The organism is Streptomyces sp. NPDC001219, from assembly GCF_053597915.1.
The window spans coordinates 1-55,605 of sequence record NZ_JBSFJF010000033.1 but is presented as its reverse complement, the minus strand read 5'-3'; the positions used below and the strand labels follow the sequence as shown (position 1 = coordinate 55,605).

The window sequence follows — 55,605 nt, the reverse complement described above, 5'->3', positions numbered from 1 at the left end:
CAGCACCGCCACCGAAGCCAGGCCGGGCGCGCTGCCGTGGGTGACGCTGCGGCCGAGTTCGGCGAAGCGGTTGCCGGGCGTCCAGGCGGACAGCGAGCGCAGCCAGTCGGGGAACAGTTCGGGCGGGAACCACAGACCGCCGATGATCGACAGCAGCAGCACACAGCCGGTGTTGACGACGCCGGTGGACTGTGCGGACAGGCCGTAGCCGTTGCCGAGGCCGAGCAGGGTGAACGGGACGGTGCCTATCCACAGCAGCCCGGCCAGCGCGGCCCACTGCCAGGCCGGCAGCCGGACGCCGTTGACCAGCGCGCCCACCAGCAGGACGGAGGCGACGGCCGGCAGCACCGTCACCGAGCCGGTCAGCCCGCGGCCCACCACCACCCGGACGGGGCTCAGCGGGGTGATGCGCAGCTGGCGCAGCCAGCCCAGCTGCTTGTCCTCGGCGACACCGGTGCCGGTGCCGATCGCCGTGCCCAGCGCGCCGTAGGCGGCCATGCCGACCATCGAGGCGATCTTCCACTCCGGGTCGGCGCCGCCCGGCCCGACGCCGATGTTGGTCATCAGCAGGTACATCAGTACCGGCATCCCGATGCCGAAGATGACGAAGCCCCGGTCACGGAGGGTGCGGCGGACTTCGAGACGGAGGTAGTCGAGCATCACACGGTCTCCTTCGCGGAGCGGGTGCCGGCGCCCGCCGGGGCAGCGGGGGCGGCTTCGGCGGAGGTCAGCGCGAGGAACGCGTCCTCCAGGCTGGCGGGGGTGACCTCTAGTCCGCGGACGAGCCCGAGCCCGGCCAGCGCCAGGACCGTGGCGTCCGGGTCCGCCGTCCGCAGCAGCGCGCGGTCGCCGCGCACCTCCACGGAGCTCACCCCGGGCAGCCCGGACAGGGGCCCGGTGGCCGCGCCCGCGAGGTCGAAGGAGACCCGTGAGCCGCCGGCCCGCCGCTTGATCGCCGTGCCGCTGCCGTCGGCGGCCACCCGGCCGCGGTCCATGACCACGATCCGGTCGGCGTGCTCGTCGGCCTCCTCCAGGTAGTGCGTGGAGAAGAGGACGGTGCGGCCCCGGCGGGCGTAGGCGCGCATCGAGCGCCAGAAGGCGCGGCGCGCCTCGACGTCCAGTGCCGCGGTCGGCTCGTCGAGCACCAGCAGTTCGGGGTTGCCGGCCAGCGCCACGGCGAAGCGGACCCGCTGGGCCTGCCCGCCGGACAGGCCGTCCACCCGCCGCCCGCCGAACTCCTCCAGGCCCGCCAGCGTCAGGGCCTCGGTGACATCCATCGGGTCCGGGTAGGTGGCGGTGACGAAGGTGAGCAGTTCGCGGACGGTGACCCGCGGGATGGCCTTGCCGTCCTGCAGCATGGCGCCCACCCGGCCCGCGCGCACCGCCGCCTCCGGGGTGCCGCCGAACAGCCGGACCGTCCCGGAGCTGGGCGGCAGCAGCCCCAGCAGCATGTTGATGGTGGTGGACTTCCCCGCGCCGTTGCGCCCGAGCAGTGCGACCGTCCCGCCCGTCGCGATCTCCAGCTCCAGCCCGTCCACGGCCCGCATCGCGCCGTAACTCCGCGTCACCCCGGTGAAGGCCACCGCCGCGGCGCCGCCCACCCCTTCCGTCGTGCTGCTGCCCGGCCTCGTCGCCTCTGCCATGCCCGTGCCGCCTCTCCTCTGCATGACCTCGACGTTACGGAGCGTGGTCGGTTCGCGGGAGAGGCGAATGTCGGTGATCTCCTCTGACAAATGTCATGGCTCGGCGCAACGAAAGTGGGGCCGCGCACCGGCCGTCGGGGCCCGTGCCGCGCGGGCGAGGGCCCGCGCCACCCGGTCCCGGACCCGGCCAGGAGCCCGGCCCGGCCGAGAGCCCCGTCCCCGCCCGCTCTCCGCCGTCCGCGCGACCCGGATCTGACAAACCGTCAGGGGTCTTCCCGGTGCCGGACGGATCGGCTATACATGAGGACCATCGGCTAGAACGCGTTCTAGAAGTGTGCCCTGTGCGCTGTCGGAGCGCGGCCGCGCCGACCAGATACGACCCCGGCTCGGTCGACGGTGCGGACGGCCGGGCCGGGGTCTTCCCCTCGTGGTGAAGGAGCAAGCAGCCCCATGCCCATCGACGCCGCCAAGGCCACCTCCGCCGAGCCGCGGACCACCGAACTCGCCTGGGACCACAAGGACGTCCAGCTCTACCACCTCGGCATCGGTGCCGGTGCGGCCACTCCGGAGAAGGCCCACCCGGCCACCGACCCCGACGAACTGCGCTACACCCTGGAGAGCGCACTGCACGTCCTGCCCAGCTTCGCCACCGTCGCCGGCGGCGGGATGGCGCTCGCCGGCGGGCTCTCCGCGCCCGGCATCGACGTCGACCTCGCCGCGGTCCTGCACGGCGGCCAGACCGTCACCGTGCACCGGGCCCTCCCGGTGAACGGCCGCGCCACCCAGACCTCGTCCGTCCCCGCCGTGTACGACAAGGGCAAGGCCGCCGTCATCGTGCTGCGCTCCGAGGTCGCCGACGACGAGGGCCCCCTGTGGACCTGCGACACCCAGATCTTCGTCCGCGGCGAGGGCGGCTTCGGCGGCGAGCGCGGCCCCTCCGCCCGCCTCGAACTCCCCGACCGCGCCCCCGACCTGAGCACCGAACGCCGTATCCGCGCCGACCAGGCGCTGCTCTACCGCCTCTCCGGCGACTGGAACCCGCTGCACGCCGACCCCGAGTTCGCCAAGCTCGCCGGATTCGACCGGCCGATCCTGCACGGGCTGTGCACCTACGGGGTCACCCTCAAGGCCGTCGTCGACACGGTGCTGGACGGTGACGTCACACGGGTGCGCTCCTACACGACCCGCTTCGCCGGGGTGGTCTTCCCCGGGGAGACGCTGCGGATGCGGCTGTGGCGGGAGCCGGGCCGGGTCCTGGTGTCGGTCACCGCGGCCGACCGGGAGGACGCGCCCGTACTGGCGGACACCGTGGTGGAGCACAGCTAGGGCGAGTCCGCCCTGGGCCCGTCCGGCGCAGGCGTCGCGGTCCCGGCCGTGAGCCGCCGGACAGGCCCACGACGCTTCGTCCGGATCTGAAGCGCCCCCGAGCGATCCGAGAGGCCGCCCCGGCCGGTCCGGACGGGGCCGGAGTGCCGTCCGTACGAGAGGAGCCGTGACATGCGCGCAGCCGTACAGCACGAGACAGGGCAGGACAAGCTCGAAGTCCTCGATGACATCGAGGCGGTGGGCTTTGGCCCGGGCAAGGTCAAGATCCGCATCCGGGCGACCGGACTGTGCCACTCCGACCTCTCCGCGATGAACGGGGTGCTGCCGCAGCCCGCCCCCTTCGTCCCCGGTCACGAGGGCGCCGGTGAGGTCCTCGGCGTCGGCGACGGCGTCACCGGACTCGCGCAGGGGGACCGCGTCCTGATGTGCTGGCTGCCCGCCTGCGGCAGCTGTCCGTCCTGCCGGCGCGGCCAGACCCATCTGTGCCTGGCCGGATTCATGAACGCCGGCACCCCCAACTTCCGGCGCCCCGGCGGGGACGTCTTCGGCTTCGCCGGCACCGGCACCTTCGCCGAGGAGGTCGTGGTCGCCGCCAACTGCGCGGTCCCGATCCCGGACGACGTCCCATACGAGATCGCCGCGCTGATCGGCTGCGGTGTCACCACCGGGCTGGGCGCGGCCCTCAACACGGCCCGGGTGGAGGCCGCTTCCTCGGTGGCGGTCATCGGATGCGGCGGTGTCGGCATCTCCGTCATCCAGGGCGCGAGGGCCTGCGGCGCCGCCCAGATCATCGCCGTCGACCCGGTGCCCGCCCGCCGGGAGGCCGCACTGCGCTTCGGCGCGACCGAGGCCGTCGCCCCGGAGGAGTTCGCCGACGCCAAGGCCCGGATCACCGCGGGGGAGGGCTTCGACTACGTCTTCGAGGTGGTCGGCAAGTCCGCCACCGCCCGTACCGCCTACGAGATGACCCGCCGCGGCGGCACTCTCTGTGTGGTCGGCGCGGGCGCCATGGACGACACCTTCCAGGTCAACATGTTCGAGCTCTTCTTCGACGAGAAGCGGATTCTGCCGTCCCTGTACGGCGGCGCGGACGTCCTGCGCTCCTACGAGCGGGCCATCGCCCTGTGGCGGGCCGGCCGGATCGACCTCGAAGGCCTGATCACCCATCGCGTCCAGCTCGCCGAGGTCAACGACGCGCTCGACCAGATGCGCTCCGGCACCGCGCTGCGCACCTGCATAGAGATCTGACGCCCACCGTTCACCCCTCGCAGCGCACCGCACCGCACCGCGTGCCGCGACCACTGGAGAGGACAGGAATGGCACAGCCACTGGAGGGCCTGACCGCGATCGTCACCGGGGCCGGGCGCGGTCTGGGCCGCGCCGAGGCCCTCGAACTCGCCCGTCTCGGCGCACGGGTCGTGGTCAACGACTACGGGCAGCCGGGCCGCGACGGTACGGGGGAGGCCTCAGCGGCGCCCGCCGAGGACGTCGTCGCCGAGATCCGTGCGGCGGGCGGCACCGCCGTCGCCCACCTCGGTGACGTCGCCGACCACGCCCAGGCCCGCGCCCTGGTACGGCTCGCGGTCGAGACCTACGGACAGCTCGACATCCTGGTCAACAACGCGGGCATCCTGCGCGACCGGATGGTGTTCTCGATGACCGAGGACGAGTGGGACTCGGTCATCCGCGTGCACCTCAAGGGCCACTTCAACACCACCCACTTCGCCGCCGTCCACTGGCGCGAGCGCGCCAAGGCGGCCGGCGGTCCGGTCCACGGCCGGATCGTCAACACCTCCTCCGAGGCGTTCCTCGCGGGCTCGGCGGGCCAGCCCAACTACGCCGCGGCCAAGGGCGGCATCGTCGGCCTGACGACCTCCACGGCGCTGGCACTGGGCAAATACGGCGTGACCGCCAACGCGATCTGCCCGCGCGCCCGCACCCGTATGACCGAGGACGTCTTCGCCGGCTTCCAGGAGCCCGCGGACGGCCGGCTCGACGCCCTCGCGCCCGAGCATGTCGCACCGCTCGTCGGGTACCTCGCCTCACCGGCCGCGGCCGGGGTCAACGGACAGCTGCTGGTCGTCCACGGCGGCATGGTCGCCATCGCCGAACGCCCGCGGATCGCCGCCCAGTTCGACACCACGAAGGAGGTCTTCAGCTTCGAGGAGCTGGATGACCTGCTGACGCCGTACTACGCGCAGCGCCCGCCGAACGAGACCTTCGCGGCGGCCGAGGTGCTGGGCCTCAAGCACGGCTGAGCCCAAGCGAACGGCCGTGGCCGCCGCCCCGCTGTCCTGGGGCGGCGGCCACGGCCGTGTGCACGCGGTCGGCGGTCGGGGCCCGCCGGACGGCCCTACGCGTCCTGCGGCTGCTTGTCCCGGCGGTGCCGGCCGTGGGCGGCGGAGTCGGACTCCTCCGTGGCGGCCGGGCCACGATGCCTGCCGGAGCTTGCGGCCTCGGCGGCCTGGGCGGATGCCTCCTGGGGGCGCGCCTGGGTCGTGTCGGTTCGGGCTTCGGACATGGAAAGAGTCACTCCGTCAGTTCGCTTACAGCTGTACGCATCGGGACCTCGCCCGACGACCGCCAGGGCTGCTCCCGAGCGGCACTGCCGGTGGCCGGTCAACCGGCTGCGCAGCTCCCGGCCGGAATTCTAACGGGGCCGGAAATCGCGCTCCACCGGGTCTAGCGGGCCGCCAGAGGTGCTTCTTGCAGGGGAACTGGCCTGCACATGTGGGGATGTCCGGGGGCGGGCGGCGGTTCCGCGTCCGCGGCCTGAGGATGTGCAGATGCTGTGGAGCGGTTGTCGGCATCCCCTGCATCCGGGACAATCCCCCCTTCGCTCCCTAGGGCACCTCCGGAGGGCGGCGCGTCCGCGGGCCGCACGGCCTCCACTCCGGACGACGGCGCTTCCCCCGGCCACACGGCCTCCACCGGCTCCACCGCCCCCAGGGGCGCCACCGCCTCCCAGCGCTCCACGGCCTCCGAGGGCGCCACCACCGTCACGGGCGGCTCCACCGCCACCGGCCGGGGCGCCCCCACCGGCGCCCCGGTCCAAGCCGCCTCCCGCCGCCCCGCGGCCCACGGCCCGGCCGCCTGCCGCACCGGCCCCATGGGACCCAGGGGCCACACCGGCTCCACCGGCTGTACCGACCTGGCAGGCCGCACCGGTTCCACCGCCCCTACGGGCTCCTCGGGCTCCGCGGCCTCCCCCGGCTCCATCGGTTCCGAGGCCCCCATGACCTCCACCGGCTCCACCCCCACGGCCAGCCGCGCCACCCCGCACGGCTCCGCCGCCGTCGCGTACGGCAGCAGCAGGTCGCCGGCCGCCGTCCACCGCCCGGTTCCCCCCAGCCAGCCCTCCGGTGCCGGGTACTGCCGCAACTGCCGCCCGGAGGGCCGCCAGACGCCCAGCCAGCCGCTGCCCGCCGCGGTCATCCGGAACGCCACCGCACAGCTCTCCGGCGCCAGCGCCTGCCCCGGCTGCACCGCGAACGGGGTGACCGTCGCGCCCGTGGGCCGCAGGCACTCGGGGAAGCGCACCGGCAGGCTGCTGCCCAGGACGCCCCAGCCGAGCCGGTCGTGCCCCGGGGCGTCCGAGCGCACGAGCAGCAGCCCGCTGTCCGGATCGGCCAGCAGCAGCCGGTCGTTGCTCTCCTCGGTGATCTGGAGCAGCGGACCGGTCTCGCCGCCCCGCTCCAGGTCGACCACCACGGTCTTGGTCCGTCCCGCCAACTCCCGGTCCAGCGCCAGCAGTCGGCCGGTGCGGTCCAGCCACACGCCGCCCGCGCAGCGTCCCGGGATGCGGGCGATCCGCTCGGGCCCGCCCGTCCCGCCGTGCAGCAGCCACAGCGCGGTGTGCTCCGCCTCGGGGGCGAGGGCGTGGGCGAGGGTTCCACCGGGGGCGGGCGGCAGCAGGGTCAGCCGGGGGGCCGCCACGGCGCCCAGCAGGAGTTCGCCGGTTCCGGGGCCCGCCGGGTAGAGCAGGGAGACGGCGAAGCGGTCGGCGACCCGGCGCAGGATCAGCACCCGTCCGTCCGTGAGCGGCAGCAGCGCGCTGTCCGGCTCCTCGGGCTGGGTGCCCTGCAGCGGCACGGCGTACGGCGCGGGGCCGCTCAGCGTCCAGCGCTCCGGAAACCAGCTTCCGGCGGCGTCGTCGTGCCGGGTGAGCCGGGCGGCGTACGAGCCGTCGGCGGCGATCGTCAGGCGCCCGGCGAGCGGGCCGGCCGGCGCCCTGGTGTCCTCAGTGGCACAGATCGTCATCGAGTGGTCACCTCCAGTCGGCAACCGAAACTAGTTTTCGTACTTCCGGCCGAACACTGCAAGTTGTCGCACTTCACGCATAAGGGTGGCAGTTGTCCGGTTCGCCGGTGCCGGGCCGGGGGCTTGTGCTCCGGGGCCCGTCGGGTGCCGGTGCGGCGGGCGCGGGCGGGCCCGCGCCGTCCGTTTCCGCGCTCTGCCGCAGGGGAGCCGGAAGGGGCCTCGACCCGACGCCATGTCACAGCCGGGAGGTAACCTTCCACCCGTGCCCGTACTGTCTGAAGTCCTCACCGCGCTCGACGCCCTCTGGCCCCCCGAGCGGGCCGAAGGGTGGGACGCCGTCGGCACGGTCTGCGGAGACCCCGGCGCGGAGGTCCGCCGTGTGCTGTTCGCCGTCGACCCGGTCCAGGAGATCGTCGACGAGGCGGTCACGCTCGGCGCCGACCTCCTGGTCACCCACCACCCGCTCTATCTGCGCGGCACGACGACGGTGGCGGCCTCGACCTTCAAGGGCAAGGCCGTGCACACCCTCATCAAGCACGACATCGCCCTGCACGTCGCGCACACCAACGCCGACACCGCCGACCCCGGTGTCTCCGACGCCCTGGCCGGCGCGCTGGACCTGCGCATCGTCGGCCCGCTGGTCCCGGACCCGAGCGATCCGGCGGGCCGCCGGGGCCTCGGCCGGATCTGCGAGCTGCCGCATCCGATGACGCTGGCCGAGCTCGCCGCCCACGCCGCCGAGCGGCTGCCCGCCACCGCGCAGGGCATCCGGGCGGCCGGCGACCCGGACCGCGAGATCCGCACCCTCGCCGTCTCCGGCGGCTCCGGCGACAGCCTCTTCGACGCGGTACGGGCGGCCGGTGCGGACGCGTTCCTCACCGCCGACCTGCGTCACCACCCGGCCTCCGAGGCCACCCAGAAGAGCCCGCTGGCGCTGCTCGACGCCGCCCACTGGGCCACCGAATGGCCGTGGTGCGAGCAGGCCGCGGCCCAGCTCGACGCGGTCTCCGACCGGCACGGCTGGGGACTGCGCACGCATGTCTCCCGTACGGTCACCGACCCCTGGACCGCCCACGCGGCGTCCACCCGATTCGTCACCCCGACGCACACCACAGGAGCCCCACGCTGAACGCCGCGCCCGCCGACCAGATCCGCCTCCTCGACGTCCAGTCCCTGGACGTGAGGCTCACCCAGCTCGCCCACCGCCGCAACAACCTCCCCGAGCTGGCCGAGCTGCAGACCCTGGAGGCCGACCTCATCCAGCAGCGCGACCTGCTCGTCGCCGCGCAGACCGAGGAGAGCGACACCAGCCGCGAGCAGACCAAGGCCGAGCAGGACGTGGACCAGGTGCGCCAGCGCGCCGCCCGCGACCAGAAGCGCCTGGACTCCGGTGCCGTCACCTCCCCCAAGGACCTGGAGAGCCTCCAGCGCGAACTGACCTCGCTGGCCAAGCGCCAGGGCGACCTGGAGGACGTCGTCCTGGAGGTCATGGAGCGCCGGGAGTCCGCCCAGGAGCGGGTCACCGAGCTCACCGGCCGGGTCGAGGCCATCCAGGCCAAGGTCGACGACGCCACCGCCCGCCGGGACGCCGCCTACGCCGAGATCGACGCCGAGTGCGCGACGGCCGCCAAGGAGCGCGAGCTGACCGTCGCCGACATCCCGGCCGATCTGCTCAAGCTCTACGACAAGATCCGCGCGAAGGAGGGCGGCGTCGGCGCGGCCCGCCTCTTCCAGCGCCGCTGCGAGGGCTGCCGGCTGGAGCTGAACATCACCGAGATCAACGATGTGCGCGCGGCCGCCGCCGACACCGTCGTGCGCTGCGAGAACTGCACCCGCATCCTGGTCCGTACGCCCGACTCGGGTCTGTAGGCCGTGGCCCGCACGCTGATCGTCGAGGCGGACGGCGGCTCCCGGGGCAACCCGGGGCCGGCCGGCTACGGCGCGGTCGTCCTCGACCCGGAGTCCGGCGAGGCGCTGGCCGAGGCCGCCGAGTTCATCGGCACCGCGACCAACAACGTCGCCGAGTACAAGGGGCTGGTGGCCGGTCTGCGGGCGGCGCACACCCTCGATCCGCAGGCGCGGGTCCGGGTGCGGATGGACTCCAAGCTCGTCGTCGAGCAGATGTCCGGGCGCTGGCAGATCAAGCACCCGGACATGAAGCCGCTGGCCGCCGAGGCCCGGTCGGTCTTCCCGGCCGGCCAGGTCACATACGAGTGGATTCCCCGCGCGCGGAACAAGCACGCCGACCGGCTCGCCAACGAGGCGATGGACGCCGGGAAGGCGGGCCGGCAGTGGGAGCCGCGCGACTCCCGGGCGGCGCTCGCCACCGGCACCGCGCCCGCCCGCAGCGCAGCCGCCCGAGCGGCCGACGAGGCCGCCGGGACGGCGGAGGCGGCGGACGCGGCCCCGAGCGCTCCGGCGGCCGGCTGGGGCGCCCCCGACCTCGGTCCGCCCGCGACCTTCGTCCTGCTGCGGCACGGCGAGACCGCGCTGACGCCGGAGAAGCGGTTCTCCGGCAGCGGCGGCACCGACCCCGAACTCTCCGCGGCCGGACGCCGTCAGGCCGAGGCGGCCGCCGTCGCGCTGGCCGCCCGGGGCACGGTCCAGGCCGTCGTCAGCTCACCGCTGCGGCGCTGCCGGGAGACCGCCGGGGCGGTCGCGGACCGGCTCGGCCTGGAGGTCCGTATCGAGGAGGGCCTGCGCGAGACCGACTTCGGGGCCTGGGAGGGGCTGACCTTCGCCGAGGTGCGCGAGCGCTTCCCCGAGGACCTCGACGCCTGGCTCGGCTCCGCCCGGGTGGCGCCGACCGGCGGCGGTGAGTCCTTCGCGACGGTCGCCCGCCGGGTCGCCGTCGCCCGCGACAAGCTGCTGGCCCGGTACGCGGGCAAAACGGTGCTGCTGGTCACGCATGTGACCCCGGTCAAGACGCTGGTCCGGCTGGCGCTGGGCGCCCCGCCGGAGTCGCTGTTCCGGATGGAGCTCTCGGCGGCGTCGCTCTCCGCGGTCGCGTACTTCTCCGACGGCAACGCCTCGGTGCGGCTGCTGAACGACACCTCGCACCTGCGGTAGCGGGGCGTCCCCGGAGCGGACACGGGCCCGGCACCCCGGACGACCGGGGCGCCGGGCCCGTCCGCGTACGCACCGCCGTCAGGCCGCCAACGCCGCCGCCTCCTGGGCGAGTTGGCGCACCCGGCCCCAGTCCTTCGCGGCCAGCGCCTCGGCCGGCAGCATCCAGGTGCCGCCGACACAGCCGACGTTGGGCAGCGCCAGATAGGACGGCGCGGACGCCAGGCCGATCCCGCCGGTCGGGCAGAAGCGGGCCCGGGGGAGGGGCGCGGCGAGTGAGTGCAGATACGGGGTGCCGCCCGCCGCCTCCGCCGGGAAGAACTTCATCTCGGTGACGCCCTCGTCCAGCAGGGTCACCACCTCGGAGGCCGTCGAGACCCCCGGCAGGAACGGCACCCCGGAGTCCTTCATCGCGCCCAGCAGCCGCGGCGACCAGCCGGGGCTCACCAGGAAGCGCGAGCCGGCCACGAGGGCGTCCTCGATCTGCTCGGGGGTGAGCAGGGTGCCCGCGCCGATTACCGCTTCCGGGACCTCCCGGGCGACGGCGCGGATCGCGTCGAGCGCCGCGGGCGTCCGCAGGGTCACCTCGATCGCGGGCAGCCCGCCGGCGACGAGCGCACGGGCGAGCGGTACGGCGTCCTCGGCGTCGTGCAGCACGACGACCGGGATGACCGGGGCGAGCCCGAGGACGGAAGGGGCGGCGGGGGAGGCGGCGGCGCTGGTCACGCCGCCCATGGTGCGCCGTCCGCCCACCCTCCGCAACGAGCGTTGCGCATGCTGCAACGTAGCGTGCTAAAGCTCCGTGACGATCACATCGAGGGCCCACGCCTTGCCGGCCTTCGCGGGCGCCTCCGCCTCCACCGCGTAACCCAGCTCGCGCAGCGCCGCGACCAGCTCCGCCGGACCGTCCGGATCGAGCCCCGCCGTCAGCAGGTCCCGCACCAGCCGCCCCTTCGTCGCCTTGTTGAAGTGGCTGACCACCGACCGCTTCTCCACACCGGCCACGGTCTTCGACTGGAGCACCCGCACCGTCGCGGTCCGCCCGGCCACCTCGCCCTTCGGCTTCCACGCCGTCGCGTACGCCGCCGACCGCAGGTCCAGCACCAGCCCCTCCCCGGCGGCCGCCGGCAGCACCTCGGTCATCGGCGCCCGCCAGTACGCGCCCAGCGCACCCAGCCCCGGCAGCTTGACGCCCATCGAGCAGCGGTACGACGGAATCCGGTCGCCGATCCGCACCGCGCCCCACAGCCCCGAGAACACCAGCAGCGACCGCTCGGCCCGCCGCCGCGCCGCCGCGTCCAGGGACGCCAGGCCGAGCGCGTCGTAGAGCACCCCGGTGTAGATCTCCCCGGCCGGCCGGGTCCCCGCCGTCCGCAGCCCCGCGTTCTTGGCGACCTCGCCCTTGAGGCCCTCGCTGAGCCCGAGCACCTCCTGGGCCTTGACCGCGTCCGCCGCGCACAGCTCGACCAGCTCCGTCAGCACCGTCTCGCGCGCCGCGGTCAGCCCCGGCAGCGACAGCGCACCGGTGTCCAGCGGCGCCCCGGCCTCCGCGGCGGCCTTCCCTTCGGACGGCGGCAACAGCACGAGCACGGTGATTCTCCTTCACGGCGGTACGGGCGGGGTTCGGCCCCGGGAAAGCGTAGGGCCTGCGGCGGCCGGGCGCGGACCCCGCTCGGCGCCCGGGGCCCGGGGCGGCACCGCACGGCGCGCCGTGAGCGGCCGCCCGCCATACGCTCGGTGTCATGCCCCGTCTCCATATGCATGTGACCGACGCAGCCGAGGCCCCGCTGCGTGTCGCGCTGCATGAGCTGCGCGGCAGGCTGGAGATCCCGGACCACTTCCCGCCCACGGCCCAGGCGGAGGCGGAGAGCGCGGCCCGCGCCCCGCGCATCCCGGCCGCGGACGGCGCCGTGGCGACCGAGCACACCCTGGAGGACGCCACCGACCTCCCCCTCTTCACCCTCGACCCGCCCGGCTCCCTCGACCTCGACCAGGCGATGTTCCTCTCCCGCCGCCCGGCGCCACCCGGGGCGAAGGGCAGGGGCGGCTACCGCGTCCACTACGCCATCGCCGACGTCGCCTCCTTCGTCACCCCCGGCGGCGCCCTGGACGCCGAGGCGCACCATCGTGTGACGACCCTCTACTTCCCCGACGAACGGGTCCCGCTGCACCCGTACGTGCTCAGCGAGGGCGCCGCCAGCCTGCTGCCCGACCGGGACCGCCCGGCCGTCCTGTGGCAGCTCGACCTCGACGCGGACGGCGCCCTGACCGGTGTCTCCGTACGCCGCGCCCTGGTCCGCTCCCGGGCCAGGCTGGACTACGCGGGCGTCCAGCGGATTCTCGACGACGACACGGCCGAGGAGCCGCTCGCCCTGCTGCGCGAGATCGGGCAGCTGCGGGAGGAGCGGGAGGTCGCCCGGGGCGCGATATCCCTGAACGTCCCCGAGCAGGAGATCGTCGAGCTGGACGGCCGCTACACCCTCGAATACCGCGCCCCGCTCCCCGCCTACGCCTGGAACGCGCAGATCTCCCTGCTCACCGGCATGGCCGCGGCCGAGCTGATGCTCGCCTCCGGCACCGGCATCCTCCGTACGCTGCCGACCGCTCCCGACGGTTCGGTCGCCCGGCTCCGGCTGACCGCCCGTGCGCTCGGCGTCGACTGGCCCCACCACACCTCGTACGCGGCCCTGATCCGCACCCTCGACCCGCGCCGTGCCGCCCACGCCGCCTTCCTCCAGGAGTGCACCGCCCTGCTGCGCGGCGCCGGCTACACCGTCTTCGACGGCACCGCCCCCGCCGCCTCCGACGCTCTGCACGCCGCCGTCGCCGCCCCGTACGCCCATGCCACCGCGCCGCTGCGGCGCCTGGCCGACCGCTACACCTCCGAGCTGTGTCTGGCCGCCTCGGCCGGCGCCGCGCCGCCCGACTGGGTCCGCACCGCGCTCCCCGCGCTGCCCCGGGAGATGGAGCTGGGCACCCGGCGCGCCAACCAGGTGGAACGGGCCTGCGTCGACCTCGTCGAGGCGGCCCTGCTGCGCGACCGGGTCGGCGAGATCTTCGAGGCCCTGGTCGTCGAGATCCAGGAACAGGACCCCACCCACGGCACCGTCCACCTCTACGACCCGGCCGTCATCGGCACCGTCGAAGCCGCCCCCGAAGGCCCCGCCCTCCCCCTGGGCCACCGCATCCCGGTCCGCCTCACGGAAGCCGAACCGGGGCATCATCCGGTCCGCTTCACGCCTGCTTGAGGGGTGGGGTGGGGGCTCGCTTGGGGGCTGGCCTTATGGGGCCCAGGCCTTATGAGGGACCGGCTCTACGGGCCCGCTCTACGGGGTTCCGGCCGTTTGCGGCGTCCCGTCTTCCGGCGCCTTGTCGGCTTCCGGTGCCGCGCCCCGCGCAACCGTCCCGCCGCCCTCCTCCGCCTCTGTCCCGGCCTTCGCCGCCATCGCGGCCCGTACGGCCGCCACCGCCGCCCGCGCGTCATCGGCGTGGAACCGCACCGTACGGACCGTCTCCCGCTGCCCCAACAGCCGTACGGCCACCACCGGTTCGGTCAGCTCGACGGTGACCGACGTCTGACCCGCGACCGCCAGCTCGGCCACCCCGCTCCCGTCCCCGCCTCCGCTTCCGTCCCCGTCCTTCTGCGGCTCCCGGGAGAACCGGAGGTCGTAGCGGACCGAGGCGATCCGCTCCAGCGGTATCCGGATCTCCCGCCGCGCACCGTCCCGCAGCCGCAGCGCCTCCGCCCCCAGCACATGCGGCCGGGAGACCGCCGCCGCCTGAAGCCCCAGCACCGTCAGCACCGTGTACACGTCGATGAACAGCATCACCTCGTGTACCACCGGCTTCCCGGCGAGCAGCACCGCGAGCCCGACCGTCTCCACCAGACACACGAACGCCAGCCCGTAGACCAGCGCCGCCTGCGCCCCCGCATACGCCAGGGCCCGCTCACCCGGTGCCACCCCGATCCGCCGCCGGGCCACCCACCACCCCAGGCTCAGCAGCCACCGCCCCTCATGGGCGGCCAGCCGCCGCAGCGCGGTACCCCGGCTCATCGCGCCCGCTCCGCGACCAGCTGGATCGCCCGGCGCACGGCCCTGGCCTGCGCGGGCGCGAAATCCGCGTAGTACGCCGCCATGAACCCGCCGTCCGCCTCCGCACCCGGCCCGGCGGCGTGCTCCCACTTCTCCGCGCCGAGCTCCGCGACCACCGCGTCCGGAATGCAGTCGGCGAGCGCCCGAGCGGCCTCTTCCACCCGCCGGTCCTCCACCCCGGCCCCCGCCAGCGCGTCCAGCAACCCGTACACCTCGTACGCCCGCTCCATCGCCCCCGGTGCCGAGGTCGCCTTGCTGAGCATCTCCACCATCCGCTTGCTCTCCCCCTCCTCGCCCGCCGACTCCAGCAGCGCCAGAATCTCCCGCTCCTTCGACGCCAGGACGGGCTCCGGCCCCGGCCGTGCCGCCGAGGTACGTGCCATCTCCGCGAAGAACGCCGCCAGTTCGTCCGAAACGGGTCCCTCGGCGGGCAGCCCGCCGTGCTCCTCGGCCTGCCGCCGCACGGCCGCCAGCCGGGCCCGCCGCACCCGGAGCTCCTCCTCCTGGCGGGCCAGATCCGCGTCCAGCTCGTCCAGCACCTCGTGCAGCTCGCGTCCCGCGTCGTCGGCGAGCACGTCCCGCACCTCGTCCAGCCCGAGCCCCAGCTCGGTCAGCCGCCGCACCCGCGCGAGCGCGACCGCGTCCCGCAGCCCGTAGTCCCGGTAGCCGTTGGCCCGGCGCTCCGGCTCGGGCAGCAGCCCGAGATGGTGGTAGTGGCGTACGGCACGGGTGCTGATCCCGATCAGACCTGCGAGCTCACCGATTCTCATGCGCTCAGTAGAAACGTTGCCGCTGCGACAAGGTCAAGCACGCCCGTCCGGAAGCGGGGGCGGGGGAGGGGCCTGGCCTGGCGGGGACCGGTGCCCCCTACGGGTAGCATGGTCGGCACGGCGGACGAGCCGGCCGGACGGCCGCGTGGGGATCTCACGATCCTCCCGAGGAACGTCCGGGCTCCACAGGGCAGGGTGGTGGGTAACGCCCACCCGGGGTGACCCGCGGGACAGTGCCACAGAAAGCAAACCGCCGGAGGCTTCGGCCTCCGGTAAGGGTGAAACGGTGGTGTAAGAGACCACCAGCCTCCGAGGTGACTCGGAGGGCTAGGTAAACCCCACCCGGAGCAAGGTCAAGAGGGGGCATCGGCTGATGCCCCTGCGCGGACGACCGAGGGCTGCCCGCCCGAGTCCGCGGGTAGACCGCACGAGGCTGCCGGCAACGACAGCCCTAGATGGATGGCCGTCTCCCCCCGGCCCGCAAGGACCGGGGGCGACAGAACCCGGCGTACAGGCCGACTCGTCCGCCATCACCGTCCTGACCAGGGGAACACCTGGTCAGGGCCAGCACCTCGGCCAGCAAGGCCGGATGCTCTTCATCAGAGCGCCGTTCGCCCCTTCTCCTTGAGTTCGGCCAGTACCTTCCTGCTGGCAGCTGTAAAAGGGTGATCAGTTCCGAGGCTGTTCGTCCGCCGTTCCACGACGTCATTCATCAGCTGCACTGCCGCCTCGAAGTGTCCGAGTGCTCCTTGAATGCGCGCATAGAGCTGTTGCGCCGAAAGCGCGATGGGGTAGTCCGGCCCAAACCGCCGTTCATACGTTTCCGTGGCGAGACGGATCTCCTCATCGGCCTCCTCGAAGTGCCCGAGTACGTAAAGCGCCCAGGCATGGTTATGCCGTGCCCCCAGTGTGACCGTGTGGTCCGGGCCGAGGTGCCGCTCGCATTCCGCGGGCAAGGAAAGCAAGGCGGCGTTACCTTCCCTTTCGAGTTCGTCCGCAGGCAGCATCGCCAGCAGGCTGGCCTGGGAACGCAGGGTCAAGGGATGCGCAGGCCCGAGAGCTGACTGCCGGCCCGTGATCGTGGCGTGGAGCAGGGACAGCGCCTCTTCCTTCCGGCCGCGGTTTCCCAGCACCAGTTGAAGCCCGTGGCCACTGTCCAGAGTGTCCGGGTCGTGGGCGCCGAACAGCCGCTCCTGTTCGCTTCGGACCTCGCGCAGCAGCGGTTCGGCCTCCGCGTATTTTCCCAGTCGGAACAGTGCCCGGCCGGCTCTGGAACGCGCAGCCAAAACCAGACGGTGCTCCGAGCCGAGGGTTCGCTCCGAGAGTGCTACCGCACCATGGGCGGTCTCCCAGGCGGACAGGTAGTCCCCCGTGCGGTGCAGGGCAGTGGCCAATCGAGTCGAGATACCGACCATGTCGGCCAATGTTACGGACGTTGCGGCACGCTGCAACAAGGCGATGGCGTGGGGGCTGAGCAGTCGCAGATGCGGGTCTTCCGGTCCGGCGTCAGGCAGTTGCGGAATCGCAGCGTCCAGCAGCCGGCAAGCCGTCGAGTCGAGTTGGGCAAGACAGTCCGGTGGCGTGGCGGAGGCGACGCTGTCGAGCAGTACGCCGTGGCTCTGAACGCATCGCACACCAACGCTGACCAGCTCAGTGAGCGATTGGTCGAGCAACGCTCGCAGCGCGGTTTCCGTGCGGGCCCGAGGGAGGACGCCACTGATTTCGGGACGGTTCAGCAGGGACAACGGCAGTGGCTCCGGAGCGAAACGGGCAAGCAGACGAAGCAGCGTCACCGCCTCGGGCAGGCCGCGCGCCTCGAACGCGTCGAGTGTGAGTTGCCAGGTACGCCCTACCAGGTGACGTGGGTCTACTTCCGACAAGAGGTCAGCTCCTTGGTCGATGAGCTCGACTGGTTCTCCTTCCTCGAGGTGGCGCCGGTAAGCGTCCATCGTCCAGGGATCGAGCACCTGGTGGGACAGGAAGCCGCCCGCCAGCGTCAGCGCGAGCGGCAGCCGGCCGAGTCTGTCTGCGATCTCCGCAGCCTGCGTCAGAGTGCCGCTCTGCGGCGCCAGGTCGCACAGCACACGTGCGGCGTCTTCCCTCGGCAGTACCCCGATGTGTTGCAACTCCGCTCCCGGCCACCAGCGAGCGGCCGCCCGACGCGTCGTGACCACGACGATGCCGCCGGGGCTGGTGCGCAGCCAGCTTCCATCCCTCAGGATCTCGGGGTCATCCGCGTTGTCCAGCACCAGCAGCCACGGCTCGGGGGACCGGTCGAGGTGTTCCCACACGACATCGGCGCCAGGGCGCAGGCCGTTGCGAGCAGCCAACAGCTCGCCGTCCGTGGCACCACGGTCGGCGGCAACGGCGAACATGCCGGAGCGCAGGCTTGCACGATCGGCGGCGTTCACCCACAGACCGACACGACCGCTGACCTCCGTGGCGAACTGAAAGATGGCGCAGGCGACAGCGGTCTTGCCGCAACCTCCCATGCCGTGGAGCACAAAGGCCTGGCCGTCACCTCCTTCCGCGACACCGGCCCGTAAACGTTCGAGCACTTCGGCGCGGTCGCGCAGAACCACGGGTGTCCGGCCCACTGCCGGGCGTCGAACCGAGTCCGGGCCGGCCAGGCCGGGTTCATCGCTGCCGTGGTAGTGGTACTCGCTGATGTGCTGGTCGCGCGATGACTGGTAGACGCGGCCGCCCATCTCGGCATGGCCGTCCATCGCACCTCTCATCGCTCAGTGATGTGCATGTCCCGGCCGGCTTGATAGACACGCGCCCGCTCGGACGCGGTGGCGTGCTGAGTGATCGGCGCGTACGTAGCGGCCTCCGAACCGGCGTCGTCAAGCAACCTGCGAAGGCCCTCGACGGCCTCTGGCCGGGCGAGCAACAGTCGGCGGAGATGCCCCTGCCACTGCAAGCACAGCTCATGCAGCATCTCTTGGTCAGCCGCCGAGTGAGCGCGGAGCGCCTCTTCGCGACTCGTGTCCAATTCATCGGAAACAATGTGCGCCCTGTCAGGCTGCAGACGCTGCCACAGACGAGTGAACCCTTCGCGGGTGTGTTGCCATGCCTCGGTTGTCATCAGAGTGACCAGGGTGGTTCCAGCGGTCTGTGCGAACGATGTCAATTCCGGATTCATGGCTCCCCCACCTGCATCGCTACTGCTCTGAGTTTCGGACAAGTCCATAAGTCGGACCATCGAAGTCCTGGGCCCGTGCAGCCGCCCAAGGCCAGCATGTTTGCACCACCGAACTGAACGAGCAAGCGACCTTCGATGGGATATTCCTATGGCATATCCCATGATGCCCCTGCGGGCCCGGTGTGCGCTCTGGCTGCATCGGCCTTCAGGGGCTAAGCTCAAAACGCTCCAAATCGACCGAGGAGAGGGGTAGTTATGGCGAGGCCCTGGGAAGCCGACCCGACAACGCAGTTCAAAAGGCGGCTGGGTAAATCCCCGCAGGAGTTAGGGAATACGACAGACAACCCTGACTGTCCTGACATTTGGGAGCTGGAGAACGGAGATGTCGCCATCATCGGCAGGGATCTGACAGACTCGCTCGGCAAAAGCCTTCCGGCGGGCGTTTCGGTAGGGAGCGACGAACGGCTCGTCGTCATCCCGAGGAACATGATGGTAGCGGCCAAGCCGGACATTCCCAATGTTTGATTCGTTCCAGGGTGGCACCTCAGAGCGCTTGGACCGGCCGAGCTACCACGAGGACTTTCGTCGCCATTATGAGGGCGGCATCCGCTTCCTGAAGAAGCTTGAGCGTGGGCAGTGCTTCAAGGAGCGAGGCTTTCCCAGTTGGGAAGCTTTTGCCGCCGGCGAGTGGGACAGGGCGCTCTCTTTGATCGAAGAGAAGCGTGAAATCTATGCTGCCCAGTTCCGGAAGGCTGCAGAGCTCGGCATTCTGGAGCGTCGGCTCAGGGTGGTGGAGTTTCCCGTAACTCCGTACGTTCAGTGGGAATTGTTCGTACTTCGCCTTCGGGTGGAATTGGGTGACAACATCCGGGTGATGGATGCCCGCAAGATCTCAGACGTCGAAGCCGACCACCTGGTACCCGAGGTGGTGATTCTTGGCGATGAGGTGATGTACGAGGTGGTGTACGACGACGATGGGAACGCGGCGGGAGCCAATCGCATCACGGATCACGTGACGATTGAAGAAACCTCTGAAGGCTTCGATGCGCTCTATCATCGAGGGGAAGATTTCACAGAGTTCTTCGACCGGGAAATCGCGCCACTCGATCCCCCGGTCTTCGCCACGGAGTAGACGCGGCGTAGGTGCAGGTCAGCCTGCCTTCCGGGGGAAACGCTGACAGCACCGGTGTACAGGCCGGGTGCTGTCAGCCATCACCGTCCTGACCAGGGAATCACCCTGGTCAGGCGTTCGGCGCTCGGTCCGATTGCGGACCCCGGGGCGATGCCGCTGGGACGAGCGGAGATGTCCCTGCGGGGCGGCCCCGAGGCCTGGGGCACACCGGGTGGTGGGTCAGGACGACTGGGCCGTGTTGTACAGGTTCTTCGCGTCGTCGCCGAAGTAGGGGCCGAACATGGTGTTGGGCCAGAACTGGTAGCCGAAGCTGTTCACGGAGGACTGGAGGCCGGTGCCGGTTTTCTCGTCGAAGGAGGTGAACCAGGGGCCGCCGCTGGAGCCGCCGGTCATGTTGCAGGACAGGCTGTGGTCCTGGGAGAACAGCGGGTCCTTGATGGTGGTGCCGCTGCAGTAGATGAGCTTGCTGCCGTCGTAGGGGGCGGCGGCGGGGTAGCCGTAGGCGTACATCGGCTTGCTGTAGCCGGAGTTGAAGGACAGGCCCTGGCCGCCGACGACGTCGGTGAGTTTCTTGCCGTCGAGCGGGGCGACCACCGCGGCGCCGACGTCGTAGTTGATGTCCTCGCTCGCGGTCCACTGGGGGGTGGCGAGCGTCTTGGTCGCCGTCCACTTGCCGTACGGGGACTCGCCGTCGTGGTAGCCGGGGACGAAGGCCCAGTTGGTGTGCCAGGCGCCCTGCAGCTTCACACAGTGCCCGGCGGTGATCACGGTGCTCTTGTTGCCGCTGGTGACCGCGTCGCCGGAGCAGGAGGCGTTGCGGCCCTGGTAGGTGAAGAACACCCGGCCGGTGGTCTTGGTGACGGCGCCGCCGCCGGTCCACGGGCCGCCGGCCTGGGGGAGGGCCCCGGGCGACGCCGCGGGGGCCGCGGGGAGCCGGGGGAGGGTGGGGGACACCTTGAGCGGGGCGCTGCGCGGGACCGCGGCGGAGGCGGACCGCTTCGTGGGGGTGGCGAGGTCCAGGGGAGTGGCGGCGCGCATCCGCTCCGCGGTCCAGTAGGCGCCGAGGGTGGTCTGCGGGGTGTCGGCGTGGTGGAGGGTCTGCGGGGTGGCGGCGCCGGCCTGGCCGGTGGGGAGCAGCAGGGCGAGCAGTGTGCCGGCGGCCGTCAGGGTGCCGAGGGCGACCCGGGATCTGTGCGCGGGGCGCGAGGTGGTGAGGCCGTCAACTGCCGGTATGCCGCGGTCGGTTCGTCTCACACGTGACTCCTTCTGCGGGGGCCGCGTACGGCGGGCGTGCGCGGCCGCGTGGGGACGGGCCGCGCGGGGCGGCCCGGCAGACGAGTGGTGCGGATTCGAGCGAAGCGTCTGCCGCCGCGCCGCGCCGCGGACGGTCGTCCGGCCGGGGTGCGAGGGCAGGCTCATAGGGTGCCACCGGAAGGGGAAAGTGGGCAGGGGTCGTACGGGATTCGACGCCGAGGGGCTCGCCGCCGGGCCCGTTGGGGCAGTGGGTTTCCTCGGGCCCGGCGATCGCCGCCGTCTCCTCAACCCCGTCCGATGTACGGCATGTTGGTGGCCATCACCGTGGCGAACTGGACGTTGGCGGTCAGGGGCAGTGCCGCCATGTGGACGACCGTGCGGGCGACGTCGGCCGCGTCCATCACCGGCTCGACCGCCAGCTGTCCGTTCGGCTGCAGGATGCCGGTCTGCATCCGGTCGGTCATCTCGGTCGCCGCGTTGCCGATGTCGATCTGGCCGCAGGCGATGTCGTACGGGCGGCCGTCCAGGGAGAGCGACTTGGTCAGGCCGGTCATCGCGTGCTTGGTGGCGGTGTACGCGATGGAGTGCGGGCGCGGGGTGTGCGCGGAGATCGAGCCGTTGTTGATGATCCGTCCGCCCTGTGGCTCCTGGGCCTTCATGGCGCGGAACGCGGCCTGGGCGCAGAGGAAGGCGCCGGTGAGGTTGGTGTCGACGACCGCGCGCCAGTCGTCGTAGCCGAGTTCCTCCAGCGGCGCGGGCGGGCCGAAGGTGCCCGCGTTGTTGAAGAGCAGGTCGAGCTGTCCGAACCGCTCGTGGACGGCGGCGAACAGGGAGTCGACCTGCTCGGGGCGGGTGACATCGGTCGGTACCGTCATGATCGCGGGGCTGTCGGGGGTGGTCGGGCCCGCCAGTCGGGCGGTCTCCGCCAGCGCCTCCGCGCGCCGCCCGGCCAGCACCACCGTCCAGCCGGCGGCGGCCAGCGCGAGCGCGACGGCCCGCCCGATGCCGGAGCCGGCGCCGGTGACCACGGCGACCTGCCGGGGTGCCGCCCCGTCCTGCCGTGCCTCCTGGGCCGCCGGTGCCGTCCGGGTGGTCTGCCCGCCGCGTGAGGACGGTGCCGGCAGCGTGGGCCGGGGCGCCGTCGCCGTGCCGCCCACCTGCCCGGCCCGTGCCGTCGGTGTCGTCCGCGCTGTCCCTGCCGGCTCTGTGTTCTCTGCCATGGCGGCAGCGTAAACGGCGTACGGGCGGCGCACGGGACGTCGTCGCCGCCGACTCAGCCCGCGGTGTGGAAGCGCCGCAGCACCGCGGCCTTGGTGGCGGTGAACTCCTCCTCGGTGAGGGTGCCGTCGCGGCGCAGTTCGCCCAGTTCGCGCAGCCGGCGCAGCAGCGCGTCGTGGTCCTCGGCGGGGGCGGCGGCCGGGGCGGGAGCGGCCGGGGCGGCAGGGGCGGGCGGTGCGGACGCGGGCGGTGCGGCGGGCGTGCGGGGGACGGCCCGGGGCGCGGTCAGGGAGGCGGCCGGGGCCGCGGTCCGCAGGGACCTCTCCGTGGCGGCCGACGGATGCGGCAGCCGCACCGCGACCGCGGCCGCCAGCAGCGCGGTGGTGCCGCTCTCCTTCTTGAAGCCCCACAGCTCGATGGAGTCGGGGTCGTTCTCCGGCGCGAGCCGTTCCGCCGCCCCGCGCGTCCGGAAGCGGAGATAGCCCGACTCCAGCCCGGCGGCGGCCCGCCACTCCACCGCCTCCAGCGTGGCCAGCGGAAGGGTCCTGGGGCCGTGGCACCGCTTGGTCTCGCTGGTGTTCCAGCGCCATTCGATGTGCACCCGTTCCCCGTCGAAGGCGGCGACACCGTCCACCCCGGCGGCCGACAGCGGGACGGCCGGACCGGGCAGCAGATAGCGGTCGGCCGGGCCGTCCGGAAGCTGCTCCAGCATCAGGGCCTGGCGCACCGTGTCCACGAAGTACTCGGCGACCGCGACCCGTCCGGCATCGACCGCCAGCCGGTACGGGTTCGCCTCGTCCGGCAGCCCGCCGCCGGTGACCTGGAGCAGCGGGTCGGCGCCGTCCCGCAGCCGCAGTCGCAGCCGTCCGCCCCTGCGGCCCGGCTCGTGGGCGATGCCCGCCAGCGCGGCCAGAGGCACCGTGAATTCGCCCAGGTCACGGCGGAGTTGGTGCACTCCGCGCTCGCGCCCCGCCACGATGCGTACGGCATCGCCGTCGAAGGTCCAGATGCCGTCGCGCACCATCAGTTCAGCCATGCCCCGAATGCTACGGAGGCCCGGCCGGTGCCGTGATTGTCCGACCGTGTCCGGTGCGGGCCCAGTCCTCATCCAGCTGTCATGTATGTGACGTGCACGGGACAGCGCCACGCCGTCCCGCGCCCCTGGAATGGCTCCCCTACGGGCTCTGCGACAACCACCTCCAGGGGAGGGCCAGATGACGCACCACGCACCGCACGAGCAGGAGATCCGGGCCGCCGCCGCACACTTCGGCCGCCGCCGCTTCCTCACCACCACCGGGGCCGCCGCCGCGCTCGCCTTCGCGACCAACCTGCCGGGCGCGGGCGCCGCCCACGCCGCCGAGGCCGATGCGCGGAAGATCACCGAGAACCCCTTCACGCTCGGCGTCGCCTCCGGTGACCCGCAGCCCGGCTCCGTCGTGCTGTGGACCCGCCTCGCCCCGCGTCCGTACGAGCCCGGCAACGGCCTCCCGGACGCCAGGGTCACGGTCCGCTGGGAGGTCGCCTACGACGAGCAGTTCAAGCGGCTGGCCGGCCAGGGCCGCGCCGACGCCCACCCGGAGTTCAACCACTCGGTGCACATCGAGCCCACCGGTCTCGCGCCCGACCGCGTCTACTACTACCGCTTCCGCGCCGGCAGCTGGATCAGCCCGGTCGGCCGCACCCGCACCGCCCCCGCCCGCAGCGCCCGGATCTCCGAACTGAAGCTCGCCGCGGTCTCCTGCCAGGCCTACCACGACGGCTACTTCACGGCCTACCGGCACCTGGCCGAGGAGGACCTCGACGTCGTCTTCCACCTCGGCGACTACCTCTACGAGTACCCGGTCGGCGCGAACGGCGGAGCCCGCAACTACACCGACCGCGCACTCCCCGCCGTCTTCAACCGCGAGACGGTCACGCTGGAGGACTACCGGCTGCGCTACGCCCTCTACAAGTCCGACCCCGACCTCCAGGCCGCGCACGCCGCCCACCCCTTCATCGTCACCTGGGACGACCACGAGGTGGAGAACAACTACGCCTCCGACATCAGCGAGGACAACCTCCCGCCCGCCGAGTTCCTCGTCCGCCGGGCCGCCGCCTACCGCGCGTACTGGGAGAACCAGCCGCTGCGCCGCCCCCAGCGCCCCCAGGGCGCCGACGCCCGGCTCTACCGCCGTCTCCAGTATGGGCAGCTCGCCCAGTTCGACATCCTCGACACCCGCCAGTACCGCTCCGACCAGGCCTACGGCGACGGCTGGCACGCCCCGGGCCCGGAGTCGCTGGACCCCGCGCGCACCCTGACCGGCGCCGCCCAGGAGCGCTGGCTGCTCGACGGCTGGCGGCAGTCCTCCGCACGCTGGAACGTGCTGCCGCAGCAGGTCACCTTCTCCGAGCGGCGCAACGCCACCGGCCCCGGCTACCAGCTGAGCATGGACGCCTGGGACGGCTACGCGGCCTCCCGCGACCGGGTGCTGAAGGGCGCCGAGTCGGCGGGCGTGGACAACCTCGTCGTCCTCACCGGCGACGTACACGTCCACTACGCCTTCGACATCAAGAAGGACTTCAAGGACCCCGGCTCGCGCACCGCGGGGGTGGAGCTCGTCACCACGTCGATCGCCAGCGGCAAGGACGGCGCGGACAAGCCCGCCAACTGGGACACCTACCTGGCCGCCAACCCGCACCTGAAGTTCTACAACGGCCGGCGCGGCTACCTCGCCGTCACCCTGGACCAGGACACCGCCCGCGCCGACTACCGCACGGTGTCCGCCGTCACCACCCCCGGGGCGCCGGTGCGCACCGCCGCCTCCTTCGTCTCCGAGGCGGGCGACCCGGGGCTGAAGCCGGCCTGATCCGGGACATCCGTCCTAGGCCCAAAGGACCGGTCCGAAACCGGTCGGAAGCCGTCACACGCGTGACACCATGGTGCAGCCATCTATCCCATGGAGACCCGTATGACGGAGCCCGGCGCGGCCGAGACCCAGGACCTTCCCGACATAGCCGAGCGGGGCGCGGCAGCAGCACCGGCCGCGTCCCGCCGCACCAGCCTCCTCGTCACCCTCGTCCTCGGCGGCCTCACGGCGGTCCCGCCGCTCTCCATGGACATGTACCTCCCGGCCCTGCCGCAGGTCACCTCCGCCCTGCACAGCCCGGCCGCCACCGTCCAGCTCACCCTCACCACCTGCCTGGCGGGCATGGCGCTGGGCCAGATGATCGTCGGCCCGATGAGCGACAAGTGGGGGCGCCGCCGCCCGCTGCTGGCCGGCATGGTGATCTACGTCCTGGCCACCGCCCTGTGCGCGCTCGCCACCAACGCCGAACTCCTCATCGCCTTCCGCCTGTTGCAGGGGCTGGCGGGCGCGGCCGGCATCGTCATCGCGCGGGCCGTGGTCCGCGACCTGTACGACGGCGTGGCGATGGCCCGGTTCTTCTCCACCCTGATGCTGATCTCCGGGGTGGCGCCGGTCGTCGCCCCGCTCATCGGCGGCCAGATCCTGCGGTTCACCGACTGGCGCGGCGTGTTCGTCGTCCTCACCGCCGTCGGGGTGGCGCTCACCCTCGTGGTGTGGCGCAAGCTCGACGAGACGCTGCCGCCCGCGCGCCGGCACTCCGGCGGCCTCGGCCAGACCCTGCGCACCATGCGCGATCTGCTCGCCGACCGGGTCTTCTCCGGCTACGTCCTGGTCGGCGCCTTCGCGTTCGCCGCCCTCTTCGCCTACATCTCCGCCTCGCCGTTCGTGGTGCAGGAGATCCACGGGGCCTCGCCGCAGGTCTTCAGCCTGCTCTTCGGCCTCAACTCGGTCGGCCTGGTGGCCCTCGGCCAGATCAACGGCAAGCTGCTGGTCGGCCGGGTCCGCCTGGACAAGGTGCTGGGCACCGGCCTGGCGCTGATCACGCTCGCCGCGACCGCCCTGCTCCTGATGTCCGCCGGTGTCTTCGGGCCCGTCGGTCTGGCCCCGACGGCCGCCGGCCTCTTCGTCCTGATGGCCTCGATGGGCCTGGTCATGCCGAGCACCAACACCCTGGCGCTGCTGCGCACCCCGCACGCGGCCGGCTCCGCCTCCGCGCTGCTGGGCACCTCCACCTTCCTCCTCGGCTCGGTGGCCTCCCCGCTGGTGGGTATCGCGGGCGAGCGGACGGCCGTACCGATGGCCCTCGTACAGCTCTCCTGCGCCGTGTTGGCGCTCGTGAGCTTCCTGGGAATGTGCCGCCCGTGGCAGCGTAGGGGGGACAGCAACGGGAGCACGGCGGGCGAGAGGACCAGGCTCTGAACGCAACGGCACTCACCTACGGCACACCGGCCCGCGCGGGCCTGGACCCCGGCTGGATCGAACGGCTGGTCCGCGGGGTGCGGGCGCTGCCCGAGGGCCGGCCGCCCTGGGCCCCCGGCGTCGTCGTGCTGGCCGGCCGGGGCGCGGTCGTCGCCGCCGAGGCCGCCGCCGGCTGGGCACTGCGCCACCGGGCCTACGACCCCGAGCACGACCGCGCCGTCGATCTGCCCCGCGACCAGTGGGAGCCGATGCGGGTCGGCACGGTCTTCGACCTCGCCTCGCTCACCAAGCTCTTCACCGCCGTCGCCGCGCTCCAGCAGGCCGAACGCGGCCGGCTGACCCTCGACGACGAGGTCCGGACCGAGCTGCCCGCCTTCGCGACCGGCATCACCGTCCGGCAGCTGCTCACCCACACCTCGGGACTCGCCCCCGAGCTCCCCTTCTACGACCACCGGGACCGCGCCGCCCAACTGGCGCTGCTGTGGCGGGAGGCAGCCGCCCCGAGCGGCGGCCGGGCCCCCGTCCACCGCTACTCCGACCTCAACCTCATCGCCCTCCAGCTGATCCTGGAGCAGCGCACCGGGCACCGGCTCGACGCCCTGATCCGCGAGGGCATCACCGGCCCGCTGGGCATGACCAGCACCTCGTACGGGCCGCTGGCACCGCAGGGCGTCGCCGCCACCGAGGACCAGCGGCGGCCCTGGGCCAAGGCGGACCGCGGCATGATCCGCGGCGAGGTGCACGACGAGAACGCCTGGGCGCTGGGCGGCGTCGCCGGCCACGCCGGGCTCTTCTCCACCGCCCAGGACCTGGCCGTCCTGTGCCGCACCCTGCTCAACGGCGGCTCCTACGGCACCGCCCGGATTCTCCGCCCCGGCACCGTCGCCGCCCTCCTCGACCCGCCCGGCCTCGGCTTCGGCGTCGACCAGCCGTACTTCATGGGCGAGTTGGCGGGCCGCGGCGCGGCCGGGCACACCGGCTTCACCGGCACCAGCCTGGTCCTGGACCGGGCCACCGACACCTTCCTCGTCCTGCTCGCCAACACCGTCCACCCCCGCCGCCGGGACGGCGGCAGCGCGCCGCGCGCCGCGGCCGCCACCCGGCTGGCCCGTGCGGCGGCCCGCGGCTGACCAGGCGGGGCACGCCGCGGGGCGCCGTAGAATTTCCCCCATGCACGAGGAACTGCGCGCCGCACTGGCGGGCCTGCTCGACGGCCTGCCGCCCAAACAGGCCGCGCAGGCAGTCGACCGGCTGATCACCAACTACCGGGGCCGCACGCCCACCGACGCCCCGGTCCTGCGCGACCGCGCGGACGTCGCCGCGTACGCCGCCTACCGCATGCCGGCCACCTTCGAAGCCGTACGGGCCGCGCTGACCGCCTTCGCCGCCCGGGTCCCGGACTGGTCGCCGGCCACCCATGTGGACATCGGCGGCGGCACCGGCGCCGCCACCTGGGCCACCGCCGCCACCTGGGAAGGCCACCACAGCACCGTCCTGGACTGGGCCCAGCCCGCCCTGGACCTCGGCCGGGAGCTGGCCGCCAGGACGGTCCCCGACAGCACCTGGAAACGGCAGACCATCGGCGAGGGCCTCACCGTCCCCGACGGCACGGACCTGGTCACGGTCTCCTACGTCCTGGGCGAACTCCGCCCCGAGGACCGCCGCGCCGTCGTCGCCGCGGCCGCCGCGGCCCGCGCCGTCGTCCTGATCGAACCCGGCACCCCCGACGGCTACCTCCGCATCCGCGAGGCCCGCACCCAGCTCATCGAGGCCGGCCTGCGCATCGTCGCCCCCTGCCCGCACAGCGACACCTGCCCCATAGTCCCCGGTGAAGACTGGTGCCACTTCTCCGCCCGGGTCAGCCGCTCCTCCCTCCACCGCCAGGTCAAGGGCGGCTCCCTCCCGTACGAGGACGAGAAGTTCAGCTACGTCGCCGCCACCACCCTCGACGCCACCCCCGCGCCGGCCCGCGTCGTCCGCAAGCCCCAACTCCGCAAGGGCCAGGTCCTCCTGGACCTGTGCACCGCCCACGAGTCCCTGCAGCGGACCACGGTCACCAAGCGCCAGGGCACCCACTACCGCACCGCCCGCGACACATCCTGGGGCGACCCCTGGCCCCAGGACTGACCCCACACCCCCTCCCGCCGAAGCCACGGCGGGCAGGCCGAAAAGAGTGGGAAGAAAATCGGCGGGCGATGTCGAGAAGCCGCGCCTCGCTCCGTCCCCGGGGTGAACGCGACCACAATGGGTCGCACCCGCACCGAGGAGACTCACGATGGCCAAGTACCTGCTGCTCAAGCACTACCGCGGCGCTCCGGCGGCGGTGAACGACGTGCCCATGGAACGGTGGACGCCGGAAGAGATCTCGGCACACGTGCAGTACATGAACGACTTCGCGGCCCGGCTGGAGAAGACCGGCGAGTTCGTCGACGGCCAGGCGCTCGCCCCCGAGGGGTCGTGGGTCCGGTACGACGGCGAGGGGCGCCCGCCGGTCACCGACGGCCCGTTCGCCGAGACCAAGGACCTCATCGCCGGCTGGATGGTGATCGACGTCGACAGCCATGACCGCGCCGTCGAGCTGGCCGGGGAACTGTCGGCCGCCCCCGGAGCAGGCGGGAAGCCGATCCACGAGTGGCTGGAGGTGCGCCCGTTCCTGACCGCGTCGCCCACCATCACGGAGTGCCACTGAGGTGGACGAGGTCCTGCTGAGGAGCCTCACGCCCAGCGTCCTCGCGATCCTCGTCCGCCGTGGAGCCGACTTCGCGGCGGCCGAGGACGCGGTACAGGACGCCCTGGTCGAGGCCCTGCGGACCTGGCCGGCCGACCCTCCGCGGGACCCGAAGGGCTGGCTGGTCACCGTGGCCTGGCGCCGGTTCCTCGACGCGACCCGGGCGGACGCCGCCCGCCGCCGGCGCGAGGACCGTCTCGACGAGGAGCCGGCGCCCGGGCCCGCGCCGGCGGTGGACGACACACTCCAGCTCTACTTCCTGTGCGCCCACCCGTCGCTCACCCCGTCGTCCGCGGTCGCGCTCACGCTGCGCGCCGTCGGCGGACTGACCACCCGCCAGATCGCCCGGGCCTACCTGGTGCCCGAGGCGACCATGGCGCAGCGCATCAGCCGGGCCAAGCGCACCGTCTCCGGGGCGAGGTTCGACCGGCCCGGTGACGTCGCCACCGTGCTGCGCGTCCTCTACCTGGTCTTCAACGAGGGCTACTCCGGTGACATCGACCTCGCCGCCGAGGCCATCCGGCTCACCCGGCAGCTCGCGGCCGCGATCGACCACCCCGAGGTGGCGGGGCTGCTCGCCCTCATGCTGCTCCACCATGCCCGGCGCGCGGCCCGGACCGCGCCCGACGGGAGCCTGGTGCCGCTCGCCGAGCAGGACCGCGGCCGGTGGGACACCGCGGTGATCGCCGAGGGCGTCGCGATCCTGCAGGCGGCTCTCGCCCGCGACCGGCTGGGCGAGTTCCAGGCCCAGGCCGCCATCGCGGCGCTGCACGCCGACGCGCCCACCGCCGAGGAGACCGACTGGGTGCAGATCGTCGAGTGGTACGACGAGCTGGTGCGGCTGACCGACAGCCCGGTGGTCCGGCTCAACCGCGCGGTGGCCGTGGGCGAGGCCGACGGGCCGCGCGCGGGCCTGGCCGAGCTCGCCGCACTGGACGACTCGCTGCCCCGCCACACCGCCGTGGCGGCCTACCTCCACGAGCGCGACGGCGACCCGGCGACAGCGGCACGGCTCTACGCCGAGGCGGCCCACAAGGCCACCGACCTCGCCGAACGCGACCACCTGACCCGCCAGGCCGCCCGCCTCAACACCCGCGGACGCCACTGACGGGCGCGGCAGCGCCGGCAACCCCACCCACGGCGGGAAGCTCCCCGAACCCACCACGCCGGGACAGCCGAAAACGTGCGCCCGCGCCACAGCCGACCCCACCGCGGCGGGGCAGCCGAAAGCGTGGGAAGTCACCCCACCCGCAGCTCCCCCGTCACGCACTTCACGCTCCCGCCGCCCTTCAGCAGCTCGGTCAGGTCCATCCCGATCGGCTCGTACCCCCGCTCCCGCAGCGGCGTGAAGAGCCCCACCGCCGCCTGCGGGAGCAGCACATGGTGCCCGTCGGACACCGCGTTCAGCCCGAAGGCGGCCGCGTCGGCCGGGCCGGCGAGCAGCGCGTCGGGGAACAGCCGCGCCAGCACCGCCCGGCTCCCGGGGGAGAACGCGCCGGGGAAGTACATGACCTCCGCGCTCCCCGGCTCCGTGCCGCCGGGGTCGAGCACGCACAGCGCCGTGTCGAGGTGGTAGTAGCGGGGGTCGACCAGATCGAGGCCGATCACCGGGCGGGCGAAGTACTCCTGGGCCTCGGCGTGGGACAGCGGACTGCTGCGGAAGCCGCGGCCGGCCAGCAGCCAGGACCCGGTGACCGCGAAGTCGCCCTCGCCCTCGTTGACGTTCTGCGGCTCCCGTACGGCGTCGAACCCGTGGCCGCGGTACCAGGCGGCGTGCACCGCGGCCTCGCCGTGCCGTTCGGCGAAGGCGAACCGCGCGCCGAGGACCCGGCCGTCCACGACGGTGGCCCCGTTGGCGGCGAAGACCATGTCGGGGAAGGCGGGGTGCGGCGGCAGCTCGTGGACGGTGTGGCCGAGCGCGCGGTAGCGGTCGCGCAGGTCCTCCCACTGGGCCTGGGCGAGAGCGAGGTCCACGGGCTTGTCGGGGTCCATCCAGGGGTTGATGGAGTAGCTGACCCGGAAGTACGTGGGCGGGCACATCAGAAAGCGCCGGGGGGTGGCGCTGCGCCGGGAGGTACGCAAGGAGGGCTCCGCACGGTGGTCGCACTGGGGGCGGGTACGTGATCCCGTACCCGCCCCCACATCGTCCGCCGCGCGGAGCCCCCGTGCCGCGGCCCGTGCACCGTTCGGGTGGCCCCGGCGCACCCCCAGCGGTCCCGGCCCCGACGGGCTCGCCCCCGCCGAGCCGTCCCCAGCCGGGCCCGCCCCAGGCCGCACGCCCGCCCCGCCCGGTCACTCCTTCCGGGCCCGCTCCTGGAATCTGCGCAGCAGTTCCTCGCGCCGGTCCGCCTCGGTCCGCCCCCGGCCGCCGCGGCCGGTGCCCCCGCCGCCGCGCAGCGCGCCCCGGGAGAGCTTGTTCCGGGTACCGCCGACGCCGAGCATCCCGCCCGCGTTGCCCTTGCTCATGGGTATCCCCTTCCTCCGACTCAGCGAGACGCTTCGTCTCGCCTTCGACTCCACTATGGGTGAGACGTGGCGTCTCGTCAAGACGATACGTCTCGCCTCTCCCCGGCTAGACTCCGCGCCATGGCGAACAAGACAGCCCCCGACTCCTCCCGCCGCAGCGAACGCTCCCGGCGTGCGATCTTCGATGCCGCCCTCGCCCTCGTCGGCGAGGTCGGCTACGACAAGCTCACGATCGAAGGCATCGCCTCCCGGGCCGGGGTCGGCAAGCAGACGATCTACCGCTGGTGGCCCTCCAAGGCGGCCGTCCTGCTCGACGCGTTCACCGCCGGTGTCGACGACTACTCCACGGAGGGCCTGCCGGACACCGGCGATCTGGCCGCCGACCTGAAGGCCGTGCTGCACGCGACCACCGACGAGTTCAACGATCCGGCCTTCCAGGCCCCCTACCGCGCCCTCGCGGCCGCCGGCGCCAACGACGAGCAGCTCTCCCGCACCTTCGTCGCGCGGATGATGGAGCCCGGCACCCAGCTCTACATCGACCGGCTGCGGGCGGCGCAGGAGGCCGGGGAGATCGCCGCCGGCGCCGATCTGCGGATCGCCGTCGAGATGCTGCTGAGTCCCTTCTCACAGCGCTGGCTGATGCGCACCGGCGAACTGACCTACGACTTCGTCGACACCCTGGTCGACCAGGTGCTCGGGGGAGTGCGCCCGCGCGACTGAGCGGGCCGGGCGGCGGGGCGCCGACGGCATTCGAGCGCCGTCAATGAGCCGAATTGCCGGTATTCATCCGTCCTTCGTTCACCCCGGATACGCACACCGGTCACCCGAGGAGCAGGATGGTGGCAGCATTGATCCCAGACCACCGCTCGAAGTGAGGGGATAGATGGAACGCAAGAGCAGGTTCTCCCAGTGGCTGCGCCGGCCGAAGAGCGGATCGGGCGGCGGCGATACGGACACGGGATCAGCGGCTGCGCGCGGCCGCGAGGACCTGCTGCTGGCGGCGGCCGACGCGGGTTTCCCGGTCGCCCCGGCGGCGTACCCCTCCGGCTACGGCTGTTCCTGTGAACGCATCGGCTGTCCCACCCCCGGCCGCCACCCCGTCTCCTTCGGCTGGCAGACCGTCGCCACCACCGACCGCGACAAGGTCGCCGCCTGGGCCCGCACCCTCCCGCAGGCCAACTTCATCACCGCCACCGGCATCACCCAGGACGTGCTGGACGTCCCCGTCGAGGCGGGCCGCAGCGCCCTGGGGCGGCTGGACGCGGCGGGCATCGACGTCGGGCCGATCGCCCTCAGCGGCGCCGGTCTCGGCGACGGCCGGATGCTCTTCTTCACCGCCACCCGCGGCACCCCGGACGACGAGGACGAGTGGTGGCCCTGCGAACTCGACTGCCACCCCGAGACCATGGACGAGCATCCGGGCCTGCGCTGGCACTGCCGCGGCAGCTATGTGCTGCTGCCGCCCTCGACCCTGACCGGTGACCAGCCCGCGGTGACCTGGCTGCGCGGCCCGGAGCTGACGCTGCCCGACCCGCTGACCCTGCTGGAGTCGCTCACCGACGCCTGCGCGGAGTTCAACGACCGCGAGCCGCACCACCACGAGGCACACGCCTGGCCGATCGGCCGCTGACCGGTTCCGGACACCGTCCGGTCACCGCCGTACGCACCCCGAAGGGCCGCCGGGAGCACCCCGGCGGCCCTTCGCCGTCTGCCCGGTCCGGCCTTACAGCGGCTCGACCGACGTCTTGCCCTCGCGCCGGTTCAGGACGGTGACCTTCTCGCCGGAGCCCTTCGCCGGCACCTTGACCACCTGCGAGGACACGGTGGTGAAGGCCATCCGGTTGGTCTTCTTCTCCGGTCCCACCACGAGGCCGCGAAGCTCCGCCGGCACCCGGATCGTCGCCCCGGCGAACATCGTCTGCTGCTGGTGGTAGACGGTCGAGAAGAACACCAGGGCCCCGCCGTCCGTGGTCCGCAGCGCCACCGGCGGATGCTCCGAGGGGGTGTCCTGCCACTGGACGCGCGAACCGACCTTGCGGGCGTCCTTGACGCGCCGGGCCCGCCAGCCGTCGGTCTGCGGACCGGACGCGAACACGCTGCCCTTGCCGGTGTTGAGGTAGTCCGCGTAGGCCCGGCTCAGCTTGCCGGGCGCCACCGTCAGCCCGGAGCCGGAGTCCAGCGGCACCGCCTCGGCGTAGCCGCCCTTCGTCTTCAGCTCCGGCGCCTGGTTGCCCGGGAACTGCGCGAAGTAGACCGCGCGCCACTTCTCGTCGATGTCGTCACGGCTGAACACCAGGAACCAGCGCGTCGGGTGGCCACCGGCGTCCTTGCGGTTGCTGAGCGCGTCCGCGATGAAGTACTTCGGCCAGCCCGCCTGCTTGGGGACGGTGAAGTGCGGCTCCGTCAGCTCCAGCGCCGGGAAGCGCGGATTGCCCTGCGGCCGGAGGGCGTGTGCCGCCTTTATCCCGGCCTGGTCGATGGCGAGCAGCGCACCCGCCTCGAAGCCGGGGTTCAGCTTCGGGTCGAGCTGCCGGTAGGCCTTGTTGAAGCCCTGGGTGAAGCGGGTGAGGGCCTTGGTGCCGTCAGCCTTCGACACCGCCGGCAGCATCTCCCGTTCGCCGTGCACCGTCATGCACCCGCTCAGTATCACCAGCGCCGCCGTCGCCGACGTCAGCGTTGCGGGCACCCGGAACGGCGACCTGCGTGTCATGGGGCTCGGGCTCCTTCGGGGCGACCGGGGCGGACGGGGCGGCCGCCGGGGTGGCACGATTCGGCGCCACCCTACCGGGGGCGAGGAACAGCGCGAGCGTGGGGACCAGATACAGAGCCCACACCGTGACCTGAAGGACGGTCGGGTCCGGCTGGAAGTTGAACACGCCCTTCAGCAGCGTCCCGTACCAGCTGTCGGCCGGGATCTGCGCGCTGATGTCGAACGCCCGGGTGGTCAGCCCCGGCAGCAGGTCCGCCTCCTGCAGGTCGTGGAAGCCGTACGCCAGCACGCCCGCCGCGACCACCACCAGCATGCCGCCGGTCCAGGTGAAGAACTTCGCCAGGTTGATCCGCACCGCACCGCGGTAGAACAGCCAGCCCAGCGCCACGGCCGTCAGCAGCCCCAGCAGCGCCCCGACCAGCGGCCGGACGCCGTCGTTCGCGGACTGCGCGGCGGTCCAGACGAACAGCGCGGTCTCCAGGCCCTCGCGGCCCACCGACAGGAACGCGGTCACCACCAGCGCCACGGTGCCCATCTGCAGCGCCGCGTCCAGCTTGCCGTGCAGCTCCCGCTTCAGATGCCGCGCGGTGCGCCGCATCCAGAAGACCATCCACGTCACCAGGCCCACCGCGAGGATCGACAGTGAACCGCCCAGCGCTTCCTGGGCCTCGAACGTCAGCGTCTGCGAACCGAACTGCAGCGCCGCACCGAACGCGAACGACAGCACCACGGCGAGCGCGATACCGAGCCAGACCGGGCGCAGCGCCTCCCGCCTCCCGGTCTTGACCAGGTAGGCGATGAGAATGCAGACGACGAGGCTGGCTTCCAGGCCCTCGCGCAGACCGATCAGGTAGTTGCCGAACACGTCGGTTCCTTCCCTTCCTTCATGGAGTCGACGACGGGTCTTCGCCGCGTCGGCGGTGGTACGGCGGCGTCAGGCGAACAGTTCCCGGCCCCACCAGTCGTCCGCGTCCCGGACGCCCGGCGGCACCGCGAAGACCGCTGAACCCACGTGCTGGATGTATTCGTTGAGCGCGTCGTCGGCCGCCAGCCGCTTCTGCAGCGGGACGAAGCCCTGGCGTACGTCCCGCTGGTAGGCGAGGAAGAACAGCCCCGCGTCCAGCCGGCCCAGCCCGTCCGTCCCGTCGGTGAAGGAGTAGCCGCGGCGCAGAATCCGCACCCCGCCGTTGGAGTCCGGATGCGCCAGACGGACATGCGCGGTGGGCAGCATCGACTTCAGATGCGGGGTGTCCCGCTCGTGCTTCCTGCCGACCGGTGCGCCCTCGCCCTTGTTCCGGCCGAAGATGTCCTCCTGCTCCTGGAGCGAGGTGCGGTCCCAGGTCTCGATGTGCATCCGTATCCGGCGGGCGACGAGGTAGGAGCCGCCGGCCATCCAGCTCTCCCCGCCCTTCGCGTCGCCGTCCCCGACCCACACATGCCTGTCGAGCGCGGCGCCGTCGGTACCGGCGAGGTTGTGGGTGCCGTCCTTGAAGCCGAACATGTTGCGCGGGGTCTGGGCGTCCGGCGTCGTCGAGGACGTCTTGCCGAAGCCCAGCTGCGACCAGCGGATCGCGACCTTGCCGAAGCCGATCCGGGCGAGGTTGCGGATCGCGTGCACCGCGACCTGCGGGTCGTCCGCACAGGCCTGCACGCACAGGTCGCCGCCGCTGCGCGCCTTGTCGAGGTTGTCGCCGGGGAACTGCGGCAGGTCGATCAGCGCCTCGGGGCGCCGCTCCTTGATGCCGAACCGGTCCTTGCCGTCCTTCTCGAACAGCGTGGGGCCGATGCCGAAGGTGAGGGTGAGCCGCGACGGCGGCAACCCGAGCGCCTCGCCGGTGTCGTCCGGCGGGGCCTCCGCCGGCCCGCCGACCGCGCCGTCGCCGACCGCGTCGCCGGCCGTCATCCGCGCCGCCGCCTTCGTCCACTCCTTGAGCAGCGCGATCAGCTCGGCACGGTCGTCGGTGGTGACATCGAACGCGGCGAAGTGCAGCCGGTCCTGGACCGCGGAGGCGATGCCGGCCTGGTGCCTGCCGTGGAAGGCGATCGCGGCGCCCGCGGTCGCGTCCGCGCCGGCCGGCCGGGCGTCGTCGCCGGTGTGCAGCGCCGCCGCCGTCCCGCCGGCCGCGACCGCACCGAGCGCCAGGCCCGCGCCGCCCCAGCCGAGCAGCGCCCGGCGGGACGGCGCCCGCCCGCCGTCGGTCACCGCGGCCGCGGTGACCGCGGCGGTGTCCTCGGTGCTGCCCGTCCCGGTGGACGTGCCGTCGTCGTGCGTCATCGTCTCCCCTTGCCTGGCGGACTACTTGGTGGTGGCCACGGCGGCGGCCAGCTTGGACAGCGGCTCGGCCAGCGCGTTGACCCCGTCGGAGAGCTTCTTGCGCTCGCCCTTGCCGACCTTGTCGTACGAGGTGAAGCCGTCGGCGGTGCCGCTGTCGCGGTGTTCGTCGAGCAGCTCGCCGATCACCTTGAACTGCTTGTCCAGCTCCTTGGCGAGCGCCGCGTCGTTCTTGGCGACGACCGGCTTCAGGAGCTCGTAGGCCTTCTCGGCGCCCTCGACATTGGCGTGGAAGTCGAGCAGGTCGGTGTGGCTGTAGCGCTCTTCCTCACCGGTGACCTTGCCGGTCGCGACCTCGTCGAGCAGCTCCTTGGCGCCGTTGGCCATGCTGGTCGGGGTGATCTCGGCCTTGCCGACCCGCTTCTGCCAGTCCTTCAGGTCGGTGATCAGCTGACCGGCGAGCTTCTTGTCGTCCCCGGAGATCTTCTTCTCCTCCCACAGGGACTTCTCCAGCTTGTGCCAGCCGGTCCACTTCTGGCCCTTCTCCAGGCCGTCGGCGCGCACATCGACCTTGGGGTCGATGTCACCGAACGACTCGGCGACCGGCTCGGTGCGCTCCCAGCCGACCCGCGAGAGCGCGTAGGTCTTCTTGGCCGCCTCGACATCGCCGTCCTTGACCGCGTCGGCGAACTTCTGCGCCGCCGGGAGGGTCTGGTCGGCCTGCTCCTGGACGTACTTGCGGTACGCGGCGACCGCGGCGTCCAGCTTCGGGTCGCGCTTCGCGCTCGCGCCCTTGCCGCCGGCGGTCACCTTCTGGCGGATGCCGTCGCCCTTCATGCCCGGCTTGCAGGCGATCTCGTACGTACCGGCCTTGATCTCGGCGGTGATCTCCGTACGGGTGCCGGGACCGATGTTCTCCCGCTCGGTCACGATCCGGTCGCCGGGCGCGTAGACGTACACCTCGGTGACCTTGGAGCCCTTGTTCTGCACCGCGAACCGGACATGCCCGGCGGGGAACTCCTTGGCGGACAGCTCACAGCTGCTGTCGGTCGCGGTCACCTCGATGGTGCCTTTGCCGCCGCCCTCTTTGCCGTCGTTCTTCGCGGCGCAGCCGGCGACGGCGGTGACGGCCGTGGCCGCGGCGAGGGCGGCGACGGCGGAGGGGCGAAGGGCACGCATACGGGGCTCCAGGCGGGCTCGGACGGACGGAAACGACGTACGGAACGATAGACACGGGCCGTGAGGGCCACTAAGGCGGGCCTAACTTATCTGAGGCTTACCTATTTCTGCCCCGGCTGTCGAGTGATCCCGCTCTCATGCACAACGGCCCGATCACGGATTGACCGACCCCCGGTCACGGAACCGCCATGCGCCGGTCAAGGTAAGGGCCGCCGCCCTCAAAGGTCCCTGACTGCCCGAAATGCGGCGTCGCTGTCCGGCCGCCGCCCCCCCCGCTCCCGGATCTGCTGTTCACTGTCCCGATGACCGATCTTGACGTGCTCCGGGTGTTCTGCGGACCGGACGGGGGCGGCGGCAACGCGCTGGGGGTGGTCCGCGACGGGTCCGCCCTCCCCGGCGCCGCCGCCCGTGCCGCGCTCGCCGCCGAACTCGGCTTCAGCGAGACCGTGTTCCTCGACGACGCCGCCCGGGGCACCGTGGACATCCACACCCCGAGCGTCCCCCTCACGTTCGCCGGCCATCCGCTGGTCGGTGTGGCCTGGCTGCCGCGGACCCTGGGGCGGCTGGCAGGACGAGGCCGCGGGCGTGGTCCGCGCCCGGGGCTTCCCGCGCCCCGACGGCACCGTCGCCGTGGGGGCGGGTGCGCCGCGGCGTGCCGTAACCCCCGGCGGCCACGACTGCGCGCAGGGTCAACGGGCAGACACCCGGAGGCGGTTGACGCGGCGCGGGGCACGTCCGCGCGCTACGCGGTCAGCGGGAACTGTGCGCCCAGCTCGCGGAAGACCGCGCTGTTCAGCCGGAAGGCCCGCTTGCACTCGTCGACCACCCGCTGCTTCTCCAGGTCGTCCACGGGCAGTGCGTCCAGCAGCGCCCGGTACTCCCGCTTGAAGGCGGCGGGGTTGGGGATGTCCTCGAAGACGTAGAAGCGCACCCCGTCGCCCTTGCGGGCGAAGCCCCAGGTCTTCTCCGCGGTGCCGCGGATGATCTGGCCGCCGGAGAGGTCGCCGAGGTAGCGGGTGTAGTGGTGGGCGACGAAGCCGGCCGGCCAGTCACGGGCGCAGGCCGCCACCCGGTCCGCGTAGGCGGCGGTGGCCGGCAGCGGGGTCAGGCCGGTCTGCCAGGACCGCCCGCCGAGGTGGGCGAGGTCGCGCTCCAGCGCGGCGGTGCGGGCCAGCTCCGGGCGGAGGAAGGGGCCCGCGACCGGGTCGCCGGCGAGCGGCCCGGAGGCGTCCTCCAGGGCGCGGTAGACGAACCACAGCTGCTCGGTGTAGCGCCGGTAGGCCCGCACGCCGAGCCGGCCGCCGAGCAGGTCGCTCATGAAGGAGGAGTTCTCGGCCTCCGTGTGCTGCTCATGGGACGCGGTGCGGATCACCGTCGAAAAGGGGACGGACGGTGCGGGCGGGGTCGGGCTGGACGCTTCCAAGACGGACCTCCGGGGACCGAGGGCGGGGGTCCCCCTGCTCGGATTCGAGAGCTCGGGGGAGGACGGGAACAGGCCGGCTCCGCCGAGCCGTCAGAACTTAGGGTTGCCTGACCCGTGGTCCGCGTCAACCCGTTCCCGACGTCCTGTCGGTATACGAGCCTACCCCTGTTCCCGACGCGCTGTCGGTAAAGAGTCTCCCCGCTTCCGTCAGGGCAGCGTGAGGATCTCCGCCCCGGTGTCCGTGACCACCAGCGTGTGCTCGAACTGCGCGGTCCGCTTGCGGTCCTTGGTCACCACCGTCCAGCCGTCGTCCCACATGTCGTAGTCGTAGGACCCCAGCGTCAGCATCGGCTCGATCGTGAAGGTCATGCCGGGCTTGATGTCGGTGGTGTGGTGCGGGCTGTCGTAGTGCGGAACGATCAGGCCGGAGTGGAAGGACGAGTTGATGCCGTGACCGGTGAAGTCACGGACCACCCCGTAGCCGAAGCGCTTGGCGTACGACTCGATGACCCGGCCGATGATGTTGATCTGCCGGCCCGGCTTGACGGCCTTGATCGCGCGGTTGAGCGCCTCCCGGGTCCGCTCGACCAGCAGCGTGGACTCCTCGTCCACGTCACCGCACAGATAGGTGGCGTTGTTGTCGCCGTGCACACCGTTGATGAACGCGGTGACGTCGAGGTTCACGATGTCGCCGTCCTTGAGGACGGTCGAGTCCGGGATGCCGTGGCAGATGACCTCGTTGAGCGAGGAGCACAGCGACTTGGGGAAGCCGCGGTATCCGAGCGTGGACGGGTAGGCGCCGTGGTCGCACATGAACTCATGGGCGACCCGGTCCAGTTCGTCGGTGGTCACACCCGGCTCGATCAGCTTGGCGGCCTCCGCCATGGCCTGCGCGGCGATCCGGCCGGCGATCCGCATCTTCTCGATCGTTTCGGCGTCCTGCACCTCGGGCCCCGTGTAAGGGGTGGGTGCGTCCTTCCCGACGTACTCGGGGCGCGGGATCGAGGCGGGGACGGGGCGGGTGGGGGAGATCTTCCCCGGGGCAAGAAGTGACTGGCCAGACATGTCAGCGAGTGTATCCGCGGGCCGTCGGGCAGGATGGTGGCACGGAATATCCACAGGAGGCGGCAATGGCGCTGTTCAAGAGGCGTACGGTCGGTAAGCCGGGCGAGTGGTACTACTGCCTCAAGCACCAGACGGTCGAAGAGGGGCCCGAGTGCCGCGCCGCCGACCGCTTCGGCCCCTACGGCACCCGCGAGGAAGCGGCGCACGCCATGGAGACCGCCCGGGAACGGAACCTGGAGTGGGAGACCGACCCGAAGTGGCATGACAGCGACGCGGGCAAGGGCGCCGGCGAGGACGCGTAGCGCGTGAAGGGGCGGTGGCGCGGCGTCCCGTCGCGCCACCGCCCCGCCGCCCTCAGGCCGGTGCCCGGTCCGCGTCCGGAGCCGGAGCGCCGCCGTCCTGGCCGGGGGCCCCGGCAGCGGCGGCCCGCTGCTCCCGCATCCGCCGGGCGTGCTCGTCCGTCCTGGCGTCGTACGCCATCAGCTTGGGCAGCCCGAGCGCCAGCAGCCCGACCCCCGCACAGCACAGCAGGCCGCCCAGGGACACCGACGCCCGCACGCTCGTCAGTGCCGCCATACCGCCGATCCGGACCTGGCCCAGCTGCGGGCCCGCCGAGTACGACAGCAGCTCGATACCGGCCAGCCGCCCGCGCAGCGCGTCGGGGATGGTCTGGTTCCACATCGCCGAGCGGAAGATGCCGCTGATCATGTCGCAGGCACCGGCCACGGTCAGCAGGAGAAGCACCAGCCAGACCTGGTGCAGCAGCCCGGCAGCGGTCACCGCCAGGCCCCAGCCCGCGGCGGCCAGCGCGATCGCGCGGCCCTGCCGGTGGATGCGCGAGGTCCAGCCGCTGGTCAGGCTCACCAGGAGCCCGCCGGCCGGCAGCGCCGCGTACTCCCCCACGCCTTAAGGGCGCGGGAGGTGCCCCCACGCCCCAGGGCCCAGGGCGCGTCGAGGTCGTCGGCGAGGAACGGGAAGATCGCCAGGGGGTAGGCGAACAGCATCGCGAGGACGTCGATGGCGTAGGTGCCGAGCAGCTCCTTACGGCTCCAGGCGTAGCGCGCGCCCTCGGCGATCGCGCGCAGCGACGGCCGCTCGGCGTCGTGCGAGGCGGGCGACGGCGCCAGCCTCAGGGTGAGCAGCACCGAGACCGCGAAGGTGGCCGCGTCGACGGCGTACGCCCAGCGCGGTCCGGCGACCGCCAGCAGCCCGCCGGTCAGCGCGGGCCCGGCGATGGAGCCGATCTGCCAGCGCAGCGCGTTCAGGGCGGCGGCCGCGGGGAGCTGCTCGTGCGGGACGATCCGCGGCACGATCGAGTCCAGGGCCGGTCGCTGCATACCGGTCAGCGCGCTGGTCGCCGCCGCGGCCGCGTACAGCGGCCACACCATCGGGTGCGGCAGCAGGCTGTTGACCAGCAGGAGCACGGCGACCAGGCCGAGCGCGACCTCGCTCCACAGGACCAGCCGACGGCGGTCGAAGGAGTCCGCGAGCGCCCCGCCGTAGAGGCCGAAGACGATCATCGGGACCAGCTCCACCGCGCCCAGCGCCCCGACCGCGAGCGTGGAGCCGGTCAGTTCCTTCAGCTGCAGCGGCAGGGCCACGAAGGACAGCGAACTGCCGAAGACCGTGACCAGGCCCGCGCACCACATCAGCCGGAAGTCACGTGAGGAGCGCCAGGGCGCCAGATCCGGCAGCAGCGCGGAGAGCCGCCGGCGGGCGGGGCGTTCAGGGGGTGGGGGTGTCGAGAGGGGGATGTGGTCCGAGGTCACGGGGCACCATCGTGCGCACCGGAACGGACCGGCGCAAAGGGTTTTGGCCGCCGGGCGGGCCGCGCGGGGTCACCAGCGGGGCGGCGGGGGAGCGGTCAGTCCGTCGGCGAGGCGGGCCAGGCGGTCGCGGAAGCGGCGGTGCCGGCGGGGCGCGGGCAGGCTGTTCTCCCCGGCGGCCGCGCTCACCAGATGCTGGAGCGTGTCCAGGTCGAGGTCCCCGGGCGCCCCGTCCGTGCCGTCGGGCGGGGGCGGCGGCGCGGCGAGCGCGTCATGGGCCAGTGCGTGCAGATCGCGGTCGCCGCCGTCCAGGGCGAGCACCGTCGCCCCGTTCCTGCGGGCGTCGTGCACCCGCTCCAGCAGCTCGGCGCCCGGCTGCTCCGGCGTCACGACCAGCAGCGTCTCGCCGCGCCCGGAAGCCGCCAACCGGCCGAGCCCCACGGCCAGATGGGCCGGTGCCCCGCCGGGGACGCGATGGCGTACCAGGGTCGGCGACAGCTCGGACAGACCCGACCAGGCGGCCTCGTCGTCCAGGTGCGCGGCCAGGTGCCAGGGCTCGTACGCGGCACAGCCGACCAGCAGCAGCCCGCCGCCGTGCGGGGCGACGGCACCGCGCAGCGATCCCGCGAAGCGGCGGGTGGCCTGCACCCACTCCGTCCCGGCGAGAACCTCACGCAACAGGGCGACCCGTACGGCATCCATGGCCCGGCATCCTGCCGCGGCACGGGCCGTTCCGTACGGGGTTTCCCCGGGCGTCACCCGTACGGGATGCGGGCGGAGGGCGGACGGGCCGAGGGCGCCGGCCGGTCCCGCCGCCGCGTCGCGGGGCCTACCGGACGGGCCGCAGGCCGGCGGCGGTGAGCAGACGTCCCACTTCCGCCACGGCCGCTGCGCTCAGCGGGCGTTGTGGGAAGGCGGTGGCGCCCCGGTCGATCACGCCGAGGAGGTGCAGCGCCGCCTTGAACGCGCCCAGGGCGGAGGAGCTGCGGCCCATCTCGCTCTCCGGGCCGACGTCGACGAGGGAGAAGAGGGAGACCAGGCGCTCCTGTTCGGCGGCGGCCCGCTCCCAGTCCCCGGCCCGGGCGGCGTCGTAGAGGCGCACATAGGCCGCCGGATCGACGTTGCCGATACCGGGGACGACCCCGTCGGCGCCCGCCAACAGGGCCGCGTCCACGGTCAGTTCGGAACCGGTGAGGACCGAGAAGCCCGGGGCGGGGCCGGTGCGGCGGGCGGTGCGGCCGCCGAGCGCGGTCAGCAGCCGGCGCAGCGAACCCTCGTCGCCGCTGCTGTCCTTGAGCCCGGCGAGGGTGCCGTCCCCGGCCAGCTCCCGCACCAGCGACGGGGACAGCTTGCTGTGCACGGCGGCCGGGATGTCGTAGGCGAAGAGCGGGAGGTCCACGGCCGTGCGGAGATGGCGGAAGTGGGCGGCGATCTCCCGGGGGTGGGTGCGGGTGTAGAAGGGCGCGGTGGCCACCAGGGCGTCGGCGCCGAGGGCGGCGGCGGTCCGGGCGTGGTCGAGCACCCGCGGGGTGGTGGTGTCGATGACCCCGGCGAGCACCGGGACCCGGCCGTCCGCGGCCTTGAGGACGGCCTCCAGGGCGGTGCCGCGCTGGGCGTCGGTCAGGTACGCGACCTCGCTGGTGGAGCCGAGGGCGAACAGGCCGTGCACCCCGCCGTCGACGAGGTGGTGCACCAGGCGGGCCAGGGAGGCGGTGTCGATCTCGCCGCGCGGGTCGAGCGGGGTGCAGACCGGCGGGATGACGCCGTGCAGGGGGGCGGGCAGTGCCATGGGCGCTCCGGGCTCCGATCGGACAGGACATGGGATGTCCTATGTCGAGCACAATAGACCTGTTCACAGGCGGGCGGTCAAGGATCAGCGGGTACGGCGGGGCAGGTGGCGGAGGGGTCGTCGGTCCGGCCGGCGCGGGAGCGGGAGAGGGAGATTCCATGGCGCGAGGGACGATGGCCGAGGATGTGCAGGACCGGATCAAGCAGTTGATCCTGCAGGGCCGGCTGACGCCGGGTGACCCGCTGCCCACCGAGGCCGAGCTGGTCGGCCTGCTCGACGTCAGCCGCAACTCGGTGCGCGAGGCGCTCAAGGCGCTCCAGGCCATGCGGATCGTGGAGATCCGGCACGGCTTCGGCACCTACGTCGGCCCGCTCACCCTGGAGCCGTTCGTCGAGGGCGTCGCCTTCCGGGCCGCGGTCCGCCACCGCCAGGGCGAGTCGAGCCTGTACGAGCTGATGGAGGTCCGCGAGGCGCTGGAGGCGGGGCTGATCGGCACCGTGGCCCGCACGCTGCCCGCCGAGGACCTCACCGTCCTCAAGGGGCTGGTGCAGCGGATGGCGGAGGAGGCGCGCGGCGGGCAGGTGCAGAGCGCCACCGACCGGGCCTTCCACCTCGCCCTCTACCGCTCGCTGGGCAACCACCTGCTGAGCGAGGTGCTGGACGCGTTCTGGGCGGCGCTGCGCCGGGTGCGGGAGGACCTCTCCGACGACCGGCCCGACCCGATGGTGACGCACCGTCAGCACCAGGAGATCGTGGACGCGTTGGAGGCGCGCGACGGGGACCGGGCCGTCGAGGCGATGCACCGGCACTTCGACTCCATCCGGCGCCGGCTGGCCGAGCAGTGAGCTGACCGAGGGGGCGGCGGCGGTGCGCCGGCACGGCACCGGTGCGGGCGCGGGCGCGCCCGTTCACCGGGATGTCACCCGGTGTCGGTGAGGCCGTCGCCGGGCCGAAAAGGCGCCATGTGGGGCATCTTGACGGCCTGTTGGGCACTCCCTATGGTCGCCGCAGGACAAGGGACATCCTACGTCCTTGCCCGTTGGGGGTGACCCATGGCGTACGAGAGCTCCGTGCCGTACTGCCCGCCGGGCCACTCCGCCGCCCCCGCTCTCGCCCCCGTACGGCCCGCGGACACCGCCCGCGCCCGCCGCGTACCGCACTCCGGCGCCCTCGCCCACCCCGCCCGCGACCGTGCCGGACCGCCCCGCGCACCCGGCGGCACCGGCGCGCGCCCGGCGCTCACCTTCCGCCGCACCCCGTGGAGGAGCCGACATGACCAGCAACGCCATGCACCGCAGAACGGTCCTGGGCGGGGCGGCCGCCCTCGCCGCCGGCTTCGCGCTCGCCGGCTGCGGCGACGGTGACGACGGCCGGGCACCCCAGGAGCGCAGGAAGGGGCAGAAGATCAGCCTGACCTTCTGGTCCTGGGTGCCGGGCATCGACAAGCCCGTCGACCTGTGGAACCGCAAGCACCCGGACGTCCAGGTCGAGGTCGAGAAGGTGTCGGCCGTCAACGGCCAGCAGTACGCGAAGATGCACGCCGCCATCAAGGCCGGCAACCCGCCCGACCTCGGCCAGATCGAATTCCCGGTCGTCCCCGGCTTCCTCCTCGACAACGGGCTGCTGGACCTCGCCCCGCTCGGCGCCGCCCGCCACAAGGACAAGTTCATCGGCTGGCAGTGGCAGCAGTCCGTCTTCGGCACGAGCGTCTACGCCATCCCGCAGGCCTCCGGGCCCATGGGCCTGTTCCTCCGCCAGGACCTCTTCGACAAGTGGGACGTGGCGGTGCCGCGGACCTGGGACGAGTACGAGACCGCCGCCAGGGCCGTCCGCAGGAAGGGCGCCTGGATCGAGACCTTCGCGCCCACCAACGGCAACCGCTTCGCCGGCCTCGCCTGGCAGGCCGGCGCCAGGTGGTACGCCACGCACGGCGACACCTGGGTCGTGCACCTCGACGACGAACCCACCCGCAGGGTCGCCGACTACTGGGAGTCCCTGGTCCGGCGGAAGCTCGTCAAGACCATCCCGGACCGGCAGAACGCCTGGTACCGGGACCTGCAGACCGGCGCCATCCCCGCCTGGGTGGGCGCCAGTTGGGGCGACGCCCTGCTGGCCGGCAACGCCCCGGGCACCAAGGGCAAGTGGCGGGCCGCACCGCTGCCGCAGTGGAAGGCGGGCGAGCGGGCCTCCGCCAACTGGGGCGGCTCGACCACGGCCGTCTTCGCCAAGGCCCGCTACCCCAAGGACGCCCTGGAGTTCGCGGTCTGGCTCAACACCGACCCGGAGTCCGTCGCGCTGCTGATCGACGGCGGCTACGGCTTCCCCAGCGCCAAGAAGGGCTACGCCACCACCGACCTCGACGTCGACAAGGACTTCTTCGGCGGCCAGGCGTACAGCAGGGTCTTCGCGGACGCCGGTGCGCAGGTCGACACCAGCTGGCGGTGGGGGCCCGGCGTGGACACTCTCTACCAGCGGCTCGGCGACGCCTTCACCGACGCGCTCGCCGACGGCGGCTCCTTCCGCTCGGTGCTGACCAAGGTGCAGGGCCAGACCCTCGCCGACCTCAGGGGCAAGGGCCTGAAGGTGGAGAGCGGCGGGTGAGCCGGGACACCCTGAGCCGGCCGGAACCGCTCACCGCGCGTCCGGCCCGCCGGGCCCGGCGCCGCGCCTCCCGCACCGGGGCCCGCAACGCCCGTGCCGCGGCCGTCTTCGTGCTGCCGTTCTTCGCCCTCTTCGGCCTCTGCTTCCTCGCCCCGATCGGCTACGCCCTCCACCAGAGCCTGTTCACCACCGAACGGACCGGCCCGCTCGGCCTCGGCGGCCAGGAGCGCGAGGTCTTCGCCGGCCTCGCCCACTACGCCCAGGCGCTCTCCGACGACCGGTTCCTGGCCGGCTTCGGCCGGGTGCTGCTCTTCGGCGCCGTCCAGATCCCGCTGATGATCGTGCTCGCCACCGCCCTGGCCCTGCTGCTGGAGAGCGCGAGCGCCCGCGCCGTCCCCTTCTTCCGCAGCGCCTTCTTCCTGCCGTACGGGGTGCCCGGCGTGATCGCCTCGATCCTCTGGGGCTTCCTGTACGTACCGGGCATCAGCCCGCTGGTGAAGATCGCCGACTCCGTGGGCTGGGACCTCGACTTCCTCTCCCGCGGCACCGTCCTGTGGTCCCTCGCCAACATCGTGACCTGGCAGTTCACCGGCTACAACATGCTGGTGCTGATCGCCCAGCTCAAGTCCGTACCGGGGGAGTTGTACGAGGCGGCCCGGATCGACGGGGCGAACGCCTGGCAGGTCGCCCGGTACCTCAAGATCCCGCTGATCCGGCCCGCGCTGGTGCTCACCGGTGTCTTCAGCATCATCGGCACCCTCCAGCTGTTCGCCGAACCCATGGTGCTGCGCCCGCTGGCCTCCTCCATCGACTCCGGCTACACCCCCAACCTGCACGCCTACAGCCAGGCGTTCGTCGGCAACGACCCGCATGCGGCGGCGGCCGAGGCGGTGCTGCTCGCGCTGGTGGCGTGCGTCCTGTCGTTCGGCTTCCTGCGGCTGACCGGCGCGCGCGCCAAGGAACGCGGATGAGCCGGCCCCCGGTCCGCCACCGGATCATCACCGCCTCGCTGCTGACCGTCGCCGCGCTCTACTTCCTGGTGCCCGTCTACTGGCTGGCCGTCTCCGCCACCAAGAACAGCGCCGATCTCTTCGGCACCTTCGGCTTCTGGTTCTCCGACCACCCGGACCCCGTCGGCCACCTCACCGACGTCCTCACCTACGACCACGGCATCTATGCCCGCTGGTTCGCCAACTCCCTCCTCTACGCCGGGATCGGCGCGGTCTGCGCCACCCTGCTGTCCGCCGCGGCCGGCTACGCGCTGGCGAAATTCCCGTTCCGGGGCCGGGAGGCGCTCTTCAGCGTGGTGCTCGCCGGAGTGCTGATCCCCGGCACCGCGCTGGCCCTGCCGCTCTACTTCCTCTTCAGCGCGATGGGCCTGGCCAACACCTACGGGGCGGTGCTGATCCCCAGCGTGGTCAGCCCGTTCGGCGTCTACCTCTGCCGGATCTACGCGGCCGCCGCGGTCCCTGACTCGCTGCTGGAGGCGGCCCGGATCGACGGCGCGGGCGAGGCCCGGATCTTCGGCGGGCTCGGGCTGCGGCTGATGACCCCGGCGCTGGTCACCGTCTTCCTCTTCCAGTTCGTGCACATCTGGAACAACTACTTCCTGCCGCTGGTGATGCTCTCGGACTCCGGCCTCTATCCGGTCCAGCTGGGCCTGACCTCCTGGACCGGCTACGCCGACCGCCAACCGGTGCTCTACCAGTACACGGTGGGCGGCGCGTTCCTGTCCGTGGTGCCGCTGATGGTGCTGATGACGGTGCTCCAGCGGTACTGGCGTACGGGGCTGACCGAGGGCAGTGTGAAGGCCTGAGGAGCGGCGGTGGCGGGGCGTGACACTATCGCTGTCATGACTACTCCTGACGCTTCCCGGTCCCCGAACGCCGCGACCCGTGCGAAGGCCGCCCTCCAGCGCGATCCCTGGGACCTCCCGGACGTCTCCGGGCTGGTGGTCGGTGTCCTCGGCGGCACCGGTGACCAGGGCCGCGGCCTGGCCTACCGGCTGGCCAGGGCCGGCCAGAAGGTGATCATCGGCTCCCGGGCCGCCGAACGCGCGCAGACCGCCGCCGGTGAACTCGGCCTGGGCATCGAGGGCGCGGAGAACGCCGAGTGCGCCCGGCGCAGCGACATCGTGATCGTCGCGGTGCCCTGGGACGGCCATGCCAAGACCCTGCAGGCGCTCGCCGGCGAACTGGACGGCAAGCTCGTCATCGACTGCGTCAACCCGCTCGGCTTCGACAAGAAGGGCGCCTACGCGCTGAAGCCGGAGGAGGGCAGCGCCGCCGAGCAGGCCGCCGCCCTGCTGCCCGGGGCCCGGGTCACCGCCGCCTTCCACCACCTGTCCGCGGTGCTGCTCCAGGACCCGGAGACCGAGCAGATCGACACCGATGTGATGGTGCTCGGGGAGTCCCGCGCCGACACCGATGTCGTACAGGCGCTGGCCGCCCGTATCCCCGGGATGCGCGGCGTCTTCGCGGGCCGGCTGCGCAACGCCCACCAGGTCGAGTCGCTGGTCGCCAACCTGATCTCGGTCAACCGCCGCTACAAGGCGCACGCGGGCCTGCGGGTCACGGACGTCTGAGGGACGGGGCCGGGCCGGGGGCGGGGGCAGCGCGGGCATGGGGGACACTGGGGAGGTCCGACCACTCCCGACAGGAGCCGACCGCATGTCCCTCTTGCCCCCGTCCGGCCCGGCCCGGCGACTCGCCCTGATGGCTCTCGCCGTGTGCGTCCTCTCCGTCGCCGCGGCCGTCGTCGCCTTCGTGGAGGGCAGCTTCGTCGGCGTCGTCTGGATTCTGCTGGCGGGCATCTCCAGCAACATGGCGTGGTTCTACGTACGCAAGGCGAAGGCCGAGCAGGCCCGGGCAGCCGGCTGACACCGGGCCGCCCTCAGATCAGGCCGCCGGTCTGCGGGAGCTGCGGCTCGCCCTGCCAGAAGCGGAAGTACTCCTGGCCGAGGGCGGCCTCCAGGCCCGGGACGCCCAGCCCGCGCAGCACCGCGTCGACCACGTCGAAGAACACCCGGTTGACCTCCGGGACCCACAGGAAGACGAAGACCGCCAGCAGCCCGAACGGCGCGAACGGCTCCACCTGCCGCCGCAGCTTCCGCGACAGCCACGGCTCGATCACGCCGTAGCCGTCCAGCCCCGGCACCGGCAGGAAGTTCAGGATCGCCGCGGTCACCTGGAGCAGGGCCAGGAAGGCCAGCGCGTAGCGGAACACCGCCGGCACACCGGACAGCGCGTGCAGCCAGAACGGCGCCGTGCACACCGCCGCGAACAGGATGTTCGTCAGCGGCCCGGCCGCCGAGATCAGGCTGTGCCGCCAGCGCCCCCGGATGCGGCCGCGCTCGATGAACACCGCGCCGCCCGGCAGCCCGATCCCGCCCATGATCACGAAGATCACCGGCAGCACGATGCTCAGCAGCGCATGGGTGTACTTCAGCGGGTTCAGCGTCAGATAGCCCTTCGCCTCCACCGAGATGTCGCCGCTGTGCAGCGCGGTGCGGGCGTGGGCGTACTCGTGCAGACACAGCGAGACCACCCAGCCGGACACCACGAAGAAGAACACCGCGACGCCGGTGCGGTCCGCGAGCGTCCCGCTCCACACGGCCCAGCCCGACACCGCCATGACGGCGACGAGCGCGAGGAAGACCGGGCTGACGCGACGGTCGGCGCGCCGGATTGCTGTGGTCATGGTGCGGGCTCCCGGGGTCTGGTGAGGGGCTGCCATGACCGTAACCGCGGCAGGGCGCGCGGTGCACGGCCCCCGCGGAACCGGCTCGTCCGCGGGACCCCTCCTCCCGAGCCCGTGCCCCGGAAACGAATTGCGATACCTGCCCGCTTCCGCCGTGCACGACAATGGGCCGGTGCATTACGGAATTCTCGGCACCACCCAGGCCAGGCGGGCCGACGGCACCCCCGTCGCCCTCGGCGGCGCACGTCTGCGCGCGCTGCTCGCCGCCCTCGCGCTGCGCCCCGGCCGGGCGCTCTCCCCGGAGCTGCTGATCGACGACGTCTGGGAGGCACAGCCGCCCGCCGACGCGGCGGGCGCGCTCCAGGCACTGGTCGGCCGGCTGCGCCGCGCGCTGGGGCACACCGCCATCGCCTCGGTGGACGGCGGCTACCGGCTGTGCGCCGAGCCCGACGCCGTCGATCTGCACCGCTTCGAGCGGCTCGCGGCGGAGGGCGCCCGCGCGCTGGCCGACGCGGACCCGTCCGGTGCCGCCGCACTGCTCGATGACGCCCTGGTGCTCTGGCGCGGCCCGGCCCTCGCCGACCTCCCGGACCCGGGCGTCGAGGCGGCCCGCGCCGAACGCCGCCGGCTGGACGCCCAGTGCACCCGTCTCGCCGCCGATCTCGCCCTCGGCCGGGCCGCGCAGGCGCTGCCCACCCTCCTCGCACTGTGCGAGGAGCACCCCCTCGACGAGCCCCTCCAGGCCCTGCGGCTGCACGCACTGCGCGCCGCCGGCCGCACGGCGGAGGCCCTGGCCGCCTACGAGGAGATACGCACCGGCCTCGCCGAACGCCTCGGCGCCGACCCCGGCCCGGAGCTGCGCACCCTGCACGCGGAGCTGCTCCGCCCACCGTCCGCGCCGACGGACCGGCCGCCGTCCCCACCGCCGGGCACCCCGTACGGGGGTGCCCCCGGCACGCCGTACGCCACCGCCCCCGGCAACGGCACCGACCCCGCCTCTCACCCCCACCCCCGCCCCGGCAATCTGCGGGCCCGGCTCACCTCCTTCGTGGGGCGGGACGCCGATCTGACCGCGCTCCGGGCCGACCTGGCCGGGCACCGGCTGGTGACGCTGCTGGGCCCCGGCGGTGCCGGGAAGACCCGGCTGGCGCAGGAGGGGGCCGAGACCACCGCGGACGCGCTGCCGGACACCTGGCCGCACGGCGTCTGGCTGGCCGAACTCGCGCCGGTGGACGATCCGCAGACGGTGCCCGAGGCGGTGCTGACCGCGCTCGGCGCCCGCGAGACCGTGGTCCGCGGCACCGCCGCTGAGGGGCTGCGCGCCGCCGCCGACCCGACCGCCCTGGACCCGCTCGCCCGGCTCGCCGAGCACTGCGCGGGCCGCCGGATGCTGCTCGTCCTCGACAACTGTGAGCATGTGATCGACGCCGCCGCCGCGCTCGCCGAGCGGCTGCTGACCGACTGCCCCGGGGTGACCGTGCTGGCCACCAGCCGGGAGCCGCTGGCCGTGCCGGGCGAGGTGCTGCGCCCGGTCGAGCCGCTGCCCGGACCCGTCGCGCTGCGGCTGCTCGCCGACCGCGGTGCCGCCGCCCGGCCCGGCTTCCGGGCCGACGCCGACGAGGAGACCGCGGCGGCCTGCACCGAGATCTGCCGCCGGCTGGACGGGCTGCCGCTGGCCATCGAACTCGCCGCCGCCCGGCTGCGGTTGCTCTCGCCGCGGCAGCTGGCCGACCGCCTCGACGACCGGTTCCGGCTGCTGACCAGCGGCAGCCGGACCCTGCTGCCCCGGCAGCAGACGCTGCGTGCCGTCGTGGACTGGTCCTGGGAACTCACCGACGAGCCCGAACGCGCCGTGCTGCGGCGGCTGTCCGTCTTCGCCGGGGGCTGCGACCTGGCCGCCGCCGAAGAGGTCTGCGCGGGCGACGGCGTCGACGCACGCGAAGTGGCCGTGCTGCTCGGCTCGCTGATCGACAAGTCGCTGGTGGTGGCCGCCCCGGCCGGTGCGGAGCGCGGTGGCGTCCGGGCCGCCGGGCAGATGCGCTACCGGCTGCTGGAGACCGTGGCGGAGTACGCCGGCGAGCGGCTGGACGAGGCGGGGGAGCGGTCCGCCGCCGAGCGCCGCCATCTCGTCGCCTACCGCGAACTGGCCCGTACCACCGACCCGTTGCTGCGCGGCGCGGGCCAGCGCGCCGGTATGGAGCGGCTGGAGCTGGAGCACGACAACCTGCGCACCGCGCTGCGCCGCGCGCTCGCCGCCCGGGACGAGCACGAGGCGCTGTGCCTGGTGCTGTCCCTCCAGTGGTTCTGGTCGCTGCGGGACCACCGCAGCGACGCCCGGCACTGGGCGACCGCCGCCTCCGCCCTCGGCCCCAACCCCTTCGCCAGTCCCGCCGAACCCGCTCCCGACCTGCACGAGCGGCCCATCGACAAGCCGCCTCCGCTGTCTCCCGAACAGCTGCTGGAGGCCCGCCGGGAGGTCCGGCTGGTCGTGCTCTCCAGCAGGGACAGCGACCTGGAGGCGCTGCGCGAGCCGGAGATGCGGGAGGAGCTGGCCGGGATGCTCACCGCCTACCGCGCCGGTATGCCGCAGACCTGCAAGGTGCCCGGCGTGATGTGGCACTACGCGGTGCTGATCACCGGGCGGTTCGACGAGCTGATGGCGCTGGTCGACGGCGCGGTGCGGGCCTGCCGCGACTTCGGCTACGAATGGGAGCTGGCCTACGTCCTCCAGTTGCGCTCCAAGTTCTTCAACGACCGTCCCGGCGGGATGACCCAGGCGGCCGGCGACGCCGACGAGGCGTTGCGGCTCTTCCGCCGGCTCGGCGACGCCTGGGGTGCGGCCGAGGCGCTGGCCGGGCGCGGCGAGAACCACGAGAAGCGCGGCGCGTACGGGCCGGCCGCGGACGACTACCGGGCGGCGATGGTGCACGCCGAGGACCTGGGGGCGCAGGGCCAGATCATGCTGCTGCGCTGCCGGCTGGGCGCGGTGCTGATCGAGGACGGCCAGGAGGAGGCCGGTGAGCGGCTGCTGCGCGAGGTGCTGACCGATGCCGCGAAGGGCAACAGCGGGCGGGACACCGAGCCGTTCGCGCGGCTGACCCTCGCGATGTGGCTGACGGCCACCGGGCGGCTCCGGGAGGCGCGGGCGGAACTGCAGCTGGTCCGGACGCTGTTCGCGCCGCGCTCCCCGGACCTGTTCGCGGGGATGCTGGAGGCCCTGCTGATCTCGCTGGATGTGGACGAGGGGAACCGGGAGGGGCTGCTGCCGAGGTTCCGGTGGGCCATGGAGCTGATGCAGGACTCCCTGGCGCAGACGGTCGCGCCGGACCTTCCGGTGGTCCAACTCCTCACCGGCGCACGGATGCTGCTGTCGCTGCGCGGCGCGGAGGCGGGCCGGGACGCGGCGCGCCTGGTGGGTGCCTACGACGCGCTGCGGACGGCGGACCAGGTGCCGCCGCGGCTCGTGCGCAGGGACCGGGCCCGTACGGAGGAGGCGGTGCGGGCGCTGCTGGACGACGTGTCCTATGCCCGTGCGCACGCCGAAGGCGGTGGCCTCTCGCTCGGAGAGGCCACCGCCCTCATCTGACGCGAGCCGGGCGAAGGCCGTCCCGCGGGGAGGCCCCCCGCGGGACGCGCGTCAGGTCTTCTTGCGGAACCGCGCCACCGCGAGCGGCATCGTCACGGCCGTGATGGCGACCGCCCAGCCGAGCGTGACCAGCGTCGGATGCGCCACCGCGCCCTGGCCGTTGATCAGCGCACGGGCCGCGTCCGCCAGGTTGGACACCGGGTTGACCTTGGTGAAGCCCTCCAGCCAGCCGGGCATCGACGTCGTCGGCGCGAAGATCGACGAGCCGAACTGGAGCGGCATCAGCACCAGCATCGCCATGCCCTGGACCGCCTGCGGGGTCTTCACCGCGAGCCCCAGCAGGATGAAGATCCACATCAGGGCCGCACCGAAGACCGTGGACAGCGCGATCGCGCCGAGGAACTCCAGCAGGCTGCCGCGGATCTCCAGCCCGAGCAGGAAGCCCATGCCGAGCAGGATCGCGGTGGCGATCAGCATCCGCCCGATCTCGACGACGATCTTGGCGATCAGGACCGAGGACCGGGCGATGGGCATCGTCCGGAAGCGGTCCATCACCCCCTTGCGGAAGTCCTCGTTGACGCCGGTGCCCACCGCCATGGCGATGTTCATGGCCATCATCGCGATCATGCCGGGCACCAGGCGCTGGATGTACTCGTGCTGGTTGCCCTTGCCGGCGATCGCGCCGCCGAAGACATAGGTGAACAGCAGGATGAAGATGACCGGCATCAGCAGGACGTCGAACATCGACTCCGGGTCCTGCTTGATCTGCAGGGCGTTGCGGCGCGCCAGCGCGCCGATGTGCCGCAGATTGGCGCGGAGCCCGATCCGGCCCTCGTCGGCGCCGGGCTTGACGGCCGGCGCCGTCATCGTCGCGGCGCTCATGCCGGTACCTCCGCGTACTGCTGGTCCATGTCGTCCTCGGATACGTCGGCCCGGGAGGTCTTCTGGCCCGTGATGGCCAGGAACACCTCGTCCAGGCTGGGCAGATGGGTGCTGATCCCGGCGAGCGGGAAGCCCTGCCCGCCGAGCAGGCCGACCACCTCGGTCAGCTGCTCGTCGCTGACGATCGGTACGTTGACCACGCCCCCGTGGTGGTCAGCGGTGGCCCCGGCGATGCCGTCCAGCCCGGCCTGCTCGATGGCGGCGACCATCCGGTCCAGCTCGCTCCCGTCCGACGGCTGGATCTGCAGCGTCCGCCCGCCGACCTTGGCCTTCAGCTCGTCGACCCGGCCCTCGGCGATCACCCGGCCGCGGTCGACCACCGTCAGCTCGTTCGCCAACTGCTCGGCCTCTTCCATGTACTGGGTGGTCAGCAGCACCGTCGCGCCGTCCCGCACCATCCGCTTGACCTCCTCCCACACCTCGTTGCGGGTGCGGGGGTCCAGGCCGGTGGTCGGCTCGTCCAGGAAGAGCACCGCCGGCCGGCCGATCATCGAGGCGGCGAGGTCGAGCCGGCGGCGCATACCGCCGGAGTACTTGGCGGCGGGCCGCTTGGCGGCCTCGGTCAGCGAGAACCGCTCCAGCATCTCGTCCGCGCGCCGCCGGGCGTCCCTGCGGGACAGATCGAGCAGCCGCCCGATCATGTAGAGGTTCTCCCAGCCGGAGAGCTTCTCGTCGACCGAGGCGTACTGCCCGGTCAGGCCGATGGTGCGGCGCAGCGCGCGGGGCTGGCGCACCACGTCGAAGCCGGCCACCACGGCCTGCCCCGCGTCCGGCATCAGGAGGGTGGACAGGCACCGTACGAGCGTCGTCTTGCCCGCACCGTTGGGGCCGAGCACCCCGAGCACGGTGCCTTCCTTCACGTCCAGGTCCACTCCGTCGACGGCCTTGACCGCGCCGAAGTGCTTGACCAGACCGCGCACCTCAACGGCGTTTCCGCCATGGGTGGATATCGTCTGTCGCGTCATACCAATACCCTGCCAGGGGCTGCCGACAACCTGCCTACAAGCCGCCGACAAGCCGGTGGCCTGGGCTTGCTTCGGCTCCGCTGCGCCGGTCCGCTGCGCTTTGCCTCGGCCGATGTTTGCGGGTGGCCGCGCCGTTCGCGCCTGCGGCGGGCGGGTCCGCTGCGCGGGGTTGTCGGGTGCGGTGACGGGCCTCCGCGGGTGGGGTGTGCCGGACTGCTTCGCTTTACGTCCGGCACACCCC

Annotated in this window: 51 protein-coding genes, 1 other RNA gene and 2 pseudogenes (1 of these 54 only partly in view); 27 read left to right on the top strand and 27 right to left on the bottom strand. The window is 72.9% G+C overall.

What is annotated here, in order from left to right; genetic code table 11:
• Both ACWC9R_RS21585 and ACWC9R_RS21580 read right to left on the bottom strand, forming a co-directional pair.
• Nucleotides 1-660: the 5' portion of an ABC transporter permease gene (locus ACWC9R_RS21585; protein ID WP_450733706.1), read on the bottom strand. The gene continues 69 nt to the left of window position 1, outside the view; 660 of the gene's 729 nt are visible here — the first part of the coding sequence; it begins with the start codon at nt 658-660; its stop codon lies off the left edge, out of view.
• Nucleotides 660-1,547: an ABC transporter ATP-binding protein gene (locus ACWC9R_RS21580; RefSeq protein WP_450733754.1), complete on the bottom strand. Its 888-nt coding sequence runs from the start codon at nt 1,545-1,547 to the stop codon at nt 660-662. The genes ACWC9R_RS21585 and ACWC9R_RS21580 overlap by 1 nt, the downstream gene beginning before the upstream one ends.
• Nucleotides 1,548-2,093: 546 nt before the next feature.
• Here ACWC9R_RS21580 and ACWC9R_RS21575 point away from each other — a divergent pair.
• From ACWC9R_RS21575 to ACWC9R_RS21565, 3 genes are all read left to right on the top strand, one after another.
• The gene (locus ACWC9R_RS21575) at nt 2,094-2,969 is read left to right on the top strand and encodes a MaoC/PaaZ C-terminal domain-containing protein (protein WP_450733704.1); all 876 of its coding nucleotides are present in this window, start codon (nt 2,094-2,096) and stop codon (nt 2,967-2,969) included.
• Nucleotides 2,970-3,140: 171 nt separating this feature from the next.
• Nucleotides 3,141-4,217, top strand: a complete 1,077-nt coding sequence (locus ACWC9R_RS21570; RefSeq protein WP_450733702.1) for a Zn-dependent alcohol dehydrogenase — start codon at nt 3,141-3,143, stop codon at nt 4,215-4,217.
• Nucleotides 4,218-4,285: 68 nt separating this feature from the next.
• The gene (locus tag ACWC9R_RS21565) at nt 4,286-5,227 is read left to right on the top strand and encodes a 3-oxoacyl-ACP reductase (protein ID WP_450733700.1); all 942 of its coding nucleotides are present in this window, start codon (nt 4,286-4,288) and stop codon (nt 5,225-5,227) included.
• Nucleotides 5,228-5,322: 95 nt separating this feature from the next.
• On the opposite strand, the gene ACWC9R_RS21560 is transcribed toward ACWC9R_RS21565, so the two are convergent.
• Entirely contained in the window at nt 5,323-5,490 is a 168-nt protein-coding gene (locus ACWC9R_RS21560) for a hypothetical protein (protein ID WP_450733698.1), read from the bottom strand.
• 161 nt (nt 5,491-5,651) lie between these two features.
• A complete protein-coding gene (locus ACWC9R_RS21555; RefSeq protein ID WP_450733696.1) occupies nt 5,652-7,229 on the bottom strand; it encodes a hypothetical protein in 1,578 nt (525 codons plus the stop codon).
• 262 nt (nt 7,230-7,491) lie between these two features.
• On the opposite strand from ACWC9R_RS21555, the gene ACWC9R_RS21550 reads away from it, so the two are divergent.
• Genes ACWC9R_RS21550 through ACWC9R_RS21540 form a run of 3 tightly spaced genes read left to right on the top strand, consistent with a single transcriptional unit; the run spans nt 7,492 to nt 10,298 of the window.
• Nucleotides 7,492-8,358, top strand: a complete 867-nt coding sequence (locus ACWC9R_RS21550; RefSeq protein WP_450733694.1) for a Nif3-like dinuclear metal center hexameric protein — start codon at nt 7,492-7,494, stop codon at nt 8,356-8,358.
• On the top strand, nt 8,355-9,098 hold the full coding sequence (locus tag ACWC9R_RS21545; RefSeq protein ID WP_450733752.1) for a zinc ribbon domain-containing protein: 744 nt from the start codon (nt 8,355-8,357) through the stop codon (nt 9,096-9,098). Before ACWC9R_RS21550 ends, ACWC9R_RS21545 begins: the two co-directional genes overlap by 4 nt.
• Before the next feature lie 3 nt (nt 9,099-9,101).
• Entirely contained in the window at nt 9,102-10,298 is a 1,197-nt protein-coding gene (locus ACWC9R_RS21540) for a bifunctional RNase H/acid phosphatase (protein ID WP_450733692.1), read from the top strand.
• Nucleotides 10,299-10,376: 78 nt separating this feature from the next.
• On the opposite strand, the gene eda is transcribed toward ACWC9R_RS21540, so the two are convergent.
• Together eda and yaaA are read right to left on the bottom strand one after the other, a co-directional pair.
• Nucleotides 10,377-11,030: a bifunctional 4-hydroxy-2-oxoglutarate aldolase/2-dehydro-3-deoxy-phosphogluconate aldolase gene (gene eda / locus ACWC9R_RS21535; RefSeq protein ID WP_450733690.1), complete on the bottom strand. Its 654-nt coding sequence runs from the start codon at nt 11,028-11,030 to the stop codon at nt 10,377-10,379.
• Nucleotides 11,031-11,087: 57 nt separating this feature from the next.
• Complete coding sequence (gene yaaA / locus ACWC9R_RS21530; RefSeq protein ID WP_450733688.1) at nt 11,088-11,885, bottom strand: peroxide stress protein YaaA; 798 nt, start codon at nt 11,883-11,885, stop codon at nt 11,088-11,090.
• A 152-nt stretch (nt 11,886-12,037) separates the two neighbouring features.
• Between yaaA and ACWC9R_RS21525 the strand changes: the two genes are divergently transcribed.
• Complete coding sequence (locus ACWC9R_RS21525; protein ID WP_450733687.1) at nt 12,038-13,543, top strand: RNB domain-containing ribonuclease; 1,506 nt, start codon at nt 12,038-12,040, stop codon at nt 13,541-13,543.
• A 78-nt stretch (nt 13,544-13,621) separates the two neighbouring features.
• Here ACWC9R_RS21525 and ACWC9R_RS21520 read toward each other — a convergent pair whose 3' ends face one another.
• Together ACWC9R_RS21520 and ACWC9R_RS21515 are read right to left on the bottom strand one after the other, a co-directional pair.
• Nucleotides 13,622-14,350, bottom strand: a complete 729-nt coding sequence (locus ACWC9R_RS21520; protein ID WP_450733685.1) for a hypothetical protein — start codon at nt 14,348-14,350, stop codon at nt 13,622-13,624.
• Complete coding sequence (locus tag ACWC9R_RS21515; protein WP_450733683.1) at nt 14,347-15,159, bottom strand: MerR family transcriptional regulator; 813 nt, start codon at nt 15,157-15,159, stop codon at nt 14,347-14,349. Before ACWC9R_RS21515 ends, ACWC9R_RS21520 begins: the two co-directional genes overlap by 4 nt.
• Nucleotides 15,160-15,284: 125 nt before the next feature.
• Between ACWC9R_RS21515 and rnpB the strand changes: the two genes are divergently transcribed.
• Nucleotides 15,285-15,686: RNase P RNA component class A (gene rnpB / locus ACWC9R_RS21510), an RNA gene on the top strand.
• Between the two features lie 72 nt (nt 15,687-15,758).
• On the opposite strand, the gene ACWC9R_RS21505 is transcribed toward rnpB, so the two are convergent.
• Nucleotides 15,759-17,885 carry a tetratricopeptide repeat protein gene (locus ACWC9R_RS21505; RefSeq protein ID WP_450733682.1) on the bottom strand — a complete coding sequence of 709 codons (2,127 nt, stop codon included), beginning with the start codon at nt 17,883-17,885 and terminating at the stop codon, nt 15,759-15,761.
• 8 nt (nt 17,886-17,893) lie between these two features.
• Nucleotides 17,894-18,304, bottom strand: a complete 411-nt coding sequence (locus ACWC9R_RS21500) for a hypothetical protein (RefSeq protein WP_450733681.1) — start codon at nt 18,302-18,304, stop codon at nt 17,894-17,896.
• Nucleotides 18,305-18,559: 255 nt separating this feature from the next.
• Between ACWC9R_RS21500 and ACWC9R_RS21495 the strand changes: the two genes are divergently transcribed.
• A complete protein-coding gene (locus ACWC9R_RS21495) occupies nt 18,560-18,829 on the top strand; it encodes a hypothetical protein (RefSeq protein WP_362607614.1) in 270 nt (89 codons plus the stop codon).
• On the top strand, nt 18,822-19,436 hold the full coding sequence (locus tag ACWC9R_RS21490; protein WP_450733679.1) for a DUF6879 family protein: 615 nt from the start codon (nt 18,822-18,824) through the stop codon (nt 19,434-19,436). The genes ACWC9R_RS21495 and ACWC9R_RS21490 overlap by 8 nt, the downstream gene beginning before the upstream one ends.
• A gap of 219 nt (nt 19,437-19,655) precedes the next feature.
• On the opposite strand, the gene ACWC9R_RS21485 is transcribed toward ACWC9R_RS21490, so the two are convergent.
• The 3 genes from ACWC9R_RS21485 to ACWC9R_RS21475 form a co-directional block, all read right to left on the bottom strand.
• Complete coding sequence (locus ACWC9R_RS21485; RefSeq protein ID WP_450733677.1) at nt 19,656-20,690, bottom strand: trypsin-like serine peptidase; 1,035 nt, start codon at nt 20,688-20,690, stop codon at nt 19,656-19,658.
• 284 nt (nt 20,691-20,974) lie between these two features.
• Nucleotides 20,975-21,910, bottom strand: a complete 936-nt coding sequence (locus ACWC9R_RS21480) for an SDR family oxidoreductase (RefSeq protein ID WP_450733675.1) — start codon at nt 21,908-21,910, stop codon at nt 20,975-20,977.
• Nucleotides 21,911-21,963: 53 nt separating this feature from the next.
• On the bottom strand, nt 21,964-22,944 hold the full coding sequence (locus ACWC9R_RS21475; RefSeq protein WP_450733674.1) for a DUF4429 domain-containing protein: 981 nt from the start codon (nt 22,942-22,944) through the stop codon (nt 21,964-21,966).
• Between the two features lie 178 nt (nt 22,945-23,122).
• On the opposite strand from ACWC9R_RS21475, the gene ACWC9R_RS21470 reads away from it, so the two are divergent.
• The 6 genes from ACWC9R_RS21470 to ACWC9R_RS21445 all read left to right on the top strand — a co-directional run bounded on the left by ACWC9R_RS21470 (nt 23,123) and on the right by ACWC9R_RS21445 (nt 30,009).
• The gene (locus ACWC9R_RS21470; protein WP_450733673.1) at nt 23,123-24,754 is read left to right on the top strand and encodes an alkaline phosphatase D family protein; all 1,632 of its coding nucleotides are present in this window, start codon (nt 23,123-23,125) and stop codon (nt 24,752-24,754) included.
• Between the two features lie 102 nt (nt 24,755-24,856).
• Nucleotides 24,857-26,173, top strand: a complete 1,317-nt coding sequence (locus ACWC9R_RS21465) for a multidrug effflux MFS transporter (RefSeq protein ID WP_450733671.1) — start codon at nt 24,857-24,859, stop codon at nt 26,171-26,173.
• 77 nt (nt 26,174-26,250) lie between these two features.
• On the top strand, nt 26,251-27,303 hold the full coding sequence (locus tag ACWC9R_RS21460; RefSeq protein WP_450733670.1) for a serine hydrolase domain-containing protein: 1,053 nt from the start codon (nt 26,251-26,253) through the stop codon (nt 27,301-27,303).
• A gap of 40 nt (nt 27,304-27,343) precedes the next feature.
• Nucleotides 27,344-28,300 carry a small ribosomal subunit Rsm22 family protein gene (locus ACWC9R_RS21455; protein WP_450733669.1) on the top strand — a complete coding sequence of 319 codons (957 nt, stop codon included), beginning with the start codon at nt 27,344-27,346 and terminating at the stop codon, nt 28,298-28,300.
• A 148-nt stretch (nt 28,301-28,448) separates the two neighbouring features.
• On the top strand, nt 28,449-28,862 hold the full coding sequence (locus ACWC9R_RS21450; RefSeq protein WP_450733667.1) for a YciI family protein: 414 nt from the start codon (nt 28,449-28,451) through the stop codon (nt 28,860-28,862).
• Between the two features lies 1 nt (nt 28,863).
• The gene (locus tag ACWC9R_RS21445; protein ID WP_450733666.1) at nt 28,864-30,009 is read left to right on the top strand and encodes an RNA polymerase sigma factor; all 1,146 of its coding nucleotides are present in this window, start codon (nt 28,864-28,866) and stop codon (nt 30,007-30,009) included.
• A 131-nt stretch (nt 30,010-30,140) separates the two neighbouring features.
• Here the strand turns inward: ACWC9R_RS21445 and ddaH are convergent, their stop codons facing one another.
• Together ddaH and ACWC9R_RS21435 are read right to left on the bottom strand one after the other, a co-directional pair.
• Nucleotides 30,141-30,983 carry a dimethylargininase gene (gene ddaH, locus ACWC9R_RS21440; RefSeq protein WP_362607634.1) on the bottom strand — a complete coding sequence of 281 codons (843 nt, stop codon included), beginning with the start codon at nt 30,981-30,983 and terminating at the stop codon, nt 30,141-30,143.
• A 210-nt stretch (nt 30,984-31,193) separates the two neighbouring features.
• Nucleotides 31,194-31,367 (bottom strand): DUF6243 family protein, encoded by a 174-nt coding sequence (locus ACWC9R_RS21435; protein WP_450733664.1) that lies wholly within the window; start codon nt 31,365-31,367, stop codon nt 31,194-31,196.
• A 120-nt stretch (nt 31,368-31,487) separates the two neighbouring features.
• On the opposite strand from ACWC9R_RS21435, the gene ACWC9R_RS21430 reads away from it, so the two are divergent.
• Together ACWC9R_RS21430 and ACWC9R_RS21425 are read left to right on the top strand one after the other, a co-directional pair.
• A complete protein-coding gene (locus ACWC9R_RS21430) occupies nt 31,488-32,087 on the top strand; it encodes a TetR/AcrR family transcriptional regulator (RefSeq protein WP_450733662.1) in 600 nt (199 codons plus the stop codon).
• Nucleotides 32,088-32,250: 163 nt separating this feature from the next.
• Nucleotides 32,251-32,997 (top strand): bifunctional DNA primase/polymerase, encoded by a 747-nt coding sequence (locus tag ACWC9R_RS21425; RefSeq protein WP_450733660.1) that lies wholly within the window; start codon nt 32,251-32,253, stop codon nt 32,995-32,997.
• 93 nt (nt 32,998-33,090) lie between these two features.
• Here ACWC9R_RS21425 and ACWC9R_RS21420 read toward each other — a convergent pair whose 3' ends face one another.
• From ACWC9R_RS21420 to efeO, 4 genes are all read right to left on the bottom strand, one after another.
• Nucleotides 33,091-33,963, bottom strand: a complete 873-nt coding sequence (locus ACWC9R_RS21420) for a hypothetical protein (RefSeq protein ID WP_450733659.1) — start codon at nt 33,961-33,963, stop codon at nt 33,091-33,093.
• The gene (gene efeU, locus ACWC9R_RS21415; RefSeq protein WP_450733658.1) at nt 33,950-34,942 is read right to left on the bottom strand and encodes an iron uptake transporter permease EfeU; all 993 of its coding nucleotides are present in this window, start codon (nt 34,940-34,942) and stop codon (nt 33,950-33,952) included. The genes ACWC9R_RS21420 and efeU overlap by 14 nt, the downstream gene beginning before the upstream one ends.
• A gap of 69 nt (nt 34,943-35,011) precedes the next feature.
• Nucleotides 35,012-36,352, bottom strand: coding sequence for an iron uptake transporter deferrochelatase/peroxidase subunit (gene efeB / locus ACWC9R_RS21410; protein ID WP_450733656.1), 1,341 nt, complete (start codon nt 36,350-36,352; stop codon nt 35,012-35,014).
• 21 nt (nt 36,353-36,373) lie between these two features.
• Nucleotides 36,374-37,528, bottom strand: a complete 1,155-nt coding sequence (efeO, locus tag ACWC9R_RS21405) for an iron uptake system protein EfeO (protein ID WP_450733655.1) — start codon at nt 37,526-37,528, stop codon at nt 36,374-36,376.
• A gap of 302 nt (nt 37,529-37,830) precedes the next feature.
• Here efeO and ACWC9R_RS21400 point away from each other — a divergent pair.
• Nucleotides 37,831-38,073, top strand: a pseudogene (locus ACWC9R_RS21400) (PhzF family phenazine biosynthesis protein); the annotation flags it as partial.
• A gap of 197 nt (nt 38,074-38,270) precedes the next feature.
• Here ACWC9R_RS21400 and ACWC9R_RS21395 read toward each other — a convergent pair.
• Both ACWC9R_RS21395 and map read right to left on the bottom strand, forming a co-directional pair.
• A complete protein-coding gene (locus ACWC9R_RS21395; protein ID WP_450733653.1) occupies nt 38,271-38,951 on the bottom strand; it encodes a biliverdin-producing heme oxygenase in 681 nt (226 codons plus the stop codon).
• A gap of 207 nt (nt 38,952-39,158) precedes the next feature.
• Nucleotides 39,159-40,016 (bottom strand): type I methionyl aminopeptidase, encoded by an 858-nt coding sequence (gene map / locus ACWC9R_RS21390; RefSeq protein WP_450733652.1) that lies wholly within the window; start codon nt 40,014-40,016, stop codon nt 39,159-39,161.
• Between the two features lie 65 nt (nt 40,017-40,081).
• On the opposite strand from map, the gene ACWC9R_RS21385 reads away from it, so the two are divergent.
• Nucleotides 40,082-40,318, top strand: coding sequence for a hypothetical protein (locus ACWC9R_RS21385; RefSeq protein ID WP_450733651.1), 237 nt, complete (start codon nt 40,082-40,084; stop codon nt 40,316-40,318).
• A 52-nt stretch (nt 40,319-40,370) separates the two neighbouring features.
• Here ACWC9R_RS21385 and ACWC9R_RS21380 read toward each other — a convergent pair.
• The 3 genes and pseudogenes from ACWC9R_RS21380 to ACWC9R_RS21370 form a co-directional block, all read right to left on the bottom strand.
• A pseudogene (locus ACWC9R_RS21380) lies at nt 40,371-41,665 on the bottom strand (MFS transporter).
• A 189-nt stretch (nt 41,666-41,854) separates the two neighbouring features.
• Nucleotides 41,855-42,484 carry a hypothetical protein gene (locus ACWC9R_RS21375; RefSeq protein ID WP_450733649.1) on the bottom strand — a complete coding sequence of 210 codons (630 nt, stop codon included), beginning with the start codon at nt 42,482-42,484 and terminating at the stop codon, nt 41,855-41,857.
• A gap of 127 nt (nt 42,485-42,611) precedes the next feature.
• Nucleotides 42,612-43,571: a dihydrodipicolinate synthase family protein gene (locus ACWC9R_RS21370; RefSeq protein WP_450733648.1), complete on the bottom strand. Its 960-nt coding sequence runs from the start codon at nt 43,569-43,571 to the stop codon at nt 42,612-42,614.
• A 158-nt stretch (nt 43,572-43,729) separates the two neighbouring features.
• Here ACWC9R_RS21370 and ACWC9R_RS21365 point away from each other — a divergent pair, with 158 nt between their 5' ends.
• The 6 genes from ACWC9R_RS21365 (at nt 43,730) to ACWC9R_RS21340 (ending at nt 49,051) form a co-directional block, all read left to right on the top strand.
• Nucleotides 43,730-44,416 carry a FadR/GntR family transcriptional regulator gene (locus ACWC9R_RS21365; RefSeq protein WP_450733647.1) on the top strand — a complete coding sequence of 229 codons (687 nt, stop codon included), beginning with the start codon at nt 43,730-43,732 and terminating at the stop codon, nt 44,414-44,416.
• Between the two features lie 427 nt (nt 44,417-44,843).
• Complete coding sequence (locus tag ACWC9R_RS21360; RefSeq protein ID WP_450733645.1) at nt 44,844-46,172, top strand: ABC transporter substrate-binding protein; 1,329 nt, start codon at nt 44,844-44,846, stop codon at nt 46,170-46,172.
• Nucleotides 46,169-47,143, top strand: a complete 975-nt coding sequence (locus ACWC9R_RS21355; RefSeq protein ID WP_450733643.1) for a carbohydrate ABC transporter permease — start codon at nt 46,169-46,171, stop codon at nt 47,141-47,143. Before ACWC9R_RS21360 ends, ACWC9R_RS21355 begins: the two co-directional genes overlap by 4 nt.
• Complete coding sequence (locus ACWC9R_RS21350) at nt 47,140-47,988, top strand: carbohydrate ABC transporter permease (RefSeq protein ID WP_450733641.1); 849 nt, start codon at nt 47,140-47,142, stop codon at nt 47,986-47,988. The genes ACWC9R_RS21355 and ACWC9R_RS21350 overlap by 4 nt, the downstream gene beginning before the upstream one ends.
• Before the next feature lie 36 nt (nt 47,989-48,024).
• The gene (gene npdG / locus ACWC9R_RS21345) at nt 48,025-48,756 is read left to right on the top strand and encodes an NADPH-dependent F420 reductase (RefSeq protein WP_450733639.1); all 732 of its coding nucleotides are present in this window, start codon (nt 48,025-48,027) and stop codon (nt 48,754-48,756) included.
• Between the two features lie 85 nt (nt 48,757-48,841).
• The gene (locus ACWC9R_RS21340; RefSeq protein ID WP_362607668.1) at nt 48,842-49,051 is read left to right on the top strand and encodes a hypothetical protein; all 210 of its coding nucleotides are present in this window, start codon (nt 48,842-48,844) and stop codon (nt 49,049-49,051) included.
• Nucleotides 49,052-49,064: 13 nt separating this feature from the next.
• Here ACWC9R_RS21340 and ACWC9R_RS21335 read toward each other — a convergent pair whose 3' ends face one another.
• Entirely contained in the window at nt 49,065-49,871 is an 807-nt protein-coding gene (locus ACWC9R_RS21335; protein ID WP_450733638.1) for a site-2 protease family protein, read from the bottom strand.
• A gap of 172 nt (nt 49,872-50,043) precedes the next feature.
• Here ACWC9R_RS21335 and ACWC9R_RS21330 point away from each other — a divergent pair, with 172 nt between their 5' ends.
• Nucleotides 50,044-53,457, top strand: coding sequence for an AfsR/SARP family transcriptional regulator (locus ACWC9R_RS21330; protein WP_450733636.1), 3,414 nt, complete (start codon nt 50,044-50,046; stop codon nt 53,455-53,457).
• 51 nt (nt 53,458-53,508) lie between these two features.
• Here the strand turns inward: ACWC9R_RS21330 and ACWC9R_RS21325 are convergent, their stop codons facing one another.
• Complete coding sequence (locus ACWC9R_RS21325; RefSeq protein ID WP_450733635.1) at nt 53,509-54,339, bottom strand: ABC transporter permease; 831 nt, start codon at nt 54,337-54,339, stop codon at nt 53,509-53,511.
• Nucleotides 54,336-55,364, bottom strand: coding sequence for an ATP-binding cassette domain-containing protein (locus ACWC9R_RS21320; protein ID WP_450733633.1), 1,029 nt, complete (start codon nt 55,362-55,364; stop codon nt 54,336-54,338). Before ACWC9R_RS21320 ends, ACWC9R_RS21325 begins: the two co-directional genes overlap by 4 nt.
• Between the last annotated feature and the right edge of the window lie 241 nt (nt 55,365-55,605).

Bases quoted from the DNA above. Each gene is read 5' to 3' on its own strand.
- ACWC9R_RS21360 (WP_450733645.1), top strand. From the start codon at position 44,844: ATGACCAGCAACGCCATGCACCGCAGAACGGTCCTGGGCGGGGCGGCC.
- ACWC9R_RS21430 (WP_450733662.1), top strand. From the start codon at position 31,488: ATGGCGAACAAGACAGCCCCCGACTCCTCCCGCCGCAGCGAACGCTCC.
- ACWC9R_RS21350 (WP_450733641.1), top strand. From the start codon at position 47,140: ATGAGCCGGCCCCCGGTCCGCCACCGGATCATCACCGCCTCGCTGCTG.
- ACWC9R_RS21450 (WP_450733667.1), top strand. From the start codon at position 28,449: ATGGCCAAGTACCTGCTGCTCAAGCACTACCGCGGCGCTCCGGCGGCG.
- ACWC9R_RS21370 (WP_450733648.1), bottom strand. From the start codon at position 43,571: ATGGCACTGCCCGCCCCCCTGCACGGCGTCATCCCGCCGGTCTGCACC.
- ACWC9R_RS21555 (WP_450733696.1), bottom strand. From the start codon at position 7,229: ATGACGATCTGTGCCACTGAGGACACCAGGGCGCCGGCCGGCCCGCTC.
- ACWC9R_RS21505 (WP_450733682.1), bottom strand. From the start codon at position 17,885: ATGGACGGCCATGCCGAGATGGGCGGCCGCGTCTACCAGTCATCGCGC.
- ACWC9R_RS21335 (WP_450733638.1), bottom strand. From the start codon at position 49,871: ATGACCACAGCAATCCGGCGCGCCGACCGTCGCGTCAGCCCGGTCTTC.
- ACWC9R_RS21375 (WP_450733649.1), bottom strand. From the start codon at position 42,484: ATGGATGCCGTACGGGTCGCCCTGTTGCGTGAGGTTCTCGCCGGGACG.
- ACWC9R_RS21565 (WP_450733700.1), top strand. From the start codon at position 4,286: ATGGCACAGCCACTGGAGGGCCTGACCGCGATCGTCACCGGGGCCGGG.
- ACWC9R_RS21385 (WP_450733651.1), top strand. From the start codon at position 40,082: ATGGCGCTGTTCAAGAGGCGTACGGTCGGTAAGCCGGGCGAGTGGTAC.
- ACWC9R_RS21365 (WP_450733647.1), top strand. From the start codon at position 43,730: ATGGCGCGAGGGACGATGGCCGAGGATGTGCAGGACCGGATCAAGCAG.
- ACWC9R_RS21455 (WP_450733669.1), top strand. From the start codon at position 27,344: ATGCACGAGGAACTGCGCGCCGCACTGGCGGGCCTGCTCGACGGCCTG.
- efeB (WP_450733656.1), bottom strand. From the start codon at position 36,352: ATGACGCACGACGACGGCACGTCCACCGGGACGGGCAGCACCGAGGAC.
- ACWC9R_RS21515 (WP_450733683.1), bottom strand. From the start codon at position 15,159: ATGAGAATCGGTGAGCTCGCAGGTCTGATCGGGATCAGCACCCGTGCC.
- ACWC9R_RS21560 (WP_450733698.1), bottom strand. From the start codon at position 5,490: ATGTCCGAAGCCCGAACCGACACGACCCAGGCGCGCCCCCAGGAGGCA.
- ACWC9R_RS21325 (WP_450733635.1), bottom strand. From the start codon at position 54,339: ATGAGCGCCGCGACGATGACGGCGCCGGCCGTCAAGCCCGGCGCCGAC.
- ACWC9R_RS21575 (WP_450733704.1), top strand. From the start codon at position 2,094: ATGCCCATCGACGCCGCCAAGGCCACCTCCGCCGAGCCGCGGACCACC.
- npdG (WP_450733639.1), top strand. From the start codon at position 48,025: ATGACTACTCCTGACGCTTCCCGGTCCCCGAACGCCGCGACCCGTGCG.
- ACWC9R_RS21480 (WP_450733675.1), bottom strand. From the start codon at position 21,910: ATGGCAGAGAACACAGAGCCGGCAGGGACAGCGCGGACGACACCGACG.
- map (WP_450733652.1), bottom strand. From the start codon at position 40,016: ATGTCTGGCCAGTCACTTCTTGCCCCGGGGAAGATCTCCCCCACCCGC.
- ACWC9R_RS21425 (WP_450733660.1), top strand. From the start codon at position 32,251: ATGGAACGCAAGAGCAGGTTCTCCCAGTGGCTGCGCCGGCCGAAGAGC.
- ACWC9R_RS21465 (WP_450733671.1), top strand. From the start codon at position 24,857: ATGACGGAGCCCGGCGCGGCCGAGACCCAGGACCTTCCCGACATAGCC.
- ACWC9R_RS21520 (WP_450733685.1), bottom strand. From the start codon at position 14,350: ATGAGCCGGGGTACCGCGCTGCGGCGGCTGGCCGCCCATGAGGGGCGG.
- ACWC9R_RS21340 (WP_362607668.1), top strand. From the start codon at position 48,842: ATGTCCCTCTTGCCCCCGTCCGGCCCGGCCCGGCGACTCGCCCTGATG.
- ACWC9R_RS21435 (WP_450733664.1), bottom strand. From the start codon at position 31,367: ATGAGCAAGGGCAACGCGGGCGGGATGCTCGGCGTCGGCGGTACCCGG.
- ACWC9R_RS21580 (WP_450733754.1), bottom strand. From the start codon at position 1,547: ATGCGGGCCGTGGACGGGCTGGAGCTGGAGATCGCGACGGGCGGGACG.
- ACWC9R_RS21570 (WP_450733702.1), top strand. From the start codon at position 3,141: ATGCGCGCAGCCGTACAGCACGAGACAGGGCAGGACAAGCTCGAAGTC.
- efeO (WP_450733655.1), bottom strand. From the start codon at position 37,528: ATGCGTGCCCTTCGCCCCTCCGCCGTCGCCGCCCTCGCCGCGGCCACG.
- ACWC9R_RS21495 (WP_362607614.1), top strand. From the start codon at position 18,560: ATGGCGAGGCCCTGGGAAGCCGACCCGACAACGCAGTTCAAAAGGCGG.
- ACWC9R_RS21490 (WP_450733679.1), top strand. From the start codon at position 18,822: ATGTTTGATTCGTTCCAGGGTGGCACCTCAGAGCGCTTGGACCGGCCG.
- ACWC9R_RS21475 (WP_450733674.1), bottom strand. From the start codon at position 22,944: ATGGCTGAACTGATGGTGCGCGACGGCATCTGGACCTTCGACGGCGAT.
- eda (WP_450733690.1), bottom strand. From the start codon at position 11,030: ATGGGCGGCGTGACCAGCGCCGCCGCCTCCCCCGCCGCCCCTTCCGTC.
- ACWC9R_RS21525 (WP_450733687.1), top strand. From the start codon at position 12,038: ATGCCCCGTCTCCATATGCATGTGACCGACGCAGCCGAGGCCCCGCTG.
- ACWC9R_RS21320 (WP_450733633.1), bottom strand. From the start codon at position 55,364: ATGACGCGACAGACGATATCCACCCATGGCGGAAACGCCGTTGAGGTG.
- ACWC9R_RS21470 (WP_450733673.1), top strand. From the start codon at position 23,123: ATGACGCACCACGCACCGCACGAGCAGGAGATCCGGGCCGCCGCCGCA.
- ACWC9R_RS21500 (WP_450733681.1), bottom strand. From the start codon at position 18,304: ATGAATCCGGAATTGACATCGTTCGCACAGACCGCTGGAACCACCCTG.